Raw genomic sequence first — 57,671 nt, forward strand, 5'->3', positions numbered from 1 at the left:
GACACCAAGTTCCTGGAAAACTACGAATTGAACCTGGATGAAGAATAAGCAAGGCGGATTTGTAAAAAAACGGTGCGCTTGGTATAATGGATTACAAATCTAAAGGGAGGTGCGAAGCATGGAAGAGTTTACTCCGGATTTAGATAGAACAGAGCTGGGAAAGGTCCAGATTGCTCCCGAGGTACTGGAAGTGATCGCTGGTATGGCTGCGTCCGAGGTGGAAGGCGTAGCACACATGAGCGGCGGTTTCGTAGGGGAAATAGCTGAACGATTAGGCCGTAAAAATATAGCCCGCGGCGTTCGTGTGGAGGTTGGCTCCCGCGAAGCGGCTGTGGATGTCTCCATCATTGTCAAGTACGGATTCCGAATTCCAGACGTCGCTCGCAATATTCAAGATAGTGTGCGCAATGCGATCGAAGGGATGACCGGACTTTCGGTGGTGGAAGTAAACGTACATATCGTCGATGTAGAGCTGAAAGCCGAAGAAAAAACACCGGCGACGCCTGTAGTCGAAGATTACCAGCGTGTGCGCTAACCTGCACCGGATGGATGCCCCCTACTGTCAGGGGGCATTTTCCTCATTCCATCCGTTGTTGTGTCAAGCCTTGGCTAAGGCGGGGAATTTTTCTTTGACCGTGCCCTGTTTGTCTCCTTTCAAACACGGCGAAAAGGAGAGATGCATGTGAATTTGTTTGATCGCTTTATCTTGACGATTTACAGCTTTGCGCTGATTGTTTTGTCCTGCATCGCGATAGTCGCCACCAGCGGATTGATTGCACCGGAGTTTTTCCGGCCGTATGTCGATCAAATGCTGGCGGGAACGAACATCACGTATCTCATCGTTGCGATTATTTTCCTCGTTGTGAGTCTTCGCTTCTTTTTCAGTTCTTTCCGTTCCGGCAAGCCAAAAGCCGATCGCGGCATTCGTCAGCGTAGCGATCTTGGCGAAGTCCACATTACGATTCAGACGATCCAGACGATTGCCGAGCGCGCAGCCCGGCGGGTGAAAGGCGTGCGTGACCTGAAAACGACAGTCAAGGTACTGGAGAGTGGGAATATCATCACCTTGCGCGTTTCCGTCGATGGCGAGACCCCGTTGCCGGACTTGACGCAAAAGCTGCAAGCGGACGTAAAGGAGCAAGTCGAAGGAGTTGCTGGCGTTGTCATTTCCGAAGTGGCGGTTGTGGTAACGGAAGTGGCTCAGCACGAAAACTACGCGGCTCGCAAGCGAGTGGAATAGAAGGTGAAGTCCATGATGTGGGAGTTATTGTGGGAACACAAGGGGAAGCTAATGGGGATTTTGGCCGGATTATTTTTCGGCATCATCTACCTTCTCGTCGGTTTTTGGAATACACTGGTCTTTGTTGTATTTGTCGGGACCGGCTATTACATCGGACGCAAGCTTGACCATAAGGAAGACTTGCGCGAAATACTGGATCGGATTTTGCCGGGCAAGTTTCGGTAGCAAAAAGCGGGGGAAGGAACGGGCTTCCCTGTTGACTTTAATTAGTAGGTGAATGGAAATGAAGCGTAGAACAGCACGAGAAAAAGCAGTCCAATGTCTCTTCCAGATCGACATGGCCGAGGTGCCTGTCAAGGAAGCGATTGATCTGGTCATGGAAGACTCCAAGGAAAACGCGCAGTATTTGCGTTACCTGGTCGATGGGGTTTTGGCGAACCTGACGGAGATCGACGCAGAGATCAAAAAGTATTTGCGCGGCTGGCAGTTGGAGCGTATTGCCAATGTAGACCGCGCCATTTTGCGCCTCGCTTTTTACGAGATCATGTTTGAAGCGGATACGCCTGACAAGGTCGTCATGAACGAAGCGATTGAAATTGCGAAGTTGTTCAGCGATGAAGCATCCCACCGGTATATCAACGGCGTATTGGCAAGCTTCTTGCAAGCACGAGAAGCGCAAAAGGCATAAACAGGCAGGAGATACAAGCATGAGGAAGGTAATGTTGGGCATTGATACGAGCAATTACCGGACATCGCTGTGCTTGGCTCAGGAAGACGGCCGGATTGTGGCAGAAGCAAAGCGCCTTCTCAAAGTGAAGGAAGGAAAACGCGGGCTGCAACAATCCGAAGCCGTCTTTCAGCATGTGATGAACTTGCCGGAACTAAGCGAGCAAATGAAGTGGAACGAATACGAGATTGAAGCGATTTGCGTCAGCGAAAAGCCGAGACCCGTCGATGGTTCCTACATGCCGGTGTTCAAGGTAGGGGAAGGATTGGCCAAATCGCTTGCCACCTACTTGCGTGTCCCCTTGCACCTGACGACTCATCAGGAAGGACATATCGCGGCCGGAGAGTTTACGGCGGAAAAACGCCCGGAACAGGACCGCTTTCTGGCTGTCCACCTGTCCGGCGGAACGAGCGAGCTGCTTTTGTGCGAGCGGCAGGCGGTCGGATATGCGATCGAAAAAATCGGCGGCACCATCGACCTGCATGCGGGGCAGCTGGTGGATCGGATCGGCGTAGCGCTCGGGCTGTCGTTTCCGGCGGGACCGTATTTGGAGCAGCTGGCACAGCAGTCGACCGGCGCATTTCGCGTTTCTTCTGCTGTGGACGGCTTGACTTTCAGCTTTTCCGGTCCGGAAGCGTCTCTTCTCCGGGCCATTGAGCGGGGCGAGACGAGCCATGCCGATATCGCCCGCGCAACGGAACAGTGTATCGCCAACACGTTGGAAAAAGCATTGCGCCACGCTATCGAACAGGGCTATCCACGCGATATCCTGATCGTAGGGGGAGTAGCGGCCAATCAGTACATGCGCGAGCGGCTGATCAAGCGCCTGGAGCATCCTGCAATCCAAGCCAGACTGTATTTTTGCGATCCGGTTTACTCCGGCGACAACGCCTACGGAGTAGCGATGCTTGGATGGATGAAGCAAAAGACGAACATTGAATAATGATGAACTTTTTATGATTCGGCTTTACAGTTGCAGACGAAATCGGTACACTAGTGGTATCGACGTATAAGAAGGAGGCTTTTTCTCCATGGCTGCAACCATTCTCCAAGGAAAAGAAGTGGCAAAAAGCATTCGCGAAAAGCTCGCGATTGAAGTGGCAGAACTGAAAAAACAAGGCATTATCCCTGGTTTGACTGTCGTGCTTGTGGGGGACGACCCCGCATCGCATTCGTATGTACGCGGAAAATCAAAGGGCTGCGAGGAAGTCGGTATCCACTCCGAGGTGATCCTCAAGGAAGCCTCGACGACAGAGGAAGAACTGCTTGCGATCATCCACGAATTGAACGAAAATCCGAACGTTCATGGGATTTTGGTTCAACTTCCTCTGCCCGCGCATATTTCGGAGAAAGCAGTCATTGCGGCGATTCATCCCGAAAAAGACGTGGATGGTTTTCATCCTGTCAACGTCGGCAACATGGTGCTCGCCAATGAGACGATGCTTCCTTGTACGCCCCATGGCGTCATCGAACTCATCAAGCGGACGGGAACAGACATTGCCGGGAAGCACGCTGTCGTCATCGGCCGCAGCAACATCGTCGGCAAGCCTGTCTCGCTGTTGTTGCAGCAAGAAAACGCGACCGTGACCATGTGCCACTCGCGCACGCAAAACCTGGAAGAGCACACGAGACAGGCGGATATTCTCGTGGTGGCGACAGGACGCGCGCGCATGATCGGCAGAGAGCATGTAAAGCCGGGAGCGGTTGTGATCGACGTCGGGGTAAACCGGAGCGAAAGCGGAAAGCTGGTCGGTGACGTCAAGTTCGACGAAGTGAAAGAGGTCGCCAGCTTTTTGACGCCAGTGCCAGGCGGTGTCGGTCCGATGACCATTACCATGCTGCTGAAAAACACAGTAGAGGCAGCACGCAAGCAAGCGCAACTGTAGAAGAGCATTGGAAGGAATGGATAGGGCCTGCGCTTTATCCATTCTTTTTTGCCTCGGAACAAAACAGACCGAAAGCCACAGCGGCTGAAAGGAGGAGTGTATGGCTGCACCCAACATTTTGTCTGTCAGCGATCTCAACCGTTTTATCAAGCTCGTGCTGGAGAGAGAGACGAATTTGCAGGACGTCTGGGTGAGGGGGGAAATCTCCAACTTCACGCACCATTCCAGCGGCCATATGTACTTTACGTTGAAGGACAAGACGTCGCGGATCAAAGTCGTGATGTTCGCCAGCTACAACCGCTTCTTGCGCTTTTTGCCCAAGGACGGGACGAAGGCGATTGTGCGCGGCTCCGTTTCCGCTTTTGAACGCGATGGGGCCTACCAGCTGTATGCAAGAGAGATGCAGCCGGACGGCCTTGGCTCGCTCTATTTGGCGTTTGAACAGCTCAAGGAAAAGCTCGCGCAGGAAGGCTTGTTTGCAGCGGAGCGAAAGCGGGCGCTTCCCCGTTTTCCCAAACGGGTCGGGGTGGTGACCTCCCCGACCGGAGCGGCGATTCGCGATATTTGCACGACGATTCGCAGGCGATACCCGCAGGCGGAGATTGTGTTGTCGCCAGCAGTCGTGCAAGGGACGGATGCTCCGGCTTCCATCGTCTCGGCGATCCGGATTATCAACCAGCAGCCGGACATTGACGTGCTGATCGTCGGCCGGGGCGGCGGCTCGATTGAAGAGCTGTGGGCTTTCAACGAGGAAAGCGTAGCGAGAGCCATCGCCGCTTCGATGATCCCGGTCATTTCGGCGGTGGGCCATGAGACGGATGTCACGATTGCCGATTTCGTGGCCGATGTTCGCGCTGCGACGCCCACGGCAGCGGCGGAGCTTGCCGTGCCGCACTATCTGGAATGGGTGGAGCGGGTTCGCCAATTGGACATTCGCATGCACAAAGCGGTGCGCAACCAGCTGGCGGAGGAGCGAACCCGACTGGATCGTCTCGTCAACTCGTATGCGATGCGGCAGCCGCAGCGGCGGCTGGAGGAAGCGGCGGAGCGGCTGGATCGGACGTATTTGCGGATGCGCCAGGCGATGAAGCATCTGATGGAGCGCAGGCGCGAGCGCTACACGCGGCTGGACGAGCAGATCCAGCGGTATCGGCTGGCGGATCAGGTCGGGGAACGGCGCAAAGCAGTGGCGGCGATTCGCGCCCGGCTGGACGAGCGAATGCTGGCGCAGCTCAATCAAAAGCGGATGGCGTTTGCCTCGCGTGTCGCCACGCTGGAGGCGCTCAGTCCGCTTGCCGTCATGAAGCGCGGCTTTTCGCTCGTATACGCTGGCGACAAGCTGGTGAAATCGGTGGAACAGTTTGCTCCCGGCGACGAGATCGTGGTACGATTAAGTGATGGCAGTGCCACTGCACGAGTGGAACAGTTGAATCGGGAGGAGAAGCGCAATGGCTCGCAAGAAAACGGACCAAGAGACTGACATGCAGTTCGAAGATGCGATGAAGCGGCTGGAGGAAGTCGTTGAGAAGCTCGAAGAAGGAGACATCCCGCTGGAGGAAGCGATTACGCTGTATCAGGAAGGGGTCACGCTCTCTCGCATTTGCGGACAGAAGCTCGAGGCAATTGAAGCCAAGATCGTTCAGTTGGTGGAAGAAGACGGCCAACTGAAGCAGAAGGCTTTTCGCGTGGAAGGGGAATAAAGACATCGTGAATACATTCCAAGCGTATTTGGCGGAAAAAACGGCCTATATTGAACAGCATCTTTTGCCTGCCCTGGAACAGCAAGGCGTCCCGACCCAGTTGTACGAATCCATGAAGTATTCGCTCATGGCAGGCGGAAAAAGACTGCGTCCGATACTGGTGCTCGCTGTGCTCGAAGCGCTGGACAAGCCGATGGAGCGCGGGGTTCCGTTCGCGATTGCCCTGGAAATGATCCATACATATTCGTTGATTCACGACGACCTGCCGGCGATGGACGACGATGATTTGCGCCGCGGGAAGCCGACGAACCACAAGGTGTTCGGGGAAGCGACGGCGATTCTTGCGGGCGACGCGCTTCTGACGCGAGCGTTTGCCTATATCGCGGAGGCGTACCAGGAGCGTTCTGATGTGGCCCCAGCCACGATTGTCAAGCTGATTGCCGAGCTGGGAAAACGAGCGGGCGCGACAGGCATGGTCGGCGGACAAATGGCGGATATCGAGGGCGAGAGCAATCAGCTTGATCTGGAAGAGCTGGAGTTCATTCATCGCCACAAGACAGGCGATCTGCTAGTGGCAGCCTTGCGGGGCGGCGGCTATCTGGCGGAAGCGAGCGAAGCGCAGATGGACGCGTTGACCCGGTACGGCGTCTGCATCGGGCTGGCTTTTCAAATTCAGGACGACATCCTCAATGTGGAAGGGGACGCTGCCGAGCTGGGGAAAGCCGTCGGCAGCGACGCGGATCGGCAAAAGGCGACTTATCCGTCGCTGCTCGGGCTGGCGGAGTCCAAGGAAAGGCTGCGGGCATTGATTGCCGAAGCCAAGGCGGCTCTCGCGGATGCCGGAATCGAGCATTCCGCCCTAAGCCCGCTGGCCGATTACGTACAAAACCGGAACAAGTAAGCAAACACGAAAGAAAGCTGGCACCCTGTCGGAGCTGCCAGCTTTTTTCTTTTCGCCGTTCGTTACAGGCGCTTGTCGTCCACGCTGTTCAGCCACGCCTCGATGTCGCCGATGACGGATTGGATGCAGCCATCTTCAAACGGCGAGTACAGCTTTGCGACTTGAATCAGCTCCGTAAACGACTTGCTGCCGCCCTCTTTGCAGAGCGTGAGGTAGTCGGCCCACGCCTGCTCGGGATTTTCCTGGGCCCGCTTCCAGAACTGGAAGGCGCAAATTTGCGCCAGCGTGTAGTCGATGTAGTAGAACGGATCGCGGAAAATGTGCGATTGCTGCTGCCAGAAGCCGCCCTCCTCCAAAAACGCGTTCTCGTCGTAATTGCGGTACGGGAGGTATTTGCGCTCGATCTCGCGCCAGGTGCGCTTCCGTTCGGCCGGGGTCATCTCCGGCTTTTCGTAGACGGCATGCTGGAACTCGTCGACGGCCACGCCGTAAGGAATGAACAACAGCGAACTGCTCAAATGCGAGAACTTGTATTTGTCCGTATCTTCCCGGAAGAACAGCTCCATCCACGGCCAGGTCAGAAACTCCATGCTCATCGAATGGATCTCGCACGCTTCGTAAGTCGGGAAGTGGTACTCCGGCACTTCAAAGCCGCGGCTGACGTACACCTGGAACGCATGCCCCGCTTCGTGGGTCAAGACGTCGATATCGCCGGAGGTGCCGTTGAAGTTGGCGAAGATGTAAGGCAGTTTGTACTTGCTCATGTACGTGCAGTAACCGCCTGTCGCTTTGCCTTTTTTGCTCAGCAAATCCAGACATTCGTTTTCGAGCATGAAGCGGAAAAACTCGTCGGTTTCCGGAGAGAGCTGCGCGTACATGTTCCGGCCGTTTTCCACGATCCAGTCCGGCGAGCCTTTTGGGGTCGGATTCCCCGTAGCGAAATCGAAAGCCAGATCGTAATACTTCATGGTATCGACGCCGATCCGCTCGCGTTGCCGCTCGACCAGCTTGCTGGCGATCGGAACAATCTGCTCCTCGACCTGGCGGCGGAAGCGGGCGACCATATCCGCGTCGTAGTCGGTGCGGTTCAGCCGGGCGTAGGCCAGCTCGACGAAGCTGTTGAAGCCGAGCTTTTTCGCAATGCGGGTCCGCACCTTGACCAGGCTGTCGTAGATGCTGTCCAGCTTCTCCGTGTGCTGGCGCAGAAAATCGTACTTGGCTTCGTTCGCCTTTTTGCGCATTTGTCTGTCCGTCGATGTCTGGAAGGGGAGCAATTGTGGAAGCGTGCGTTCCTTGCCTTCGAACATGATTTTCGCGGAAGCCATCAGAGCCATGTACTGGCTGGCCAAGCGGTTTTCCTCCTGCAAATCGGCGACGACCTCCGGGGAAAAGGTGGTAAGCGTCGTTTCGGCAATGCGGAAAAGCTGGGCTCCCCATTTTTGCTCAAGCTGGGAGCGGTAGGGAGAGTGGACGATGGCGGCGTAGTAGCGGGAGACGATGCCCTGATACACCGGACCCGCCTCGTCCCAGTAGTCCTGCTCTTCTTTGTAAAAGGGGTCCTCCGTATTGATCGTGTGGCGGATTTGCGCCACTTCTCGCGCGGATTCCACCTCTTGCCGAAGCTCGTTCAGCTGTCCTAGCACCTGGTCTTGCTCCTGGAAGCTTGCCGCCTGCTGAAACGCTTCCAACAAGCTTGTAAAACGTTTCTCAACATCAGTCATGTCCATGCGTGTGTACGGGATTTGCGAGAATTTCACGGAGTCCACCTCTTTTTCTCGGATTGATTGATCCATTTTATTTTACCAGAAGTTAGCAGCCGTTGGGCACAAGATTGAGACTGCGGATCAAAAGTGGTGTTTTTATGAAGAAACCGTTATAATGAATCAAGTTGACATTAAGCGGAGTATAGGCTAAGCGACAACGAAGAAGCCTAGTTTTCCATGTGGTGGATTGATTTGCAGCATGCGCAATCGGCCGGAGAACGAACAGTGGAAAGTGAGGAATACCAATGCTGCTTACTACCATAAATGATCCTCAAGACCTGAAAAGGTGCACTTCGCAGCAGCTGCATACGCTTGCATCCGAAATCAGGCAGTTTCTCGTCGAGACGCTTTCGAAAACGGGGGGACATCTCGCGCCGAATTTGGGAGTTGTCGAGCTGACGCTGGCTTTGCACTATGTGTTTAACAGCCCCAAGGACAAGCTGATCTGGGATGTCGGCCATCAGGCATACGTACATAAAATGCTGACAGGGCGTCGGGACATGTTCCCTACCTTGCGCCAGTACAAAGGACTGTGCGGCTTTCCCAAAATGAACGAGAGCCCGCATGACGTCTGGGAAACCGGACACAGCAGCACATCCTTGTCGGCTGCGATGGGGATGGCGATGGCCCGCGATCTGAAAAAGGAAAAAAACCACGTCGTAGCGATCATCGGAGACGGTGCGCTGACGGGCGGCATGGCGCTGGAAGCGTTGAACCACATCGGTCACGAACGCAAAAACGTCATCGTCGTGTTGAATGACAACGAAATGTCCATTGCGCCAAACGTGGGCGCTTTGCATAACTACCTGGGCAAAATCCGCTCTACGGAGAACTACCAGTGGGCCAAGGACGAAGTCGAGGGACTGCTGAAAGCCATCCCGGCCGTAGGCGGCAAGCTGGCCTCGATTGCCGAACGCTTCAAGGACAGCATGAAGTATTTGCTCGTCTCCGGCGTTCTATTCGAGGAGCTGGGCTTCACCTACATCGGACCGATTGACGGCCACAACGTGGAGCTTTTGATCGATACGCTGAAAACAGCGAAGCAGACAAAAGGCCCGGTACTGATTCACGCGATTACAAAAAAAGGCAAAGGCTACGCTCCGGCAGAGGCGGATTCCGTGAAATGGCACGGAATTGGCACGTACAAAATCGAGTCCGGGGATACGCCAAAGTCGGCTCCGACCTATACGTCCGTCTTTGCGGACACGATGATCGAGCTGGCAGCCGAGAACAAGTCGCTGGTAGCGGTGACTCCTGCCATGCCGGCAGGCTCGGGTTTGATCCCGTTTGGACAAAAATACCCGGATCGCCTGTTTGACGTCGGAATTGCCGAGCAGCACGCTTGTACCTTTGCGGCCGGCCTTGCGACACAGGGCTTGAAGCCGGTGCTGGCGATTTACTCGACCTTTTTGCAGCGCGCGTACGACCAGTTGATTCACGACGTCGCGAGACAAAAGCTGAACGTCGTGTTCGCGGTCGACCGGGCAGGGCTGGTCGGCGCGGACGGGGAAACCCATCAAGGCATGTACGATATCGCATTCATGCGCATCATTCCGAATATGGTCATCATGGCGCCCAAGGACGAAAACGAGCTGCGCCATATGATGAAAACGGCGATGGCCTACAACGACGGACCGATTTCCTTCCGCTACCCGCGTTTGCCGGCGCGCGGCGTGCCGCTGGATCGGGAACTGCAAGTCCTGCCGATTGGCAAGGCGGAGGTCGTCCGTGAAGGAAAGCAGGTGGCGATTCTCTCCTTTGGGCATGTGTTTGAACTGGCGGAGCAGGCAGTCAACCAGCTGAACGCGGAAGGAATCCGACCGATGCTGGTAAACGCGCGCTTCTGCAAGCCGCTGGATGAAGAGCTGTTGTTCAGGCTGGCGGAGGAAGGCTATGATATCGTCACGGTCGAGGAAGGCTGTGAAATGGGCGGATTCGGCAGCGCCGTCATCGAATGCTACAACCGGGCGGGCTACCACGGTGTGAACGTACAGGTCGTCGCCGTACCGGATTATTTTGTCGAGCATGGCAGTGTAAAAGAACAGCGTCAAGAGGTCGAGCTGACTGCGGAGAACATCGCTTCCCGGGTACGGGCCTTGATGCCGATATCGAAGGGTGTACTGGAAGCATGAGTGTGAGAAAAGAACGAGTGGACGTATTGCTCGTCGAGCGGGGACTGTTCGAGACCCGGGAAAAAGCGAAAGCAGCCGTTATGGCCGGGCTGGTTCAGGTGGCGGGAGAACGCTGCGACAAGCCAGGCACCAAAGTTGCCGAGGACGTCGCGATTACGGTCAAAGGCGAGGTTCATCCGTACGTCAGCCGCGGCGGGCTGAAGCTGGAAAAGGCGTTGAAAGTGTTTGACATCGATTTGCAAGGCAAGGTGATGATGGACATTGGAGCCTCCACAGGCGGTTTTACCGACTGTGCCTTGCAAAACGGCGCCCGCCTTGTCTACGCGATCGACGTCGGCTACGGACAGCTGGCATGGAGTCTTCGCCAGGATGAGCGGGTCATCGTCATGGAGCGGACCAACTTCCGTCATATGGACCCGGATGCCTTCCAGCAGGAACGTCCGGATGCCGCTTCGATTGATGTTTCCTTCATCTCACTGCGCTTGATCCTGCCTGTGCTGTACCGCTTTTTGAAAGAAGGCGGCGACGTGGTGGCGCTGGTCAAGCCGCAGTTTGAGGCGGGCAAGGACCGGGTCGGGAAAAACGGGATCGTGCGGGATCCGGACATACACGAAGCGGTATTGACGGACATCGGGCAATTCGCCAGCGGTCTCGGCTTTGCGATGAAAGGGCTGGACTTTTCACCGATTACGGGTGGTGAAGGGAATATTGAATTCGTCATGCATGTGGCCAAGAGCGACGGCGGCATGGACGCCGAAGCGTGGCTGAAGCTCGTAAGCGAGGTAGTTGCGCTGGCCCATGCCCAATTGAAATAGGGACAAAAACCAAAAGCCTCGGGAGTTTTGTTGCAATCGAGGCTTTTTCATTATGCATGAATAGTTGTATACTTGTATAAGGATTTCCAACCAACCAGTTTGGGGTGGACCATGTGAAGAAGATAGGAATCATTGCAAACAAAGGAAAACCAGAGGCACGGATCGTGGCGAGGGAGCTTGTTTACCTGCTGGAGGTGCGGGGAGCGCACGTATTTTTGGACGAAACGATCGCCGTCGATCTCGGACGCGTGGACTTGGGCGCTTCCATCGCGGAAATCGGCAGTCACGCTGACCTGGTCTGCGTGCTTGGCGGCGACGGCACGCTGCTCAGCATCGCCCGCAAGCTCGCCGGACGGTCCATTCCCATTTTCGGGATCAACCTGGGCACGCTGGGCTTCCTGTCAGAAGCCGAGCCGGAGCACCTGCCTCATGCCGTAGATAATTTGCTCTCAGGCAAGTACAATATCGAGGAGCGCGCCATGCTGGAAGCGTCTTTAGTCCGCAAAGGCAGCACGCTGGGTACATATACCGCCATGAATGACATCGGGATTGCCAAAGGCTCGTTTTGCCGCATCATTCAATGTGCCGTTTACTCGGACGATGAATATGTGGCTACGTTCAGTGGCGACGGGGTCATCGTGTCAAGTCCGACCGGATCTACCGCCTATTCGCTGTCTGCAGGCGGACCGATTGTGGCCCCGAACGTGGACATGCTATTACTGACTCCGGTGGCGCCCCATTCGTTGACGGCCCGGCCGATGGTGTTGTCGGGCAACCAGACGATTCGCGTAGAAGTCGACGCCATTCATCAGGAGATGGGGCTGTCTATCGACGGGCAGTTCGGCTACCGGCTGGAAGGCGGAGATCACATCTACATCAAAAAGTCGCCGTATGTCACGCCGCTCATCAAGTGGAAAAAGGGCAGCTTTTTTGAAGCAATTCGCACGAAACTACAAGGGGAATGGGAGTAATCCATATGAACAAGGGGCAACGACATATCCGTATTCGGGATATCATCAGCAACCACGAGGTCGAAACACAGGATGAGCTGGTGGAACGACTGCGGGCGGCAGGGTTCAATGTAACGCAGGCGACGGTATCCCGAGACATCAAGGAATTGCATCTGGTGAAGGTGCCACTCCCTGATGGGCGATATAAGTATTCCATGCCTGCTGAACAAAAGTTCAATCCACTGCAAAAGCTCAAACGGATGCTGGTCGACTCGTTTGTCAGTATCGACCAGGCCGATCACTTCATCGTGCTGAAGACCCTTTCCGGGCATGCCAATGCGGTAGCAGAGCTGATCGACAACTTGCCTTGGGAAGAGATCATGGGGACGATCAGTGGGGACAACACCATTCTGATTATTTGCCGGTCCAAGGAAAATACAGCGGAAGTGACCAAGCGTTTTATGGAAATGCTGTAAAAGGTGGGCGCAACAGATGCTAGTGGAACTCTCTATCCGAAATTTTGCCATCATTAAATCGGTCACCGTCTCCTTTCAACGGGGGCTGAATGTCCTCACCGGGGAAACGGGCGCCGGAAAATCGATTATCATTGATGCGCTCGGGCTGCTTCTGGGCGGCCGCGCGTCTGCGGATTTTGTGCGCTATGGCGAACAGCGCGCAGAGGTGGAAGGGCTGTTTGAGTTGCCTCCGGGCCATCCGGCGCTTGCGGTGTGTGCCAATGTTGGCGTGCAAGTCGAGCAGGATGGCATGCTCGTCGTCCGCCGCGACATTTCCAATCAGGGCAAAAGCATTATTCGCCTGAATGGACAGATGGTGACGCTTGCCATGCTGCGCGAACTGGGACCGTGGCTGGTCACCGTGCACGGACAGCACGACACGCACATGCTGATGCAGGCGGACAAACACATCAACTGGCTCGACGCCTACGGGGAAGCGATGCTGGGAGCGGCGAAAGAGGAGTACGGCAAGCTGTACGCCGCGTACCGGAAGACGAAGCAGGACCTCGAACGGATGGCCCGCAACGAGCGCGAGCTGGTGCAGCGCATCGACCTGTTGCAATACCAGCTGGACGAGATCGAAGCGGCTGCGCTTTCGCCGGGCGAGGACGAAAAGCTGATGCAGCAGCGAAAAAAGTGGATGAACATCGAGAAGGTGTACGCGACCGTCCAGGATGCGTACCGCTCGCTGCACGGCGATCAGAAGGGCATGGACTGGCTCGGACACGCCATGAGCGAGCTGGAGCGCGGCGTTCCGTATGAGGAGCAGCTTGCTCCGATTCTGGAGACGGTGCAGACGGCGTATTACCAGATAGAGGATGCCGTTCACAAGCTGCGTCAGCTCTCCTACCACCTCGATTTTGAGCCGGAGCAGCTGGCAGAGGTGGAGCGCAGGCTGGATCAGATTCAGTCGTTGAAGCGCAAGTACGGAAAAAGCGTGGACGACATTTTGGAATATGCCGCGACGATTTCCGACGAGCTGGACGAGATGCACCATTACGAGGATCGGTTGCAGCAGGTGGAGAAGCGGCTACAGGAGCTGGCGGCAGACTTGGCCGTGGAGGCGTTGGAGCTGTCCGTCATTCGCCAGGAGTGTGCGACGAAGCTCGCTCGCGAGATCGAGCAGCAGCTAAAAGAACTGCATATGGAACGGGCGCGTTTTGCCATCGACGTCAGACAGACTCCTGACGAGGAAGGGGTAGAAATCGATGGGATCAAGCGGTTCGTCGATGCGAACGGCATGGATCAGATCGAGTTTTTGATTTCCCCCAACCCGGGCGAGCCGTTGCGTCCGCTGGCCAAGATCGCTTCCGGCGGGGAGTTGTCGCGGGTCATGCTGGCGATCAAGACGATTCTGGCCGGAACCGACCAGGTGGAGACGCTGATATTTGACGAGGTCGATACAGGGGTAAGCGGCAGAGCGGCGCAGGCGATTGCGGAAAAGCTGGCCCGTGTCGCCCAGAAGCGGCAAGTATTGTGCATTACCCACTTGCCGCAGGTAGCGTCTATGGCGGATGCGCATTTTCTCATCAAGAAGGAAATGAGCGAGCACGAGACGAAAACCGTGGTGACGAGGCTCTCGGAGGAGGAGCGGGTGACGGAGCTTGCCCGCATGCTCAGCGGGGCCGAAGTCACGGCGAAAACAGAAGAACACGCGCGCGAGATGATTGTACTCGGCCGCGAAAGAAAGGCTGCCAACTGATCGGAGTTGGCAGTCTTTTTTTGCCGCCAAAACGTTTGCGAAAGCGGCAGGCAGGTGAGGGATTTTCCTGACATAATCCGCTTGGCTGGGGGCAACATTAAAAGTACACAAGGTGGAGGTGTCTCTTTGTAGGTGTAGGTAGGGAACGGTAGGAGTGATTGCTGGTGATCCGACAAAACAAAAGAAAATGGATGGGAAGTCTCCTTCTCCTCCTCACGGCGCTTGTCGTGAGTTCCACCCCGTTTCGCGATCTGTCCTCCTTTCCCCGTGAATTGCGTTTGATGGAAGGGTCCCTAGAGCAGCTTCGGGTCTCCGTGCCGGTGATGGGCACGCTAATCAATAGCAATCCAGACATTTTGCACGTCAACGGGGCAGAAGCGCGCGAAGTATCCGTTGATTTGAGTCAGCCCATGTCGGTAGAACCGCGCAGGGCTGGAGAAGCCGAATTGCAGGTAAAATGGCGAAACATTCCGCTGACGGCTGTCAAAGTAAATGTGCTGCCGGACCTGCGCTTGTACCCGGGCGGGCAATCGATCGGGGTCAAGCTGCAAACGGCGGGTGTGCTCGTGGTCGGTCATCATCTCGTGGACAATGGCAAGGGCAAGGCTTCCCCTGGCGAGCAGGCGGGCATTCACGTCGGTGACATGATTGTCAAAATGAATGATCTGTACATCAATGACATGAACGAAGTGAAGAAGCTGATTAACGAAGCCGGAAAAAAGAATAGTCCTGTGCAGCTGCTCGTCGTGCGCGGGAAAGAAAAGCTGAATCTGACGCTCCACCCCGCCAAGGACCAAAAAGACGGGGAGTACCGGATGGGACTGTACATTCGCGACTCGGCGGCAGGCGTAGGCACCCTGACCTTTTACGATCCCCATTCCCAAGCGTACGGTGCGCTGGGACACGTCATTTCCGATGTCGATACGGGCCAAGCCATCGTGGTAGGGGATGGCCAAATCGTCCAGGCGAGCGTGACCTCGATCGAAAAAGGACAGAGCGGCAACCCGGGAGAAAAATTCGCCCGTTTTTACAACGAGAGCGAAGTGCTGGGAAACATCACCAAAAACACGCCGTTTGGCATCTTCGGCAAGATGAAGGACGAACCAAAGCGCAGCTATTACCGTGAGCCGCTTCCCGTAGCGCTCGCCGAGCAGGTGGTAGAAGGCCCTGCGAAAATCCTCACCGTCGTCGAAGGGCAGAAGGTGGAGGAGTTCGATATCGAGATCGCCAACGTCATCAAGCAGCATTTTCCCGCAACCAAAGGCATGATTATCAAAGTGACGGATAAACGTCTTTTGGAAAAGACAGGCGGCATCGTCCAGGGAATGAGCGGTAGCCCCATCATCCAAAACGGAAAGATTGTAGGCGCCGTCACGCATGTGTTTGTCAACGACCCGACATCCGGCTACGGCTGCTACATTGAATGGATGCTGCAGGATGCCGGCGTGCAGATGCGCAATGCCCCGCAGTCGAATGCCAAAGCCGGTCGAGCTGCCTGAAATGCGAAGAGACGAGCCGTCACGCAAACGAAGCGAGGCGGCTTTTTTTCTGCGACAAGTATGCAGGGAGGAAAGGCTGCTTCCGCGATGCTCCCTCCAGATAAGCTTCCCCTTTTCCAGCATCCGCTTGCTTGGCAAACTCATGGAACCTTTGGCGAATGAGTGGAAATCAGGGTGTGATTTTGTCGAAATATCAGTAAAATCATTCAATCTTTCGTCATTGGCAGGAATGAATATGGCTTTGTCGAATTATTTTCCTTAGCGAAAAAGATGGTATGGACTTATCGTTTGTAGAAAGGAAACCTCTAGAACGCCACATTCTTTCCAAAAGACCGTCCATTGTTAGGAGGAACGACCTTGAGCAAGATTGAAGTGTTGTTGGCAGATGATAACCGAGAATTTGTAAGCCTGCTGGAAGAGTATATCAGCAGCCAGTATGACATGGATGTCATCGGTGTTGCGTACAACGGCAATGAGGTTGTGCGTTTGCTGCAGGAGCGGGTACCGGATGTACTCATTTTGGACATTATCATGCCTCACCTGGATGGACTTGCCGTCCTGGAGCAAATCCAGGCGATGCGCCTGAGTCCGCAGCCGAAAATCATTATGCTGACCGCTTTCGGACAGGAAGAGATTACGAAAAAAGCGGTTGAGCTGGGAGCTGCCTACTACATTCTCAAGCCGTTTGACATGGAGGTCCTTGCGCAGCGCATCCGTCAAATCATCACGACGAAGCCGGCTTCTTCCTTCGTCACTTCGGTCAAGCCGCAGTCAACGCTGCAAGTGCGGGGACGCAATCTCGACGCCAGCATTACCAGCATCATCCACGAGATCGGTGTGCCTGCGCACATCAAAGGCTATTTGTATTTGCGCGAAGCGATCACAATGGTGTACAACGACGTTGAGCTGCTCGGCTCCATCACCAAAGTCCTGTACCCGGACATCGCCAAGAAGTTCAACACCACGGCAAGCCGCGTCGAGCGGGCCATCCGCCACGCGATCGAAGTCGCCTGGTCGCGGGGGAATCTCGACTCCATTTCCAGCCTGTTCGGCTACACCATCTCCAACACGAAGGCGAAGCCGACCAACAGCGAGTTTATCGCGATGGTGGCGGATAAGTTGCGGATTGAGGCGAAGATTAGTTAGGATCGCAATATAACAACGCTTTTAACGATGGCTGATCGGTTTATTCCCGTAAATTTTACAATCATTTGCGGGGACGCTCTGACAAACTCGATTCCTGCCATTTTGAAAACGTGTGAGGCGTTCACTTCCGTAAATCGTGAACTTCACCTGATGGATTGTTGAGCCGAGTCTAACCGAATACATGTTCGAAAGCAAACGTTTCCTGAATGGGATGACGTTTGCTTTTTGTCTCTGTACTTTATCCTGTGAAAGCACGGGGCACAAGCCATCGCGTCTGTGGAAGAAAATGTGAACGCTATCTTATTTTAACGCGACAAAGTGGCGGTGTGGCAGGCGCGATCCCGCCGTACCAATACGGGCGAATCCCTGATTTCATCCGCTGTTAACTCGACGAACGATACATACCGCTCATTTTCGCCCGCATGGTATCATAAGGAAAGGAATACAAATGGAGGTTCGCCATGAAACGTGCATGGTGCATACTCGCTACTTTTACGCTGCTAACGGGATGTAGCAGCGATCCAAAACCGGAATTTAAGGAAGTAGTTCCGACGTTAAACACGATGGTCAAGTCGGAGAATAACCCGCCAGCTCCAGCAACCAGCCCGTCTGCGGAGGAACCGCGTAAGCCGAAGTCCGGCGTCCCAGCCATCGCAGGCAAAACGGAAGCGGGCGTAACCGCGTTACTCGGCGAGCCAGCCTCGACAGAAAACGGAGAATGGACGTCGATGTCATCAAAAAAGAAAACGCCATTTGTCCGCCATACCTACAAGACGGATACGGGCGTGATAACCGTCATGTTCAGTGAAGGAGTAGCGGCCAGGATCGAAGTCCGACCGTCCGAGACGTTCAAGTATCCAGATGACGCAATGAAGGCGATGCGTGCGGCCGGCCTGACAGTGCAGGACGGGGTGGAGGCGGAGAATGAAGGCGCGCACTTCCTCGATTTTGGCGGGGTTGACGGAGTTTATGCCGTGCGTGTGGGGAAAGACTTGGAGGGGAACCCGGAGAAGATCGGATATGTGAAGATCGTAACTGAAGAGAGATTTAAATGATGTACACCCACCGAGCGGAGTGAAAATTCGACTAGCGGGTGTTTATTCTAAGCGCAAAGTTATCGAAGGAAAAAGAACTGTGGACTGACCGTCCTGAAATGCTCACTATGATACATTCAACGACAGCCACTACCTAACAAGTCTGTCCTAGTGTCCTTTTAACCGCATTCCCCATTTCACTAACCCCCACCCATCACCTATCATTGTAAAAACAAAGAAAATCTCGCCGCCAATGTGTCCCTGGCCGCTTGAACGCTGCCCATAAGTATGTACAATAGAAGACATACTCCTAATCTACTAGAGAAGAAAGAGCGAGGAAGGTGTTGCTACATGCGCAAATTGGATGAAATTCTCGCATTTAACCGTGAATTTGTCGCGAATCGTGAATATGAAAAATACCAAACGACCAAATTTCCTGACAAGCGCCTGGTTGTTCTCTCCTGCATGGACACACGCCTGGAGGAGTTGCTGCCCAAGGCGATGAATCTGCGCAACGGCGACATCAAGCACGTAAAAAGCGCAGGGGCTATCGTTTCCCACCCGTTTGGAAGTATTATGCGCAGTATTCTTGTGGCGATTTATGAATTGAACGCGGAGGAAGTCATCGTCGTCGGCCATTACGACTGTGGGATGAGCGCCATCGACAGCAAGCGGACGATGGCGAAAATGCTGGAGAAAGGCGTCTCTGCCCAGACCTTCTCCACCCTCCAGCACGCGGGGATCAATCTGCACAAATGGCTCCACGGCTTCGACCGGGTGGAAGAGAGCGTGCGCAACAGCGTAGAGACGATTAAAAACCACCCGCTGCTGCCAGCCAATGTCGCTGTTCACGGCTTGCTGGTCGACCCCGAAACAGGGCGCTTGGACGTCGTGGTAAACGGTTACGAGCGAACAGAAGCTGGTGAATGATTCCAAGCTTGTCACAGTCTCACGCCGAACCTTTTTGCGCCGTTCCATGAAGTGGCTGGGAGGATTGGCGGGAATCGGGCTTGTGGCAGGGACATACGGCTATGCGTGGGAGCGCACCTGGCTGCAAATCGAGCGAGTGACGCTTTCCCTGCCGCGGCTTCCGCTCAGCTTTAGCGGCTGCAAGCTGGTCCAGTTCAGCGATGTTCACCTGGGGCACTATTGCAAGCCTGAGCAATTGCAAGACATGGTCCGGCTGATTCAAGACGAGCAGCCGGATATCATCTGCTTTACAGGCGATATGGTGGATGAGGAGACGCGGTCGTTTTCCGCGGCTGTTCCGATGCTGGCCGAGCTTCAGGCGCCGCTGGGCAAATTTGCAGTGCTCGGCAACCACGACTACCGGGAGGGCCAGCAGCAGGTGATACGCCAGGGCTGGGCCGCTGCGGGCTTCGAGGTGTTGGACAACCGGCATGTGGCGCTCGGCAAAAATGGCGACAGGCTGTACATTGCCGGAATCGACGACGCGCTGAACGGCGTGCCTGATCTGCCGAAGGCCCTCGCCGGGATTCCCCAAGCGGCCAGCGTCATCCTGTTGGCGCACGAGCCGGACCTCGCGGACGAAGCGGCTCGCTATCCTGTCGATCTGCAACTGTCCGGGCACAGCCATGGCGGGCAGGTGCGGCTGCCGTTTGTCGGGCATGTCCTGACGCCAAAGCTGGCGGTGAAATACGTCAAAGGCTTGTACCGCGCGGGCGACAACCAGATGCTCGTATATGTAAACAGAGGGCTGGGGACGACGATTCTGCCCGTCCGTTTTTTGTGTCGGCCGGAATTGACGGTTTTTACCTTGCATCAATAAGCATGTTGGATCCATTGGACGAATTGCTGAAACGCTTCGTCCTCTTTTTTTTGCTGCAAATAGGCGATGAGAGTAGGGCGCTGTAGCGTACCTTGCGCGATGTCGTGGGCGACGAGCCTGCCTTCCGCAAGCTCGCGCAGGATTGTCCGCTCTGGCAGCATCGTGATCCCGAGCTGGCGTTCCACCATTTTTTTGACCGCGCTAAAACTGTCCAGTTCCATAATGACGTTGGGGAACACACCGTTTCGCGCGAGAAAACGATCGATGCGCTGGCGGTAGGGGGCGGTATGGTTGCCGAACATAATCATTTCCTGCGTGCCCCAGCTGGAAAAGCCGGGAAAGCGGCTGGCCCATGGGTGCTCAGGGGCCATGACCAGTAAAATGCGGTCGCTTGGCAAAAACTCCTGATGGATGTGCGGATGGTACATCTCGCTGCCGAGAAAGGCGAGATCTGCCGTGCCTGTCAACAGGGCGCTGAGCGACTCCTCGTACAGCGTCGAGCGGACGTAACAGGTAAACCCCGGATTCGCCTGGCGATATTCGCCGATCAGGCGGGGCAGCTCATAGGCGACGAACGCTTTTCCGGCGACGATCGTCATGGATTTCACCCGATCCTTTTGCTCCATGAACGAACGCATTTGCTCGACGATATTCGCTGCGATCGGCAGCAGTCGGCGGCCTTCTCCCGTCAAGCTCACGCCGGAAGCGGTCCGCACAAACAGCGGGCTGCCGATTTGCCGTTCCAACTGCTTGAGCCGATGCGTCAAGGTCGATTGGGCGAGAAACAGCGCCTGCGCAGCGCGGTTGATCGAGCCGTGACGGGCGATCGTCAAAAAAACTTCCAGGCTTTCTTTGTCCACAAGAACCCCTCCTATTCAAAAACCCGATAACTCGTTATCCACATTCTATAACAAAGCCGACAAAAATTGGCATACAATACGAGCAGGAGGTGGGAGCATGGACAAAAATCAGGAAGTAAAACAGGCGGTGCAGCAGCAATTCGGGAAACACGCACAGGAGTACGTGCAGAGCAAAACTCACGCGCAAGGAACGGATTTGTCGCTTATGGTCGAGTGGCTTTCGCCGCAAACAAGCTGGAAGGTGCTCGATATCGCAACGGGGGGAGGGCATGTTGCCCGTACGCTGGCACCGCTTGTCGAGCTAGTGGTCGCAACCGATCTGACCCGCCCGATGCTTGCGGCGGCAGCGAAGGCGAACGAACAGGCGACGAACATTTTGTATGTCCAGGCCGACGCAGAGGCACTGCCGTTTCTGTCCGAATCGTTCGATCTGGTTACCTGCCGGATTGCGGCGCATCATTTTCCTGATCCGGCCGCTTTTGTCCGCGAGACGAGTCGCGTGCTGCGGCCGGGCGGACGGTTTTTGTTCATCGACAACGTAGCGCCGGAGGAAGAACCGCTTGCGGACTTCGTGAACGGGTTAGAAAAGCGGCGCGATCCAAGCCACGTGCGCTGCCTGTCCGTGAGCGAGTGGAGGGCGTTGCATGCGGCTTGCGATTTGCAGGAGCGGCAGGCACGGCTGCGGAAAAAACAGTTTGCCTTTGTGCCCTGGGTCCAGCGGATGTCCGAATCACCGGAGCAGGAGCAGGCAGTCGAGCGAATGCTCCTGGAGGCGACCGCGGAGCAGCAACACGATCTCGGCGTAAATATCGAGCAAGGAAGAGTCGTGGCGCACCAGATTGATGAATGGATGGTGCTGTGCCAAAAAAAGGGAGGCGAAGTAGCATGAACATGGATTTTCACGCCAAGGAAAACGCAGACAGCTACACAGGCAGAGTGGCAGATGATACGTGGGCGCATACGATGCTGTCTGTCGTCGATCCGCGCGACAAGCGCGTGGTTGATATCGGCTGCGGAAGCGGCATCTACAGCAAGGCATGGGCGAAGCTGGGTGCGGCCAGTGTCACCGGAGTCGATTTTTCCCAAGTGATGCTGGCAGCGGCGCAAAAGCAATGCACGGACGAGCCGCGCATCTCGTTCGTGCAGGGCGATGCGCTGGAAACCGGGTTGCCTGACAGTTGTGCCGATGTCGTCTTTGCCCGGGCGCTGCTTCACCATCTCCCAGATGTGCGCGGATTTTTTTCCGAAGTCACACGACTTCTTGCCCCGGGCGGCATTTGTCTGATACAGGATCGCACCATTGACGACTGTGCCGTCCCGGCTTCCCCTACGCATCTGCGCGGCTATGTTTTCGAGCTGTTTCCGCCATTGCTTGACGTCGAGGCCAAGCGCCGCCCGGCTGATCGGGCCGTCCGGGCAGCGATGCAGCAGGCTGGGCTTGCGGAAATCGGGCGGCTGTCGCTCTGGGAGGTCAGGCGCGTCTACGGTACTCTCGACGAGTTGACGCGTGATTTGCGCGCGCGCAAAGGGCGTTCCTTGCTCCACGAGCTGACGGACGCGGAGCTGGAGCAACTGGTGGACGCGATTTGCCGGAAGCTGGCTGGACAAGAGCCGATCCGCGAGCAGGATCGGTGGACGATATGGATAGGCCAACAAGTTTGAGGCACACTATGAAAAAACGGAAATGTGAACTTGTTTGTCACAAATTTGGATATGCTTGTCTCTTCATAAGCAAAAGAGATATAATAGTAGTGCCATTGTATTATCGGTTAGCGCCATTATGGTGAAGGAGTTGTCGTACATGAAGATTGTGTTGTTCGATATTTTGATGTTCGTCTTCACGTTTTTTATCGCTTGGGGCTGTATCAATTCTTACAAGGCGAAAAACAAATTCGCGCTCGGATTTGGCTTGATTTCGCTGGCGGTTTTCCTGTTTGCTGACGGTTTGATTATCTACTACATAACCAAGGGAGCCTAGTCAAGGCTTTCTGTCCGGCTGAAAAGAGGTTGTGCGATTGTTGCACAGCCTCTTTTTTGCATGCGCCAAGGAAATTTTTAGCATACTATGCGTGGAGGTGGAAACGATGGGCAAGCGAAAACGTCTCGATTTTCTTCCCTATACAGGAGTGATTGCTGCCGACCGCAAAACGAAGCAGCTTTGCAAACGGCTCCACCCCCACCATATCGCCGTCATCGACCATCCGGATGTGGATGAGATGGCGGCCAGGTCCTTGTTGGAGGCGGGGGCGAGGGTTGTTGTCAACCTGTCCGCTTTCATGACAGGTCAGTATCCGGCCGAGGGAGCGCGGCTTCTGCTGCACGCGGGCGTTACTTTGTACGAGGCAGAGGACGAGCCGGCAGAGCCGACCGGGTTAGATGCGTGGGACGGCCAATTTGCTGCCGTCCGCGAAGGCAGCCTGTACGTGAAGCGGGAGTCGCAATGGGAGCCTGCCCTGTCCCTTCGCCGCGTCACAATCGAGGCAGTTCTCGGAAAGTGGGCCGAGGCGCAGAGCAGGCTCGATGATACGCTGTCCTTATTCATTGATAACACACTCATGTACGCCAAGAAAGAAAAAGACTTGTTTTTAAAGCCGCTCTGTCCCCTCCCGCTGCGAACCCGACTGGAAAAACGGCACGTGGTCGTCGTCGTCCGCGGCAAACATTACAAGGAAGATTTGCAGACACTCTCCTCCTACATACGCGAATGCCAGCCCGTGCTCGTTGGAGTCGACGGCGGCGCGGACGCGCTCTTGCAGGCGGGGTACAAGCCCGACCTGATCGTCGGGGACATGGACAGCATTTCGGACAAGGCGCTCTTGTGCGGGGCCGAAATCGTCGTTCACGCCTTTGTCGACGGGCTTGCTCCCGGAAAAGCCAGAGTCGAGCAGCTCGGGGTGGCGCATCACGTCCTGCCTGCGCCCGGCACGAGCGAGGATGTGGCGATGCTTCTGGCCTATGAGAAAAAGGCAGAGCTGATCGTGACGATTGGCGCCCATACGAACATGATTGATTTTCTGGAAAAAGGCCGCAAAGGGATGGCCAGCACGTTGCTGGTGCGCACGAAGATCGGGCCCCGGCTGATTGACGCCAAAGGAGTCAGCCAGCTTTATCAGCCGACCGGCTCCTGGAAGCTGTGGGGCTGGTGCGCGGCGGCGATGCTGTTGCCTGTCACGGCCGCGCTGATGATTCATCCGATCGCCCGTCATGCGGCGCAAATGCTCTGGACGCAATGGCGGACCTGGGCTTTTTAAGGAGGCGCTATGATTTCTTTTCGGTATCATCTGATTACGCTGGCAGCCGTTTTCGTTGCGCTCGGCGTCGGCATCCTGCTGGGAGGAACGGCGGGGCATCCGTGGCTTTCCGAGGGCGCCCAGGAAGTCTTGGCGAAAATGGAGGCCAAATACGACCGGGCGCTGAAAAGCAACCACGATTTGAGGCAGCAGGTCAATCGGCTGCTTCGGGAAGTGGAGAAAAGCCATGAGGAAGTCGTCCACATGATGGCGATGCGCTACGGCAATGAGCTTGCAGGGAAAAAAGTGTATGTCTGGCAGGAGACAGACCAGGAAGCCAAGGAGATTACCCGCCTGATGCACGCAATAGGCATCAACGTCGTCGCCTATCCAGGGGACGGAACCTGGGAGGACGGCTTGCTGCTTGTGGTCGCGGGCCAGCCGCCGCCATGGCTACAAAAGCGGGCAGGCACAGGCAAATGGTTGCTGGTCGAGCAGGTGCCGGATTCGCTGGCCAAGCAATGGGCCTTGCTGGAGCAGGTGCAAGAAACGATGACAGAAAGGAGGGTCGCGCGTGAAACAAGTTAGCGTCATCATTCCTGCCTACAACGAAGCCGACGCGATCGGAGCCACGCTGCGAGCGATTCGCGAACGGCTTTTCTGCCATGAGCTGATTGTCGTCGACGATGGCAGCGAGGACGAGACGGCTACGCTCGCCCGAAAATGGGCCGATCGCGTCATTGCCGTGCCGCGTAACCGGGGCAAAGGCGCTGCCGTCCAGATCGGGTGGCAACACGCGAGCGGCGACGTCATCCTGCTGCTGGATGGCGATTTGCGCGAGAGCGCGGTCGAGGCCCGGCATCTGCTCGCTCCCGTGATGGAGGATGCTTGCGATATGGCGATCGCGATTTTGCCTCCCCCCCGGCAACAAGCAGGGATGGGACTGGCAAAAGGGCTGGCGCAGCAAGGAATCAAGTGGCTGACCGGTTTTGAAGCGCGCGCGCCTTTATCCGGTCAGCGAGCCGTTCGCCGCGATCTTTTGCACAAGCTGGGGAAAGTGGACAAAGGCTTCGGCATCGAGGTAGGTCTGACTGTGGATGCCTTGCGCGCAGGCTATCGCATCCAGGAGGTGCCTGTACCGTTTCGTCATCGGGAAACGGGCAACGACTGGCGAGGCTACGCTCACCGCGGCAAGGAGTTTGTCGCCATTGGCCGAACGCTGTACGCAAAATGGTGGGAGGGAAAGCCATGGGGGCGCACGCCATGACGCTCGCGCTGATCGTCGGAATCGCATGGCCGCTTGTCCTGCAACGCCCCTTGCTCACACTCTGCTCCGGGATTCTCGCAAAGAAGCGCATGATCCGGCCCAATTATCGCGGCGAGCAGGTGTTGACGGCAGGCGGTCTGGTGCTTGTTGCAAGCACGGCCGTGACGATTCTGACCCAGCTCGTGCTTCTGACGCTTGCAGCCGCTCCGCGCGAAATGCTGCTGCACGGCTTGCTGCTTGCCGGCGGGATGGCGGCCATGGCTTGGTGGGGCTGGATTGACGACAAGGCTGGCGACCAGGTCACGAAAGGATTTCGCGGCCACTTTGCCGTGCTGTGGCGGGAGCGGCGCGTGACGAGCGGGATGGGGAAGCTGCTTGGGGGAGGGCTTACGGCTGTCAGCGTATCGCTGTTCGTTTCCGTCGGCTTCTGGCCGTGGCTGCTCGCTTGTGGGTTGCTGGCGATCTCGCCGAATATCCTCAATCTGTTTGATCTCCGGCCGGGACGTGCGATCAAAGTGTTCTGGCTGCTCATGATGCTGGCGGTCGTCGTCAGCGTTTTTGCCACAAAGGCCGATGCCGGAGAGCCGCTTGCGGTGTGGCTGTTTCTCCTGCCGGTTCTTGTCGCCAGTATGTTGTTCTTTCCGCACGATGCGGGCGGACGGATAATGCTAGGCGATACCGGAGCGAACACGCTTGGCTTTGCCATCGGCTATACATACGTGACGGTCGCGCCGCTTTTTTGGCAAGCCGTCTTCCTGACAGGCTTCGTCGCCATTCAGGTTGCGGCCGAGTTTGTGTCTTTTTCCCGGTTGATTGACAAGCAGGCGTGGCTCAGCAGGCTGGATCAGTGGGGGAGATGAGCGCAATCAAAAACAGGCAGATGGTACCCTGCCTGTTCTACTCGTCGTCCTCCGGCTCGCGAATCATGAAGCGGGGCTGTACCCGATTTTTTTTGCGGTCGTGATGCAGAATGAATCCGGCAATAAACCAGACAGGAACGGCGAAAGCAAGGACGCCGAGAACAAGCTTTCCCCACAGGAAGTCGACATCGGGCGCCGTGGAATAAAAAAAGGCGTCGCGGATCAGCTTGATTCCGTACATGGCAATCGCAGCCGGAATCACCATAATCAAGAGGGCGATGACTTTCTGGACGATCACGGGTGATTCACACCTTTCTCTCTCATGCTTTCATCATATCGGATGCCAGGGGGCTTGTCCACCGTCCGTCCGCCGCACACGAGCGAGCGCACGTTAGGGAAGATAGCCTGTCCATCAACGGTTTGTTGCAGTACAATGGTAACGAGTACGATGAAAAGTGAGGGGTCTAGCGCATGCACAAGCTGCTCATAGTAGGTGCTGGACGAGGCGGTACAGCTCTGTTGCGAACGCTGAACCAGATGGACAGGCTGAAAATCGTCGCCGTGGTCGATCATCGGCCGGATGCTCCCGGAATTGAGCTGGCGAGATCGCTGGGCATCAAGGTCGATACGGATTACCGCCCTTATTTGGACGAAGAACTGGATGTAATTCTGGAAGCGACAGGAGACATGGCCGAATACGAGCAGCTCCGCCAGCTGAAGAAGGACAAGACGGTGCTGATTCCCGGCACCTTTACGCGAATCGTCATGCGGCTCATCCGCGAGCGCGACAAGCTGATTGCCGCCATGATGCAAAGTCAGCGCGAGCGCGAAACGATGCTCGACTCGACGCACGACGCCATAATCGGCGTCAATCGGCAAGGCGTAATCACGCTGTTCAACAAAGCGGCGGAACGCCTGATGGATATCGAGGCGAGCGAAGTGCTGAATACGAAAGTATCCGAGCGTATCCCCAACACCAGACTACATATTGTACTAGAGACGGGCTGTCCGGAACTGAATCAGGAGCAGATTTTGCCGAACCAGACGCGCATCATCACCAACCGCGTCCCCGTGCGCAACGACAAAGGGGAAGTGGTGGGAGCGGTGGCGATCTTCCGCGACATTACGGAGGTGATGGCGCTGGCGGAGGAAGTGACGGACCTCAAGGAATTGCAGAGCATGCTGCAAGCGATCATCCAATCCTCGGACGAAGCGATCTCCGTCGTGGATCAAAACGGCATCGGCCTGTTAATCAATCCGGCCTACACGAGACTGACAGGGCTGACGCCGGACGATATTATCGGCAAACCCGCTACGGTCGACATCTCCGAAGGCGACAGCATGCACATGCAAGTGTTGAAAACGAAGCGGCCTGTCAGGGGCGTTCCCATGAAGCTCGGGCCCAAGCGCAAGGACGTGGTCGTGAACGTCGCTCCGGTCGTCGTCGATGGCGAACTGAAAGGGAGCGTGGGCGTCATTCACGACGTCTCCGAGTTCAAGCGACTGACCGAAGAGCTGGAAAAAGCCAGACGCATTATCCGCACGCTGGAGGCGAAGTACAGCTTCGCGGATATTATCGGCTACAGCGAGCAGATGAAAAGCGCCATCGAACAAGCAAAAAAAGCGGCGTTGACGCCAGCCACCGTATTGCTTCGCGGCGAGTCCGGGACGGGCAAGGAATTGTTTGCCCATGCCATTCACAACGCGAGCGAGCGCAAGTACAAGCAGTTTATCCGGGTCAACTGCGCGGCGATTTCCGAGAGCCTCCTGGAAAGCGAGCTGTTCGGCTATGAGGAAGGCGCATTTACGGGCGCGCGGCGAGGCGGAAAGCGTGGCCTGTTCGAGGAAGCGAGCGGAGGCACGATATTTTTGGACGAGATCGGCGAGCTGTCCATGGGGATGCAGGTCATGCTTTTGCGCGTCCTACAGGAACGGGAGGTCGTCCGGGTCGGGGGCACGAAGCCGATCAACATCGACGTCCGAGTCATTGCCGCTACGCACGTCAATCTGGAAGCGGCCATCGGCGCAGGAAGGTTCCGCGAAGACCTGTACTATCGCCTCCACGTCGTGCCGATTCACATTCCTCCGCTCCGGCAGCGACTGGAAGATATCAAGCCGATCGCGATGCACCTGTTGCGCAAGGCCAACCTGGAATACGGCAGAAACGTCGAGGAGCTGCATGAGGAAACCTTGCAAATGCTTTTGTCCTACCATTGGCCGGGCAACGTGCGCGAGCTGGAGAACGTCCTCGGCAGGGCGATGATCCATATGCGCATCAACGAACGCACGATCATGCCTGAACATTTGCCGCCTTTGGAACGAAAAATCAGCAAGGCCCCCAAGGAAGCCGAAGCGGTGGCAGGCTCGACGGGAAAAACCTTGAAGCAGGCGGTGGAGGAGGCGGAACGCCAACATATTCTGCGGGAGCTGGCGGCGGCCAAAGGCAACCGGACCTTGGCGGCCAAGCGGCTGGGAATTGCCATCCGCAGCCTGTATTACAAAATGGAAAAATTGGGAATCATGGTTGGGCAGGAAGAGGCAGAGTGAATGTGCAAATAATTGCATGCAAGAAACTGCGCATCTGTGCAGAAAAATGCACACTTGACGGATGGATAAATCATCCACATCCCCTCCATTAAAGCGCTTTCAAAAAAGAAACGGCGTTGGCACGGATTCTGCATAAATTACGTGACGGGAATTTTTCCACACGGAACCCGCGTTTTGCCCAGAAGAATGATACTAGGGAGGTTTCTTCATTGAACATCTTTGACTACATGCAAAAGTACGATTACGAGCAGTTGGTATTTTGCCAAGACGAAAATTCCGGCCTGAAAGCAATCATTTGCATTCATGATACGACACTTGGACCAGCATTGGGCGGCACGCGCATGTGGCCGTACAAAACAGAAGAAGAAGCAATCATCGACGTACTGCGTCTTGGCCGCGGCATGACCTACAAGAATGCGGCAGCAGGTCTGAACATCGGCGGCGGCAAGGCCGTTATCATCGGCGATCCGCGCCAGCACAAGAGTGAAGAGTTGTTCCGCGCGTTTGGCCGCTACATCCAAGGGCTGAATGGCCGTTACATCACGGCAGAGGACGTGGGAACGACTGTTGCGGACATGGACATGATTCACCTGGAGACAGATTACGTGACAGGTGTCTCTCCTGCGTTCGGCTCCAGCGGCAACCCGTCTCCGGTAACGGCTTACGGCGTGTACCGCGGAATGAAGGCAGCAGCCAAGCTCGCATTCGGCTCTGACTCGCTATCCGGCCGTGTGGTTGCCGTACAAGGCGTAGGAAACGTGGCGTACAACCTGTGCCGTCATCTGCATGAGGAAGGCGCGTACCTGATCGTCACCGACATCAATGAAGAAAACGTAAACCGCGCTGTCAACGACTTCGGGGCAAAAGCTGTGGGCGTCAACGATATTTTTGGCGTAGAGTGCGACATCTTCTCTCCTTGCGCGCTGGGTGCGGTCATTAACGACGACACCATCCCGCTTCTGAAAGCAAAAGTCATCGCGGGTGCGGCGAACAACCAGTTGAAAGAAGACCGCCATGGCGACCTCATCCACGAAATGGGTCTGATCTACGCGCCAGACTACGTCATCAACGCGGGCGGCGTCATCAACGTGGCTGACGAGCTGCAAGGCTACAACCGCGAGCGCGCGCTGAAAAAAGTGGAAACCATCTACGACACGATCCTGAAAGTATACGAGATTGCCGAGCGCGACGGGGTGCCATCCTACAAGGCGGCTGACCGCATGGCAGAAGAGCGCATTGCCAGCGTGAGCAAATCCCGCAATACCTTCCTGAAAAACCCGAAGACAGTCTACCATCGCTAATCATTCACGGGCGAATCGATTCCCCTGCTCCCGCTCTTTTCCAAAACTGGAGCGGTCAGGGGGTACATATCCGTTTTTCTTAGAATATTCTCATTCTCATAAAAAAAGCAGGCAAGCGTCCTGAAAAAATGAGCAGCCAGCTTTTTCGACTGTCTTCGCCCAGGCGTGAAGACGCTTCGTTATGAAAGGAGAGATCCAGCATGTCTCAAGAATTCGATCTGGTCGTTCTCGGGGGAGGAACCGGCGGCTACGTAGCGGCCATCCGTGCTTCCCAGCTAGGAATGAAAGTGGCGATTGTGGAAAAAGAAAAGCTGGGCGGCACATGCCTGCACCGCGGCTGCATCCCGTCCAAGGCGCTGTTGCGCAGCGCTGAAGTGTTTTCGACCTTGAAGGAAGCGGGCAAGTACGGGATTTCGGCAGGGGCAGTCGGCTATGACTTCGGCAAAATCCAGGATCGCAAGCAAGGGATTATCGACCAGCTTCATAAAGGGATTCAATTTTTGATGAAAAAAGGTAGCATCACCGTTTTTGAAGGCTTCGGGCGCGTGATGGGGCCGTCCATCTTTTCCCCGCAGGCTGGCGCTGTTCGCATTGAAAAAGAAAATGGCGACCAGGAAATCATCGTGCCGCGCTTTTTGCTGCTTGCGACCGGCTCCCGTCCGCGGACGCTGCCAGGGCTTGCCATCGACGGGTCCTACGTCGTGACCAGCGACGAGGCGCTGCAATGGGAGAAGCTTCCGGAATCGGTCGTGATCGTAGGCGGCGGCGTCATTGGCGTCGAGTGGGCGTCCATGCTGAACGATTTTGGCGTCGATGTCACGATTGTCGAGTATGCCGATCGCATTTTGCCGTTCGAAGACGAAGACGTGAGCAAGGAACTGGCCCGTTTGCTGAAAAAACGCAAAGTCAACATCGTCACAGGCGCGAAGGTACTGCCGGAGACCCTGGAAAAAGGCGAAGGCAAAGTCGTCATTTCGGCGGAGACGAAAAATGGCGTGGACACCTTTTCAGCCGAGAAAATTCTCGTATCGGTCGGCCGCCAAGCCAATGTGGAAAACCTCGGCCTGGAAGCGACCGAGATCAAGGTGGAGCGCGGCGTCATCGTGGTCAACGAACATTTCCAGACGGCAGAATCGCACATATACGCGATTGGCGACGTGATTGGCGGCTTGCAGCTGGCGCACGTTGCCTCTCACGAAGGGATTTTGGCGGTCGAGCATATGGCTGGCCTGAATCCGCATCCGCTCGATTACACGAAAGTGCCCAAATGCACGTACAGCCGTCCGGAAGTGGCGAATGTCGGCTTGACGGAAAAAGAGGCGCGCGAGCAGGGCTTTGACGTGAAGGTAGGCAAGTTCAGCTTCAAGCCATTGGGCAAAGCGTTGATTCACGGCGAGAATGACGGCTTTGTGAAGCTGGTCGTCGATGCCAAGACAAACGACCTGTTAGGGGTACACATGATCGGCACGCATGTGACCGACATGATTTCCGAGGCGGGCCTGGCCCGGGTGCTGGATGCGACGCCATGGGAGATCGGGCAGACGATCCATCCGCATCCATCGCTCTCGGAGGCCATCATGGAAGCGGCCCTGGCCGTAGATGGAAAAGCGATTCACAATTAGCAAGGAGGGTATCCACGATGACAACCAAACGGCATGAACAAGTTGGTTTGACTGATGCGCAAGTCTTGGATATGTACTATTACATGCTGCTCGCGCGAAAAATTGACGAGCGCCAGTGGCTGTTGAATCGAGCGGGCAAGGTACCGTTCGTCATTTCTTGCCAGGGGCAGGAGGCGGCTCAAGTGGGCGCGGCTTTCGCCCTGGAGACCGACAAAGATTTTTTGTGCCCGTATTACCGCGATCTGGGGCTGGTGCTCGTATTCGGCCAGACAGCGCGTGACTGCATGCTTTCCGCTTTTGCCAAGGCAGAAGATCCGAACAGCGGCGGTCGCCAAATGCCGGGGCACTTCGGCGGCAAAAAGTTCAACATCCTGACAGGCTCCAGCCCGGTAACGACACAGGTACCGCACGCAGTCGGCATGGCGCTGGCGGGCAAAATGCAGAACAAGGACTTTGTCGTCTACACCTCCTTCGGGGAAGGCTCCAGCAACCAGGGGGATTTCCACGAGGGGGCCAACTTCGCGGGCGTACACAAGCTGCCGGTGATCTTTTTCTGCGAAAATAACAAATACGCGATCTCTGTCCCGCTGAAAAAGCAGCTCGCTTGCGAGAGCGTGGCTGACCGGGCGATCGGCTACGGCTTCCCGGGCGTCAGCGTGGACGGCAACGATCCGATTGAAGTGTACCGCGTCATGAAGGAAGCGGTGGACCGCGCTCGCCGCGGCGAAGGGCCGACCTTGATCGAAGCGGTGATGTACCGACTGGTTCCGCACTCCAGCGACGATGACGACCGCGTGTACCGCACGCGGGAAGAGGTGGAAGAGGCGAAGAAAAAAGATCCGCTGATCGTGTTTGCCGCTTATTTGCGGGAAATCGGCTTGCTGGATGAACATACAGAAGCGGATATGCTGGCCCGTGTACAACTGGAGGTAGACGAAGCGACCGAGTATGCGGAAAACGCTCCGTATCCGACACCTGAATCGACATTGACACACGTATACGGGAACTAAGGGGGGATCTTCTCATGGCAGTCATTTCGTTTATTGATGCGATTACGATGGCGATGCGCGAAGAAATGCGTCGCGATCCGAATGTATTTGTCCTTGGTGAAGACGTAGGGGTGCGCGGTGGCGTGTTCCGTGCGACGAATGGATTGATCGAAGAGTTCGGCGAGGCGCGCGTGATCGATACGCCGCTCGCTGAATCGGCGATTGTCGGAGTAGGGATCGGGGCGGCGGCTTACGGTATGCGTCCGATTGCCGAAATTCAGTTTGCCGATTTCATCATGCCGGCCGTCAACCAGATTGTCAGCGAAGCGGCGAAAATGCGCTATCGCTCCAACAACGACTGGAATTGCCCGATCACGATTCGCGCTCCGTTCGGCGGCGGCGTGCACGGCGCTCTCTACCACTCCCAGTCGGTGGAGGCGATGTTTACGAATGTTCCCGGCTTGAAGGTCGTGGCGCCTTCCACCCCATACGACGCAAAAGGTCTGCTCAAGGCTGCGATCCGCGATGAGGACCCGGTCCTCTTTTTCGAGCACAAGCGCTGCTATCGTCTCATCAAGGGCGAAGTGCCGGAGCACGACTACGTGCTGCCGATCGGAAAAGCGGATGTCAAGCGGGAAGGGACAGACATCACCGTCATTTCCTACGGCCTTGCCCTGCACTTCTGCCTGCAAGCGGCGGAGAAGCTCGCGCAGGAGGGCATCAGCGCGCACGTTCTCGATTTGCGCACCTTGTACCCGCTGGACAAGGAAGCGATTGTCGAAGCGGCTTCCAAGACCGGGAAAGTGCTGATCGTGCATGAGGACAACAAGGAAGGCGGCGTCGGCGGTGAGGTAGCGGCGATTGTGGCCGAGCATTGCCTGTTCGACCTGGATGCGCCGATCAAGCGCCTGTGCGGACCAGACGTACCTGCGATGCCGTACAGCCCGCCGATGGAGAAATTTTTCATGCTCAACCCGGAAAAAGTATTGGAAGCAATGCGCGAGTTGGCCCACTTTTAAAGGCGAGGAGGACCCAAGATCATGGCAACGAAAGTACTTATGCCCCAGCTCGGCGAGAGTGTAACCGAGGGGACCATCAGCAAATGGTTGGTCAAGGTTGGCGACACCGTCAAAAAATACGACCCCTTGGCGGAAGTGACGACAGACAAGGTGAATGCGGAGGTTCCATCCACCGTATCCGGCCGGATCACGGAGATCGTCGTTCCCGAAGGAGAAACGGTAGCGGTCGGCACGTTGATCCTCTATATAGAAGAAAGCGGTGAAGCAGGCGAGTCGGCCAGCGCGGCAGCGGAGGCAGCACCGACAGCGACAGAGGCGTCGGCTCCGGCGGCTATCCAGGCGAGCGCCGCACCGAGCGCCCCGGCAGCAGCGGCTGATCTGCAATCCGCTCCAGCAGCCCGGCAAGCGGCTGGGACCGAGGGGACGAAGCAGCGCTATTCGCCTGCTGTCGTGATGCTCTCGCAGCAGCACGGTATTGATTTGTCGCGCGTCGTAGGAACGGGCGCAGGTGGCCGGATTACGCGCAAAGACGTGCAAGCGATCATTGACGCGGGCGGACAAAAGCCGGCTGAGCCAGTGGCAGAGGCAGTCGCACAGCCGCCTGTGGCAACGACTCCTGCACCAGCGGCAGCAGCTCCGACGCCGACGGCAGCGCCAGCTCAAACCGCGCCTGCTGCAACGCCGGCCGCTTCCATCGACATTCCGGTTGCCACAGGCGATCAGGTCGTGCCGGTAACGCCAATCCGCCGTACGATCGCTAACCGGATGGTGCAAAGCAAGCACGAAGCACCGCATGCCTGGACAATGATCGAGGTGGATGTGACCAACCTCGTCAACTTCCGCAACCAGGTGAAAGCCGAATTCGCCAAAAAAGAAGGACTCAATCTCACCTTCCTGCCGTTCTTTATCAAGGCGGTTGTGGAAGCGTTGAAAGAATACCCGATGATTAACTCGACGTGGGCGAACGACAAAATCATCGTGAAAAAAAATATCAACATCTCGATCGCGGTTGCGACAGAGGACGCGCTCTATGTTCCGGTCATAAAGGACGCCGACCAGAAATCGATTCTCGGCATTGCCAAGGCGGTGGACGACCTGGCCGCGCGCACGCGTGCTGGCAAGCTGACGATGGACGACATGACGGGCGGGACGTTTACCGTCAACAACACAGGCTCGTTCGGTTCCGTTTTGTCGCAGCCGATTATCAACTCGCCGCAAGCGGCGATTCTCAGCGTGGAATCCATCGTGAAGCGCCCGGTCGTCATCAACGACATGATCGCCGTCCGTTCCATGGTGAACTTGTGCATGTCTCTGGATCACCGCGTGCTCGATGGACTCATTTGCGGACGCTTCCTGCAAAGTGTGAAGCAAAAGCTGGAGAGCATCGGTCCGGATACAAAGCTGTACTGATCGGTCCCCAAAAAAGCGAACCATCCCAACCAGGTCGACCAGACCTGGTTTTTCTTTGGGCGGACCTGGGCAAAAAATGAGCGCATGGCCGATTTTTGATGTAACTTTTATGCCGATGCTTGCGTCTAAGCAATAGTAGCGAAGGAGTCTCTCCTCTACGATAGAAGAGATTCCCTCCAGATATCATTTATGGTAGACTGGTAGCGACCTGCTAGAGAATGATTTCCAGATTACAGGCAAATGTGGGAGGAAAAACATGGAGAAGAGTAAAAAAGCACTGCCACTCGTACTCGCATCAGCGCTGGCCGCTACGCCTTTTGTCGCTGTACCGCAAGAGGCTCACGCTTTGAAAAAAGTGACCGTATCCCCGGACGATAACGGTGCAGACAAGGAGAGTTCATACGATATCAGCTTCACGCTGGAAGACGACCTATTCAAAGGGGACACGATTACGGTTGAGTTTGACTCCGAATATACCGTGAGCAAAAATATCAGTACAAGCGATATAGATGCGGATTTCAGCATCAAAAGCGTCAAAGTAAGCGGCAAAAAAGTCATCCTTACCGTGAACGAAGACTTGGAGGACGGCGACAAAATTTCGTTCACCATTGAAGACGGAATCACCAATCCGGAAGACAAGGGAACCTATGACGTATATGTTTCCACCAGCAGTGAAGAGGAAGAATCCAGCGAAGTCACGATCAAAAGCAGCTCCAGCAGCAGCTCCAGCAACGACTACGCAGTATCGCTCAGCAGCATGGCAGCGGGAGAGGCTGCAAGCGTCAAGCTGGGCAAAATCACGCTGAAAGGCAGCGACGAGCTGGAAACCAACGAGTACATCACCGTCATTTTCCCGGATGAGGACATGCTGCCGTCCACAATCGATGCGGCCGATGTTAAGTTGAACGGTTACTCGGTGAAAACAGTCAATGTAAACGATGACGAAGTTGAGATCAAGGTTCCAAGCTCTGTTTCCGGAGATGATTACATCACCCTCGAATTCAGCAAGTCTGCTGGCATCGAAAACCCGAGCACGGGAGGCAAATACACCTACAAGGTCGAATACGATGGGGTTACATACGAATCGGAACAGTTCGAAATCACCAAATCCGGTTCCAGCACCAGCACGGCGACCAACAGCTTTACGGTCAACCTGTCCGATCCGTCTGCGGGAGCGCGCTCCAGCTACACGTTTGACGCCGACTTTGGCAGCAAACAGCTGAAAGCGGATGAAGAGCTTGTTCTGGAGTTCCCGTCTGCCGATATGGTTCCGGGGATTCTGTCTGCATCCGACTTTACCCTGAACGGAAAAACACCGAAACGAGTCAGCGCTTCCGGCAACAAGGTCTATATGACGGCTCCGTCCAACTTCTCTGCCAGCAGCGAAGTAAAAGTGGTCGTTTCCTTCGCGGCCTGGATCACGAACCCGAAAACGCCAGGCAGCTACACGTTGAAGGCGACAGCTGGCGGCCGGACTCTGGAGTCCAAGGCGTTCACCATCGGTGGCTCTGTCGTCAATCCGACACCGAACCCGACGCCAACACCTGCTCCGGCGCCAGCACCGAACCCTGCGGTGAATAACAGCACCGCTACGATCGCCCTGACCTCGACAGCGCTTGGCAAGCCGACAGGTGTCAACGTAGCGATCAAAGGGGTGGGAGTAGGCCTTGTGAAGCAGCGCGACTTCGTGGAGCTTGTGTTCCCGGCTGGCTACAAGATCCCGGCTTATATCGCTCCGACACACGTAACCGTGAACGGCGTAGCCGCCAACTACGTAGCGGTGCGCGGTCAAAACGTGCTGATTTACCCGTCGCAGGACATTCCGGCAGCGACTGCGGCCAACATCAGCATCAGTGCTGCTGCCAACATCCTAAACCCTGCCGTGAAAAACACCTACAGCATCAGCGTCTTTACGTCTGAAGAAAAAGGACTGCTGTTTGCGCGCGCAGTCGGCGTGGGAATGCCGGCTCCGGCTCAACCGGCACCACAGCCGGCACCACAGCAGCAGCCAGCGGTGACTGTGCCGACGAATGCAGCCTTGTTCAAGGTCAATACAGCGAACTTCACCTTGCACGGAAAAACCTACCCGCTGCAAGTAGCGCCGTATATCGCGAACGGCAGTACGACCATGGTGCCAGCGCAATTCTTCAAGGAAGCGCTCGCCTTGACCACTCAATGGAACAATTCCACGGTGGCGATTATCAGCGGAACAAAGGTCATGAAATTCACGGTTGGCTCCAACAAAGCAAGAGTGGGCAGCCAGGAAATCACCTTGCCTGCTCCTGTCGTCCTGAAAAATGGCATGCCGATGATTCCGGTTCGCAGCGTGACCGACAACCTCGGCTACAAAGTGGGCTGGGATGCGAAAACATCCAGCGTATTCGTTTACAAGTAAACAGCAGGAATCGAAAAACCCCCTGCACAGCTTGATGGCTGCGGCAGGGGGTTGGTTTTTCGAGCCCGAAGGAGCTTACAGATAGTAAAAAAACGTAGGCACAATGAGGGAGAGAACCAGCAAGCCGATCAGAATTTTCGCAAACAGCGATTGAAACTTCATGGCACAACAACCTCCTTTCGGATCGGAACATACCAAATGAGAGGAAACGATCAGGCAATTTCCATTCCAGCTATGCTAGAATAAAAAGGAAGGACGTTGAGAATTCAGCGTTGGTCGATGGAAATGACCTCAACAGGATTGTACCGAAATGTAGCCGAAGAGACAACCATTTGGGAAAAGGATGATGGCTGTGAGCGCACCGAACAAGATTGCTCATATCGGAATCGCGGTAAAAAGCCTGGAGCAGTCGCTCCCTTTTTACACCGACCAGTTGGGCCTGGAATTGGTAGGAACGGAAAAAGTCGAAAGCGAACAAGTACACGTAGCGTTTTTGGCGATTGGGGAAAGCCGGATCGAACTGTTGGAACCGCTTTCCGAAGATAGCCCGATTGCCCGGTTCATCGAAAAGCGGGGAGAAGGAGTGCACCACATTGCCTTCGATGTAGATGACGTGGCAAGTCGGTTGCAGAAGTTGAAGGAGCAGGGAGTGGCGCTCATTCACGAGGTGCCGAAAACCGGAGCGCACGGGGCCTTGATCGGATTTTTGCATCCGAAGGCGGCAGGCGGCGTCTTGTACGAACTGTGCCAGTATCCAAAGGCGTAAAAGAATCACGAGCGATTGCGTAGTAGAAAAAATTTTTTTGCGGTATACTGGAACATGTAGGTAGATCGATACCAAAATCGGGCAAGTATTCGGGAGGTAACGAGTGTGAGTGCGATCAACGAAGAACGTTTGCTAAACGAGTTCCTGGAGCTCGTGCAGATCGACAGCGAAACGAAAAACGAGGCAGCCATCAACCAGGTGCTGAAACAAAAGCTGATCGAGCTGGGCTTTACGGTCGAAGAGGACGACGCAGCGGCCAAGACGGGCCATGGCGCCAATAACCTGATTGCGACCCTGGAAGGCACTGGAAAAGGTCCGGTCATTCTGTTCAGCAGCCACATGGATACGGTTGTGCCAGGAAACGGCGTCAAGCCGCAAATCCGCGATGGCTACGTCTATTCCGACGGCACCACCATTCTCGGCGCGGATGACAAAGCGGGAATTGCGGCCATTTTGGAAGGCATTCGCACGCTGAAGGAACAAAACTTGCCCCATCCAACGATCCAGGTTGTTCTGACCGTCGGGGAAGAATCCGGCCTGGTCGGTTCTCGCGCTCTCGACTCCAGCCTGTTGAAGGCCGAGATGGGCTTCATTTTCGACTCCGAAGGTCCTGTCGGCAAAATCACGGTGGCAGGTGCGGGTCAGTACCGGATCGTCACCAAAATCCACGGAAAAGCTGCTCACGCTGGCGTCAATCCAGAGGATGGCATCAGTGCGATCACCGTCGCTAGCAAGGCAATTTCCCGCATGCCGCTGGGACGCATCGACGCGGATACAACAGCCAACATCGGTCGTTTTGAAGGCGGCAAGGCGTACAATATCGTCACCGATTACGTGGAAATCTGGTCCGAGGCCCGCAGTCTCGTCATGGACAAGCTGGAGGCGCAAGTGAAGAAAATGACGACAGCGTTCGAGGAAGCGGCAGCGGAGATGGGCGCTACTTGCGAGAACGAAGTCATTTTCATGTACCATGGCTACAAGTTCAATGAAGAAACGCCCGTCGTGCAAAAAGCGATCGGCGCAGTCAAGCGCATCGACCGCAATCCGGAGCTTGTCGCAAGCGGCGGCGGCAGCGACGGCAACGTGTTCAACGGCTACAACATCCCGAGCGTGAACTTCGCCATCGGCTACGAGGAAATTCATACGAAAAACGAGCGCATGCCAATCGCGGAGCTGAACAAAGCGGCCGAGCTGGTGCTCGCGATCATCGCAGAAGTGCAGGAACAGTAGGAACAGGCTGGCGGAATCCCGAGGGGGTTCCGCTTTTTGCTTTTTTAACGATGAATGATTGGGACAGCCCTTGTCTGTCATAGACTGTAGGAAGGAGCGGGACGAGGGGGAGAAGCATGCTGCATCTGGTGACGGGCACGGTCATTCGAATAGGGGAAAAGCACGCGGGCATGCAAGTGCTGGAGGTCGAGCTGGCTGCTGGCGCCGGGGAGGACGCTGGTCCGCAGAAGGCGATTTCGTTTGCCCAGGAGGACTATCGCATCGGCGATACGCTCCTGCTCAATACGACGGCGCTGCGCTTGCAACTGGGGACGGGCGGGTTTCATCTGGTCGTCGGCAAGACAGGGGAAGAAGCCGGGCGCGACGTCATGCCGAGCCAATGGGGCCATATTATGAAAATGCGCTATGCGCCCTGGCAGTTGGCTGTGGATGCCGTAGAAGAGCAGGCCAGCCCTTTTCACGACTTGTTTTGCCAGCCGAACCTGTCGCTGGACGGTGCGCCCGTGCTTATCGGGGAACTGCACAGTTTGTTGCCGCCTGCTGTGCTTGCGTTACAAGAACAGAATCCGCAGCTTCGGCTGGTTTATGTGATGCCCGACGCGGCTTCACTGCCGATTGCCCTCAGTCGCCACGTCCAGGAACTGTCCCGAACGGGCCGCTTGGCCGCGACGATTACGACCGGACATGCGTGGGGCGGCGACCGCGAGGCGGTGACGATTCATAGCGGTTTGCTGGCGGCGCGCCATGTCGAGCGAGCAGATGTGATTATTTGCATGCTGGGCCCAGGTGTGGCTGGTACGGGCACTTCCTACGGCTTTTCCGGGGTTCAACTGGCAGAGGTGATTCACGCCGTGACGGCGCTGGGAGGCACGCCCTTTTTTATTCCGCGCATCAGCTTTGCCGACCGGCGCAGCCGTCATTACGGCATTAGCCATCATACGACCGCGATTCTCGGCAGATTTGCTTTCTGCCCCGTGCTGGTGACGTTGCCGCGACTTGGCGACGAGCGCGATGCGATCATGGAGGAACAGCTTCTGAGCCTGACAGAAAGCCGGGCAGGGCACACGCTTGTTTTTGGACCAGCACCGTCTGTCGCGCGCCTCGATGCGCTGGAAAAATGCTACGGCTTGTCCTTTTCCACGATGGGCCGAAGCTGGCGGGAGGACCCGGTTCCGTTTCAGACAGCGGTTTTGGCTGCCGACTTCCTGGGGAAAAGCCTTTCGTATCCGATAGAAACGATCAACGGCGAGAAGCGTTTGCCCGCTTCGCCAAATACGCTTGAAGCGTTAGCTCTTTATTTGACCACGAACGGAGAGCGGCCTTGATTTCCCATGCTTTTCCGACCATCCGCAATTGCTTTTCGCTGACATAGGTTTTCATTCGTAATCTCCTCCGATACAATGAGTGTGGACAAGCTTCATGCTCCCAACTTATGGAGCGGAGAAACGATTTAGAACGACCAAGCTGAAAAAAAGGATGATGAATGTGAGCAAGCAAGACCATTTGTACGAACAAACGATTGCCAGCCAACCCATCTACGAGGGACGGATTATCAGTCTCAAGGTCGACGAGGTGCTGTTGCCAAACGGACACACAGCCAAGCGGGAGATCGTCACTCATCCGGGAGCGGTTGCTGTCCTCGCGCTGACGGATGAGAACAAACTGGTGGCGGTGCGTCAATTCCGCAAGCCGTTGGAGCAGACGATTGTCGAGATTCCCGCAGGCAAGCTGGAGCCGGGAGAAGACCCATTGACCTGCGCCATGCGCGAGCTGGAAGAAGAGACAGGCTATGTAGCGAGCCATTACGAGCCGCTCAGCTCGTTTTACACCTCGCCAGGCTTTGCCGACGAGATTTTGCATGTGTTTGTCGCGACCGGATTGAAAAAAGGCGAGAGCAAGCCGGACGAGGACGAATTCGTGGATGCGCTGGAGCTGACATGGGAGGAAGCGTACGCCTTGCACCAGAGCGGGGAGATTCGCGATGCGAAAACCGTCGTGGCGCTGTTTGCCTGGGAGAACATGCTGCTTCGGGAGCAGTTGAAGCGGTAATGCAGACTTATTTTTGCGACATGCACATTCATATCGGGGGAACATGGACGGGAAAGCCGGTGAAAATTACCGCGTCGCGCCAGATGACCTTGACGAAAATTTTGGAGGAAGCCTCGGAAAAAAAGGGGCTGGATATGATCGGGATTATCGACGCGCATTCGCCGGAGGTACAGGAAGAATTGCTCTTTCTGCTGGAGGCGGGAGCGGCGACGGAGCATGCCGATGGCGGGATTTTGTACAAGGAGACGATGCTGATTCTTGGCTGCGAACTGGAGATCAAGGAGCCGGGACGGGGCGAGGCCCACTTCCTTGTCTACCTGCCCAAGCTGGCTGACATGCAGCAATGGACGCGCTGGCTTGCTGCGCGCTGCAAAAATGTCCAGCTCAGTTCCCAGCGCGTGGCGGCGCGGCTCGGCGAGCTTCAGGATGTGGTGGGACAGCTGGGCGGCATCCTGATTCCGGCGCACATTTTCACCCCGCATAAAGGGCTGTACGGCAGTTGCACAGATCGGCTGGCGGATGTGCTGGACCCGACGCGCATCTACGCGGTAGAGCTTGGGCTGAGCGCGAACACGGACATGGCGGATCGACTGTCGGAGCTGCACGACAAAACCTTTCTGACCAACTCCGATGCGCACTCGCTGGGCAAAATCGGCCGGGAGTATCAAGGCATTGCGATGGAAGAGCGTTCTTTTGCCGAGTGGAAAAAGGCGCTTCGCCGGGAAGAGGGCCGAGGGGTAACGGTGAATTATGGACTGCATCCGCAGCTCGGCAAATACCACCAGACCGCCTGCCAAGGCTGCCAGTCGCTGTTGCCGGCAGATGCGGAGGGGAGATGTCCGGCGTGCGGACACGCGCGGATCGTGCGGGGAGTGGCTGCGCGCATTGATGAGCTGGCCGACCGGAAAGGCGGAGAACATCCTGCTTTTCGTCCGCCGTATATCCAGCAGTTTCCTTTGGAATTCATCCCGGGAGTCGGACCGAAGCTGCTCGCCAAGCTGTATCGCGCTTTTGGCACGCAAATGAATGTCGTGCATCGAGCCACGGAGGATGAGCTTGCGAAGGTTGTGGGCGAAACCATTGCCAGGCTCATCGTGGCCGGCAGAGACGGTACCCTGAACGTGCAAAAAGGCGGAGCGGGAACCTACGGAAAGGTAGTCTTGTCCTAACTGTCATAGCCCCTCATCAGCCCGCATAAGCTGTACAGTAATCAGGGAAGCGGGAGGGGACGAACCGTGCGTTCACGAGTCGGACAAACTATCCAGTCCTATATGAGGGAACATCAGTCGCTCTATTGGTTTACGATTGTCCTGTTTACCATGGGGATTATTTTCGGTGCCGTGCTCGTCAACTCGTTGCCGCTTTCGCAAAAGCAGGAGCTGTACGGATTTCTGCAATATTTTTTTAACAGCCTGAGCACGAGCGGCATCCCGGAGACGAGCGCCCATTTTCAACAGTCGTTCGGACACTATGCAAAGACGGTCGCCATCATGTGGGTACTCGGCTTGTCCATTATCGGCCTGCCGATGATTTTGCTGATGCTGTTTCTCAAAGGAGTCGTGGTCGGCTTTACCGTCGGCTTTTTGGTCAGCCAGTTGCAGTGGCAGGGCGTGACGTTCGCCATGCTGGGCGTGCTCCCGCAAAATTTGCTGGTCGTTCCGGCTCTGTTTATCATCGGGGTGAGCGGGATTTCTTTTTCTCTCCGCCTGATTCAGACCCGGCTTTTGAGCAAGCGCGATGTCATGGCGCCGCATTTTATGGGCTATACCGTGCTGGTCATTTCCATGCTGGGCGTGCTGACGCTGGCCGCGTTGTTCGAGACGTTTGTGTCGCCGCGGCTGATGCAGCTCGTCCTTCCGTAACACAATTAAGAATAATTATCAGGTAAGAACTTCTGCATTTGACTTATTCGAGGCCCCTCTACTATAATAGGAACAGGTTTCATGCGAGCGGGGAGGGGCATTAATGTTGGAAGAAAAATTAGAGAAGATCAAGCAGCAGTTGCATTCACAAAACTACAAGCTGACACCACAGCGTGAAGCCACTGTTCGCGTTTTGCTGGAAAATGAAGAAGATCACTTGAGTGCGGAAGATGTTTACTTGCTGGTGAAGGAGAAAGCTCCGGAAATCGGGCTTGCGACTGTATACAGGACTCTTGAACTTTTGAGCGACTTGAAAATCCTTCATAAAATGAACTTTGGCGATGGGGTAGCCAGATACGACCTTCGCGATGACAATGCTGCCTATCATCACCACCATCTCATTTGCCTCAACTGCGGCACTGTGGACGAGATCTTTGAAGATTTGCTTGTCAGCGCAGAAGAAAAGGTCAAGAATGTTTACAACTTTGCCATTACCGACCACCGCCTTACCTTTTACGGCATCTGCGGTCGCTGCATCGACAAAGTGAACGTGGAGGACTTCAAATAAGCCAACTTCTCTGGGAACGGAGAAGTTTTTTTCTTTTCTCTTTCGGCGCTTTTGTAATGGCTGGCGTTTTCCTGTGGCATCCTAAAGCTGTACATAGAGACAGGAGGCGAGATGGCTTTTGATTATTGGGGTTCCGAAAGAAATCAAAAACAACGAAAACCGCGTCGGACTCACGCCGGCTGGCGTCAGCGCCTACGTGCAGGCAGGGCATCGCGTACTGATCGAGACGCAAGCGGGGGTCGGGTCCGGTTTTACGGATGAGGACTATGCAAGAGCGGGAGCGGAAATCCAGCCGTCGGCCGAGGCTGTGTGGAACAACGCCGACATGATCTGCAAGGTGAAGGAGCCGTTGCCTGCCGAGTACCCGTACTTCCGGGAAAATTTGATCTTGTTTACGTATCTTCACCTGGCGCCGGAACGGGAGTTGACCGAGCAGCTGCGGGCAAAAAAAGTGGTGGCAATCGCTTACGAGACGATTCAGACCGACAACGGAGCGCTCCCGCTGCTCATGCCGATGAGCGAGGTGGCAGGGAGGATGTCTGTCCAGATCGGGGCGCAGTTTCTGGAGAAGCCTCACGGCGGAAAAGGCATCTTGCTCGGGGGAGTTCCCGGCGTGTTGCCTGGGCGCGTCGTCATTGTAGGGGGCGGCATCGTCGGGACGAATGCCGCGAGAATGGCGATCGGGCTGGGGGCGAATGTCACCCTGCTCGACATTAACGCCAGTCGGCTTCGCGAGTTGGATGAGATGTTTGGCGGCAGGCTACAGACGCTGATGTCCAACTCCTACAACATCGCTGAAGCGGTGCGGAACGCCGATCTGCTGATTGGTGCCGTGCTCATTCCCGGCGCCCGCGCGCCGCGGCTGGTTACGGAGGAGATGGTCAAGACGATGTCGCCCGGCTCGGTCATTGTCGACGTGGCCATTGATCAGGGCGGCTCGATCGAGACGGTAGACCGGATTTCCACTCACAGCGATCCGACGTATGTCCGGCATGGCGTCGTCCACTATTCGGTAGCCAACATGCCGGGGGCGGTACCGCGCACCTCGACGATTGCGCTATCCAATGTGACGCTGCCGTACGGGCTTTTGCTCGCCAACAAAGGGTATCGGGCGGCGATTTCCCAGCACCGGGCTTTGGCGCGCGGGGTCAATGTGCTGAACGGCCATATCGTCTACGAGGCCGTGGCCCGTTCGTTGTCGTTGCCGTACGTGCCGCTGGACGATGTGTTGCAGGAGCTGCCGCTGTAGAGCCGCATGGGCGAAGAGACAAGTGCATACATATGAAGGGAGCAGGGAGGTGGATGGATGGGATTCCCGTATCGCCGGATGATGGAGGCGCTTCGCTTTTTGCTGTTGTTCGTGACGTGCTCATTGCTTTGTTACGGGATCATCACGTTGCTGGCGGAAAAATTGCTGCCTGCCGACCCGTACCACGAGCCGCGCGGGAATGCCGTAAAGGTCGTGAAAATCATCACATCCCCGCAAACACAGGACCTGGACGGCTATCTCGCCCGGCTGCAGCTGTTTTATTTGACAGGAGAGTAATTGCACTTTTTTGTGTGCAGGCAGCAGGAGATTCTTACTCGATGTGGAAAGCAATACTGGATACTTATCACCTGAAGGGGACAGCTTCATGGACAGTCTGATTGATCTATTTATCCATTTCCTGGCTGTGGAAAAAGGGTTGTCGCGCAACACCCTGGAATCGTACCAGCGGGACATGGTCGCCTATACCTCGTATTTGCACGAGCAGGGCGTGACCCGGATCGAGGAATCATCGCGGACGCACATCATCGGCTACTTGCTCTCCCTGCGGGAAAAGGGACGGGCAACCGCGACGCTTTCACGCAATATGGCATCCATTCGCGCGTTTTACCAGTTTCTCGTTCGGGACAGAATCATGGACAAAGATCCATCCATCCACCTGGAGACGCCCAAAATCGAAAAGCGCTTGCCCAAAGTGCTCACGGTGGACGAAGTGGAGCGGCTCCTGGACAGTCCCCCTGTCGATCATCCGGCCGGGCTGCGGGATAAAGCGATGCTGGAGCTATTGTATGCGACAGGCATCCGCGTCTCTGAGCTGGTCAATCTGGACAAAGCGGACGTCAATCTGGATATGGGCTTTGTCAAATGCATGGGAAAAGGCTCCAAGGAACGGATTATTCCTCTTGGTTCCGTTGCCGTTCAGATGGTCCGGCACTACTTGCAGGCAGGACGTCCCAAACTGGTGAAGGGGACTGGCGAATCGGCTCTGTTTCTCAATCATTTGGGCAAGCAGATCACGCGTCAGGGCTTTTGGAAAATCATCAAGCGCTACGCCGCGAAAGCCAACATTCGGACAGAGATTACGCCTCATACCTTGCGCCATTCCTTTGCTACCCACCTTCTGGAAAACGGGGCGGATTTGCGCTCGGTACAGGAAATGCTCGGGCATGCGGATATTTCTACGACACAAATCTACACGCATGTCACCCGGACGAGGATCAAGGACATTTATGCCAAAACGCACCCGAGAGCGTAGAGTCGGTGCGATTTGGGATACGATGAAGAGACCCCCGACTACGCTGCAAAAAAGAAACACAATGACTCCGCCCGAGTCTGAGGCGGAGTAAGCTTATCTCCATCAGGTCAGACGTCTGACGACCTGTGTGGAAACACTATCCATTTTTTGAATTGGAGGCGTTACCATTGCGTTTTTCACGTGTATTTCTGATCGTTATGGATAGCGTGGGAATCGGCGCACAGCCGGATGCTCCCAAATTCCGCGACGAAGGAGCCAACACGCTCGGGCATATCGCGGAGCGTGTCGCAGGCTTTGCTTTGCCGAACCTGCAAAAGCTCGGGCTTGGAAATATTGCGCCGTTACAAGGCGTGCCTGCTGCGGAAGCTCCAGCCGCCCACTATGGAAAAATGCAGGAAATATCCATGGGCAAAGATACCACAACGGGCCACTGGGAAATCATGGGCTTGCATGTCGCAACGCCGTTCAGAACGTATCCCGACGGTTTTCCAGCCGAGTTGATCGCGGAGTTTGAACAGCGCATCGGCCGAAAGGTGCTGGGAAACAAAGTGGCTTCCGGTACGGATATTCTCGACGAACTGGGCGAAGAGCACATGAAAACGGGCGCTGTCATTGTCTATACGTCTGCTGATAGCGTTTTCCAGGTGGCGGCGCATGAGGAAATCGTGCCATTGGAGGAGTTGTACCGCATCTGCCAGGTAGCGCGCGAGCTTACCCTGCGGGATGAGTTTGCCGTGACGCGCGTGATCGCCAGACCGTTTATCGGAGAGCCGGGCAACTTCACACGCACCTCCAACCGCCATGATTACTCCGTCAAACCGTTTGGCCCGACGGTGATGAACCGGTTGCAGGATGCTGGCCTGTCTTCCATTGCGATTGGCAAAATCAGCGATATTTATGCCGAGGAAGGAATTACCCAGTCGATCCGGACCAAAGATAACATGGATGGCGTGGCTCAACTGCTCGGTACGATGAAGCAGTCGTTTACGGGGCTGTCCTTTGTGAACCTCGTCGATTTTGATGCGAAGTTCGGGCATCGCCGCGATCCGGAAGGGTACGGTCAGGCGCTTATGGAATTCGATGCCCGCATTCCGGAGATCTTGGCGGCGCTGCAAGAAAACGACCTGCTCTTGATTACCGCTGACCATGGCAACGACCCGGTACACCATGGAACCGACCATACGCGGGAATACGTTCCGCTTCTGGTCTATCATAAAGGAATCGGCAGCGGCGAAAACCTGGGGATTCGCGAGACATTCGCCGATTTGGGCGCAACGATTGCGGACAATTTTGGCGTGGCCGCCCCTTCGATTGGAAAAAGCTTCCTGAACCACATCTAAAGGGCCTGCCCTTTCCCTCATTCATTACTCATTACTATAGAAGAAACGTGTCTGAAGAGGAGTGTGCAAACATGGCAAATTGGCAAGAAGCAGTAGCGTATATTGAACCAAAGCTGACAGAAAAGCCTAGCATCGGCCTGGTACTGGGTTCCGGCCTGGGCGTTTTGGCAGAGGAGATCGAAAATCCGGTCGTCATTCCGTACCATGAGATTCCGGGCTTCACCGTGTCTACGGTAGTCGGACACAAAGGACAGCTCGTCATCGGCAAGCTGCAAGGCAAACAGGTGGTGGCGATGCAAGGCCGCTTCCATTTTTACGAAGGGCACGGGCTGGATGCAGTCGTTTTCCCGATTCGCGTGATGAAGCTGTTGGGTGTGGAGACGATCATCGTGACCAATGCGGCAGGCGGCATTAACGAAAGCTACAATCCGGGCGATCTGATGCTGATTTCCGACCATATCAACATGACCTTCCGCAACCCGCTGATCGGGCCAAACAACGACGAGCTGGGCGCGCGTTTCCCGGACATGTCCGAAGCGTATTCCAAAGAGCTGCGTCAATTGGCGCATCAGGTAGCGGCCGAGCAAGGCATCCAGCTTCGCGAAGGGGTGTACGTGGGATTGCTTGGTCCGAGCTACGAGACCCCGGCCGAAATCCGCATGCTTCGTCTGCTCGGCGGGGATGCCGTAGGAATGTCGACGGTTCCGGAAGTGATTGTGGCGCGCCACATGCAAGTGAAGGTGCTGGGCATCTCTTGCATCAGCAACATGGCCGCGGGCATTCTCGAACAGCCGCTTTCGCATGAGGAAGTAATGGAAACGACCGAGAAAGTCAAAACGCAGTTCCTGGCCCTGGTCAACGGGATTGTAGCCAAACTGTAAAGAACAAGGTGGAGGAGATTTTGCATGCGAATGGTTGATATTATCGCCAAAAAACGAGACGGCGGCGAGCTGACAACAGAGGAAATCCAGTTCCTCGTAGATGGATACACAGACGGAACCATTCCTGATTACCAGATGTCCGCGTGGGCCATGGCGGTCTTGTTCCGGGGGATGACGGCGCGCGAGACGGCGGATTTGACACTGGCCATGGCCGGATCGGGCGAACAGCTCGACCTGTCCTCGCTGAAAGGGATCAAGGTAGACAAACACAGCACGGGCGGAGTAGGCGACAAGACGACCCTCGTCGTCGCTCCGCTGGTAGCAGCAGCAGGCATTCCGGTAGCGAAAATGTCGGGGCGCGGCCTCGGTTACTCGGGAGGCACTATCGACAAGCTGGAGTCGTTCCGTGGCTTTCAGGTAGAGCGCACACGCGAGCAGTTTTTGCAGCAGGTGCGCGACATTGGCGTGTCCGTCATCGGTCAGTCCGGCAACCTGACTCCGGCAGACAAAAAACTGTACGCGCTGCGCGACGTGACAGCCACCGTGGAAGCGGTGCCGCTGATCGCAAGCTCCATCATGTCCAAAAAGATTGCGGCCGGGGCGGACGCGATCCTGCTCGACGTAAAAGTGGGCAAAGGGGCGTTCATGAAAAACCTGGAAGAAGCGGAAACCTTGGCGAAAGCGATGGTGGCGATCGGCAGCCAGGTCGGGCGCAAAACGGTGGCGGTCATCAGCGATATGAACCAGCCGCTTGGCTTTGCCGTGGGCAACGCGCTGGAAGTGAAGGAAGCCGTAGAGACGCTGGCGGGAAGAGGTCCGAAAGACTTGACCGAGCTTGTGCTCTCGATCGGCTCGCGCATGCTTGTTTTGGGCGGACTCGTTTCCACGGTCGAGGAGGGCCGCGGCAAGCTGGAGGAATTGATGGCGAGCGGCAAAGCCGTGGACAAGCTGGCCGAGATGGTGGAAGCGCAAGGGGGCAACAAAGCGGACGTGTACGATCTGTCCCGGTTGCCGCAGGCCAACATCATCCATGAGGTCGTGGCGACGCAGGATGGCTATGTAGAAGCGATTGACGCCGAAGCGGTAGGACATGCCTCTGTCGTGCTGGGAGCTGGCCGTTTGACCAAGGAAATGCCGATTGATCTGGCGGTGGGCTTCGTGCTGCACAAAAAGCGGGGAGATCAGGTCCGCGCTGGCGAGACACTGGTTACGGTCCATGCGAACGACGAGAAGCTTTTGCAAAGCGCGTTGGAGGAACTGGGAGATGCTTTCTCCATTTCGACAAAAATCCCGTCCGAACAGCCGCTGATTTATAAAATCATCGAGGCGTAAAGCGCCCGTTTCTTGAAAGATCAACGAAAAGGAAGAGTGTGTTAGCCAGAATGGGCACACTCTTCCTTTTTGCAAAAATGCAGTTTCTCGAAAAAAAACATTGATTAAATGGGCGTTTCCCTTTTCAATAAGAGAGAGGAAAGGGCTTGCCCGATTGCAAAAAATTTTTTTACTGTTCGGCTCCACTTTATAATGTTTTATAATTCTACTTGTCAAAATTCGTTGACACCGTTATCATTTCAGATTACTTTTAATATAACAAACAGATTATGAAAGATTTTTGCGAATTTCGTAAAAAAAGGATGGAGGTTCCCGGAAAATCGTATGTTATGAAAAAGCTGGACCATGTTGACAAGCAGATTCTGCAAATCCTTCAGGAAGACGGACGAATCCCGTATACAGAAATCGCGCATCAACTTGGCGTGAGCGAGGGAACCATTCGATCTCGCATTACCCGTCTGCTGCAAGACGGAGTCTTTCAATTCGCGATCCACCCCGACCCGGCAAAGCTTGGGCTGAAGGTACAAGCCATCATCGGGTTGACGACCAAACTCGGTTCTCAGAAAAATGTGGCAGAAGAATTGAGCAAATTTTCTGCGGTCCGGTTTGTGGGGGCATTTAGCGGTAAGCACGACTTGATTATCCAAGCGTGTTTCCATAGTAATGACGAGCTGATCACTTTCGTCAACGAGCGACTCTCTCAAATTGAAGGAATTGTCGGCGCCGATGTTTCGTTGGAACTGAAGCAGTACAAGGATTCCTTCTCTATCGTTCACGATGACGAAGTGACCCTGCAGTGAAAGGGGTTGATGCCTTCTAGCCGAAGTCAGGAAGCTTCGGGACATGTTCGTTTTTTCGTCCTTTATTTTCTGAAAAAAGACAAAAAAGAAAATGTACGGGGGGTAATTGCGTTGAAAAAGAATGTATTTGCACTTGTAAGCTCGATTGCGGTATTGGGCACGGCATTGGCCGGGTGCGGTGGCCAGCAAGCGGCACAGCCATCGAACAACACCGAGCAGCCTGCAGCAACGCCAGAGGCAGAGAAAAAACCACAAGTTCTGAAATTGAACCTGCACTCTGAGCCACCTACAGCTGACCCGGGCCTCTCGGAAGACACGACCTCCGCAGCGATTATCCGCGCTACCTTTGACGGTCTCACCCGTATCGGACCAGACGGAAAGCCTCATGAGGCGGCTGCCGAGAAAGTGGAAATCTCTGAAGACATGCTGACCTACAAGTTCACCATTCGCGACGCAAAGTGGAGCAATGGCGATCCGGTCACAGCGCACGACTTCGAGTACGCCTGGAAGCGGGCACTCGATCCAAAAACCGGAGCAAACTACGCTTACCAGCTCTACTATATTAAAAACGGTGAAAAAGCGAACAAAAACGAAGCCAAGCTTGATGATGTTGGTGTGAAGGCACTGGATGACAAGACTTTGGAAGTAAAGCTTGAGAATCCAACTCCGTTCTTCCTGGAGCTGACTGCTTTCCCAACCTATTTCCCTGTGAACAAAAAGGTGATTGAAGCCAACGAGAAGTGGGCTGGCGAAGCGAAAACCCACGTGGGCAACGGCCCGTTCAAAATGGAAACCTGGGAGCACAAAAGCAAGCTGGTGCTCGTGAAAAACGAAAACTATTGGGACAAGGATGCCGTGAAGCTCGATCGCATCGAGTTCTCCATGGTAGAGGACGAGAACACCGAGTTGTCCATGTTTGAAAATGGAGAGTTGGATTGGGCAGGGGCGCCTATGAGCGCGTTGCCGACCGATGCGATTCCTGCGCTGAAAGAGCAGGGCAAAATTACAACCCAGCCGATCGCAGGTACGTACTGGTATAAATTCAACGTAGAAAAACCTCCGTTTGATAATGTGAAGATTCGGAAAGCTTTTGCTTACTCGATTAACCGCCAAGCCCTGATTGACAATATCCTGCAAACCGGACAAATTCCGGCGACAGGCGCCGTACCGCCATCCATGGTTCTGAACCCGAACGGCTACTTCAAGGACAACGACCTGGAAACAGCGAAAAAGCTGCTGGAAGAAGGTTTGAAAGAAAAAGGCCTGACCAAGCTGCCGCCGATTACCTTGTCGTACAACACCTCGGAAGCCCACAAGAAGATTGCGGAAGCGATCCAGGACCAATGGAAGAAAAATCTGGGCGTAGAAGTGAAGCTGGAAAACAAAGAGTGGAAGGTATACCTGGAAGATATGCATGCGGGTAACTTCCAGATAGGCCGCATGGGCTGGTTGGGCGACTTTAACGATCCAATCAACTTCCTGGAGTTGTACAAGGACAAGCTGGGTGGAAACAACGATACGCGTTGGGAAAATCCGAAGTTCAAAGAACTCCTGAACCAATCCGCTCTGGAAGCTGATCCGGAGAAACGCAAGAAAATTCTCGCAGATGCTGAACAAATCCTGATGGACGAAATGCCGATCATCCCGATCTACTTCTATACCAACTCCTGGGTACAGAAGGAAAACGTCAAAGGCGTTGTCATTGGCGGTCTGGGTGACGTCGACTGGAAATGGGCAACTGTCGAGTAATCGAACCGAAGGAATCGGGTATTGCGGCAGAGGGTATATGGAAAGCCCATATACCTTCTGCTATGCAGTCCCTTCCGATACATGTCCGCCGACAAACCAGGCGGCAAAGAAAAAGAAAAAGAGAGAGAAAAGCTTCGCTAGCAAGAGATCATTTTGGGTTATTTACACAGCCGATTTTTGCACTGTGTCGGTAACGTCCGCAGTGTAAAGATGGGACGTGAAAGCAATCAAATCTGTCAAGGGGGTAAGTTCGTTGATCCGTTATCTTGGTAAGCGCATCATCTTCATGCTCATCTCGCTCTTCCTGATTGTAACGGCCACCTTCTTCATCATGAAAGCGGTGCCGGGTGGGCCATTTACATCAGAGAAAAATGTTCCGGATGAGATCAAAGCGGCACTTGAGGCCAAATACAAGCTCAATTTGCCGTTGCACGAGCAGTACTTTGAATATTTGAAAGGGATCATCACGTGGGATCTCGGCCCGTCGTTTACCGAAAAATCCTCGACCGTAAACGAAATGATCAATCGCGGGTTCCCCGTATCGGCTCACCTGGGAGCGCAAGCATTGATTATTGCCGTCTTCGGAGGCATTATTCTTGGCGTCATTGCCGCATTGAAACACAACAAGTGGCAAGATTATTCCGCAATGGTGATCGCCGTTTTGGGGCTATCGGTTCCTGGTTTTATCCTGGCATCATTTTTACAGTATTTCTTCGCGATTCAATGGGGCCTTTTGCCTATCGCCAAATGGGAAGGCTTCGAGTACACGATTTTGCCTTCGCTGGCACTCGCCGCGTCTCCGATGGCGTTTATCGCCCGTCTGACGCGTTCCAATATGATTGAAGTTCTTGGACAGGACTACATCAAAACGGCAAGAGCAAAAGGGCTGCACACCTTTACGATTACGGTGAAGCACGCGATCCGCAACGCTCTTTTGCCGGTGATTACGTACCTCGGTCCACTGATTGCCAACATCCTGACGGGGGCATTCGTTATCGAGCGTATTTTCGGGGTTCCTGGTCTGGGTCGTGAATTCGTATTGTCCATCACCAACCGCGACTACACGGTTATCATGGGGACAACGGTCTTCTACTCCATCATTCTCGTAGTGATGATCCTGATTGTGGACATCGCCTACACCTTGGTAGACCCACGAATTAAACTCGCAGACGCAGGAAGGGAGTAATGTGAACATGCAGCAATTGACAAAAGAGCATTTTGAACCGATTTCGGTCGATCTTCGCCAAGCAGAAGCGATCAAGCGTCCGAGCCTCTCTTTCTGGGCGGATGTATGGCGTCGCTTGAAAATGAATAAAGTCGCGATGGCATCCTTGATCTTTATTGTGGTGCTGATGGTATGCGCGATCGTCATTCCGATGGTGGCTACCAACGACTACTCCACAACGAATTTGGCTGGCAAAAACCAAAAGCCATCCGCTGAGCATTGGTTTGGAACCGATGACCTCGGACGCGATATGTTCGTTCGTATCTGGCACGGCGCGCGCATCTCTTTGGAGGTTGGTCTGGCTGCCGCTTTCATCGACTTGATTATTGGGGTCATCTGGGGCGGAATTGCCGGTTTCTATGGCGGCAAAGTAGATGAGATTATGATGCGGATCGCAGATATTTTGTTCGCGATTCCGTACCTGCTCGTTGTGATTTTGCTGATGGTCGTCCTATCCCCCGGGGTCGGTACGATCATTATCGCCCTGACCATCACGGGGTGGATCGGGATGGCGCGGATTGTCCGCGGGCAGATTTTGCAGCTCAAATCGCAAGAATTCGTGCTGGCAGCGCGTTCCCTGGGCGCTGACAGCGGTCGCCTGATCTTTAAACACCTGATTCCGAACGCGTTGGGTCCTATCATCGTAACCTTGAGCTTGACGGTACCATCCGCGATTTTCGCAGAGTCCTTCCTCTCCTTCATTGGTTTGGGGGTAGCGGCGCCTGTTGCTTCTTGGGGGACGATGTCCTCGGAAGGTTTGCCTGCCATGAAGTATTATCCGTGGCGATTGATGTTCCCGGCTATTTTCATCTCCCTAACCATCTTGGCATTTAACTTGTTTGGTGACGGGCTGCGCGATGCAGTAGACCCGCGCCTGCGTAAATAGGAGGGATCATCGTGATGGAGCGCATTCTCGAAGTAAAAGACCTGCACGTTTCCTTCCATACGTATGCAGGGGAAGTTAAAGCGGTACGAGGCGTCAATTTTCACGTCAATCGCGGGGAAGCAGTAGCGATTGTAGGGGAGTCCGGTTGCGGTAAATCCGTAACCGCTCAATCCCTCATGAAGCTGATCCCGATGCCGCCAGGTGAGATTAAAAAAGGCGAAATCCTCTTCAATGGAGAGAATATCGTCAAGAAATCGAAAAAAGAAATGGAATCCATCCGGGGAAAAGAGATCGGGATGATTTTCCAGGACCCGATGACATCGTTGAATCCGACGATGACGATTGGAAACCAGATAACCGAAGGACTCATCAAGCATCAAAACATGAGCCGTGCAGCTGCTCGCGACCGTGCGATCGAGCTGTTGACCATGGTAGGCATCCCGCAACCGGAAAAACGTGTGGAGCAATATCCACACGAGTTTTCCGGCGGGATGCGCCAACGGGCGATGATCGCGATCTCTCTCGCCTGTTCGCCCAAGCTGTTGATAGCAGATGAGCCGACAACAGCTTTGGATGTAACCATTCAGGCTCAGATTTTGGATTTGATGAAAGATTTGCAAAAGAAAACGGGGACTTCCATTATCCTCATTACGCATGACCTCGGGGTTGTTGCGGAGATGTGCGACCGCGTCATCGTGATGTACGCTGGCAAAGTGATTGAAACGGGAACGGTCGATGACATTTTCTACAACCCGCAGCATCCGTACACCAAAGGGCTGCTGCGCTCTGTGCCGCGCCTGGACTTGAACCGGAATGAGCCGCTCACTCCGATTTTCGGAACACCGCCGGATCTTCTGCGCCCGCCCGTGGGCTGCGGATTCGCCGCCCGCTGCGAATCGGCCATGCGTGTCTGCCAGGAGATCGATCCTGAGTTGAATCAAATCAGCACGACCCAACGAGCAGCATGCTGGTTGCAGCATCCGCTTGCGCAACACCGTGCAGGATCGTAGGAGGAGGGGAAACCGTGGATAATCGCGATACACTTATTGAAGTACGCAACTTGAAAAAGTTTTTTACCATTGGCGATAGTACGCTGAAAGCTGTGAACGATATCTCGTTTGAAATCAAACGGGGAGAAACGCTCGGGGTAGTAGGGGAGTCCGGCTGTGGAAAGTCCACTGCGGGTCGTACGATTCTGCGTCTGTATGACGCGACTGGCGGGGACGTCCTCTTTGAAGGCAAAAGCATCATGAATTTAAATCCGCAGGAAATGAAGGTCATGCGCCGCAACATGCAGATGATCTTCCAGGACCCGTACGCTTCCTTGAACCCGCGTATGACGGTTGGGGATATCATCGGCGAAGCGCTTGACATTCATGGTCTGGCTTCCGGGCAAAAACGCAAGGAACGCATTCAGGAGCTGCTGTCCTTGGTAAGCTTGAATCCTGAGCACATGAACCGGTTCCCGCACGAGTTTTCGGGCGGTCAGCGCCAGCGGATCGGGATTGCCCGCGCATTGGCAGTAGAACCGAAGTTCATCGTTTGTGACGAACCGATATCCGCTCTTGACGTATCGGTACAGGCCCAGGTCGTCAACCTGCTTGAGCAGCTGCAAGAAAGAATGGGACTGACCTACATGTTCATTGCCCACGATCTGTCGATGGTCAAATACATCTCCGACCGTGTGGCGGTCATGTACCTGGGCAAAATGGTGGAGCTGGCGGAAAGCGACGCTTTGTATGAAAAGCCGCTTCATCCTTACACCCAAGCCCTACTGTCTGCGATTCCGATCCCAGACCCGGAGGTGGAGCGCAATCGCGAACGCATCGTGCTGCAAGGCGATGTCCCGAGCCCGATGAATCCGCCAAGCGGCTGCCATTTCCGCACGCGCTGTCCGAAAGCCATGCCGGAGTGCGCTGCCTCTGTGCCCGTATGGAAAGAAATCGAACCCGGACACTTTGCTGCTTGTCACTTGTACAACTAATTCATTGATGAAAAAAGCGAGTTCACGGGTGCATCAAACCCGGAACTCGCTTCCCTTTCATGAAGAGATGTTTTACCACTTGGAAAACAGGGTATAAATACCCAAGAAAACCAATTCAAGGGTATTTTTTTCATAAACCATTACTGGTAACAAGCAGGGTATGAAAAGGGGGCAGCATCATGAGTCGTTTTTTGTCGCCGAAATGGAAAAAGAAAGGGGCTGGGTTATCGCTTTTCCGAAAAGGAAACATCAAGAGCCTGCTCGCAACGGAAAAACTGCGGGGCTCTCTGGCAACAAAGATGATTGTCTTTGGCCTGATTCTCGTACTTATCATCATTGGTTCTCTGCAATACATAGCGCTGTCTTTTTCAAAAGCAACCTTGCTATCCATTACCTCCAAACAAGCGAAAATGCTGGCGGAGCAACACGCGGCCAGCATGGAAGACTGGATCAAGACGATCGTCAAGTCGGCAGAATCGGCGGCATCCAAGCGCGTCATGACGACAGAACTGGAACCGTTAATCATGGAACAGTTCACGCTGATGCGGCAGTCGCATAAGGAAATTGCCAAAATTTATCTGGTAGACAGTCAGACGGGAAAATCGCTGTATTCGCTAACCGGAAAAAACGAGATCGACTTCAAGCAAAAGCAGTATTACCAACGAGTCATGAGCACCGGGAAAACGGTCATCTCTGACGAGGAAGTCGTGGAAGGCAACGACAAGAGCTTTCTTTATATTGCGACACCTGTCGGGGAGAAAAACAACGATACAAGCCGGCTGTTTGTCGTCGGATTTGCCATCGACCAGATGACGCAAAAAGTTCCGCAAATCTCCTTCATGCAAAACGGCTACGCGTTTGTCGTTCGGCAGGACGGTTTGGTCGTCGCGCACCAGAATCCGCAAAACAACAGCAAGCTGGTGCTGGCGGGGCAGTCGGATTACGCGGAAATGCTGGAGCTGATGAAGCAGGAAACCAGCAACAGCCTGCTCTATTCCGATCACGGCAAGGATTCCTTCGCAGCCTTTGCGCCCATCCATTTGTTGAAGTGGAATGTCGTCCTGTCAACGGGCAGCGATGAAGTGTACGGCGAAGTGAATGGCATGTGGATGTACTTTGTCATCTTTAGCCTGCCGATCATGGCGCTGTCTGTATGGGCGATCTGGTGGTTTGCTAAG

The 57,671-nt window shown here is 55.2% G+C and carries 58 protein-coding genes (2 of these 58 running past the window's edge); 54 read left to right on the forward strand and 4 right to left on the reverse strand.

Annotation, left to right across the window (positions count from 1 at the left end; genetic code table 11):
* From accC to ACTHO6_RS02445, 10 genes are all read left to right on the forward strand, one after another.
* Positions 1 to 48, forward strand: the final stretch of a protein-coding gene (accC, locus tag ACTHO6_RS02400; RefSeq protein ID WP_440238931.1) for an acetyl-CoA carboxylase biotin carboxylase subunit. 1,308 nt of this gene lie to the left of the window's left edge; only the last 48 of its 1,356 coding nucleotides appear in the window; its start codon lies off the left edge, out of view; its stop codon occupies positions 46 to 48.
* 70 nt (positions 49 to 118) lie between these two features.
* Positions 119 to 535 (forward strand): Asp23/Gls24 family envelope stress response protein, encoded by a 417-nt coding sequence (locus ACTHO6_RS02405; RefSeq protein ID WP_440238934.1) that lies wholly within the window; start codon positions 119 to 121, stop codon positions 533 to 535.
* 147 nt (positions 536 to 682) lie between these two features.
* On the forward strand, positions 683 to 1,240 hold the full coding sequence (gene amaP, locus ACTHO6_RS02410; protein WP_440238936.1) for an alkaline shock response membrane anchor protein AmaP: 558 nt from the start codon (positions 683 to 685) through the stop codon (positions 1,238 to 1,240).
* 12 nt (positions 1,241 to 1,252) lie between these two features.
* On the forward strand, positions 1,253 to 1,465 hold the full coding sequence (locus ACTHO6_RS02415) for a DUF2273 domain-containing protein (protein WP_440238938.1): 213 nt from the start codon (positions 1,253 to 1,255) through the stop codon (positions 1,463 to 1,465).
* Positions 1,466 to 1,523: 58 nt separating this feature from the next.
* Positions 1,524 to 1,928 (forward strand): transcription antitermination factor NusB, encoded by a 405-nt coding sequence (gene nusB, locus ACTHO6_RS02420; RefSeq protein ID WP_440238940.1) that lies wholly within the window; start codon positions 1,524 to 1,526, stop codon positions 1,926 to 1,928.
* A 19-nt stretch (positions 1,929 to 1,947) separates the two neighbouring features.
* Complete coding sequence (locus ACTHO6_RS02425) at positions 1,948 to 2,910, forward strand: O-sialoglycoprotein endopeptidase (protein WP_440238943.1); 963 nt, start codon at positions 1,948 to 1,950, stop codon at positions 2,908 to 2,910.
* Between the two features lie 88 nt (positions 2,911 to 2,998).
* On the forward strand, positions 2,999 to 3,853 hold the full coding sequence (gene folD / locus ACTHO6_RS02430) for a bifunctional methylenetetrahydrofolate dehydrogenase/methenyltetrahydrofolate cyclohydrolase FolD (protein WP_440238945.1): 855 nt from the start codon (positions 2,999 to 3,001) through the stop codon (positions 3,851 to 3,853).
* Positions 3,854 to 3,953: 100 nt separating this feature from the next.
* The gene (gene xseA, locus ACTHO6_RS02435; RefSeq protein ID WP_440238948.1) at positions 3,954 to 5,333 is read left to right on the forward strand and encodes an exodeoxyribonuclease VII large subunit; all 1,380 of its coding nucleotides are present in this window, start codon (positions 3,954 to 3,956) and stop codon (positions 5,331 to 5,333) included.
* Complete coding sequence (gene xseB, locus ACTHO6_RS02440; protein ID WP_440238950.1) at positions 5,302 to 5,553, forward strand: exodeoxyribonuclease VII small subunit; 252 nt, start codon at positions 5,302 to 5,304, stop codon at positions 5,551 to 5,553. Before xseA ends, xseB begins: the two co-directional genes overlap by 32 nt.
* Before the next feature lie 7 nt (positions 5,554 to 5,560).
* A complete protein-coding gene (locus tag ACTHO6_RS02445; RefSeq protein ID WP_440238952.1) occupies positions 5,561 to 6,454 on the forward strand; it encodes a polyprenyl synthetase family protein in 894 nt (297 codons plus the stop codon).
* Positions 6,455 to 6,516: 62 nt separating this feature from the next.
* Here ACTHO6_RS02445 and ACTHO6_RS02450 read toward each other — a convergent pair whose 3' ends face one another.
* Positions 6,517 to 8,211 (reverse strand): M3 family oligoendopeptidase, encoded by a 1,695-nt coding sequence (locus tag ACTHO6_RS02450; protein WP_440238954.1) that lies wholly within the window; start codon positions 8,209 to 8,211, stop codon positions 6,517 to 6,519.
* Positions 8,212 to 8,462: 251 nt separating this feature from the next.
* Between ACTHO6_RS02450 and dxs the strand changes: the two genes are divergently transcribed.
* The 10 genes from dxs (at position 8,463) to ACTHO6_RS02500 (ending at position 19,799) form a co-directional block, all read left to right on the forward strand.
* Positions 8,463 to 10,349 carry a 1-deoxy-D-xylulose-5-phosphate synthase gene (gene dxs / locus ACTHO6_RS02455; RefSeq protein WP_440238956.1) on the forward strand — a complete coding sequence of 629 codons (1,887 nt, stop codon included), beginning with the start codon at positions 8,463 to 8,465 and terminating at the stop codon, positions 10,347 to 10,349.
* Positions 10,346 to 11,164, forward strand: a complete 819-nt coding sequence (locus ACTHO6_RS02460; RefSeq protein ID WP_440238958.1) for a TlyA family RNA methyltransferase — start codon at positions 10,346 to 10,348, stop codon at positions 11,162 to 11,164. The genes dxs and ACTHO6_RS02460 overlap by 4 nt, the downstream gene beginning before the upstream one ends.
* A 113-nt stretch (positions 11,165 to 11,277) precedes the next feature.
* Positions 11,278 to 12,135, forward strand: coding sequence for an NAD(+)/NADH kinase (locus ACTHO6_RS02465; protein WP_440238960.1), 858 nt, complete (start codon positions 11,278 to 11,280; stop codon positions 12,133 to 12,135).
* Between the two features lie 5 nt (positions 12,136 to 12,140).
* Entirely contained in the window at positions 12,141 to 12,590 is a 450-nt protein-coding gene (ahrC, locus tag ACTHO6_RS02470) for a transcriptional regulator AhrC/ArgR (protein WP_440238962.1), read from the forward strand.
* A 16-nt stretch (positions 12,591 to 12,606) separates the two neighbouring features.
* Entirely contained in the window at positions 12,607 to 14,331 is a 1,725-nt protein-coding gene (gene recN / locus ACTHO6_RS02475) for a DNA repair protein RecN (RefSeq protein WP_440238964.1), read from the forward strand.
* Between the two features lie 164 nt (positions 14,332 to 14,495).
* A complete protein-coding gene (gene spoIVB, locus ACTHO6_RS02480; RefSeq protein WP_440238966.1) occupies positions 14,496 to 15,830 on the forward strand; it encodes a SpoIVB peptidase in 1,335 nt (444 codons plus the stop codon).
* Positions 15,831 to 16,187: 357 nt separating this feature from the next.
* Positions 16,188 to 16,976: a sporulation transcription factor Spo0A gene (gene spo0A, locus ACTHO6_RS02485; protein ID WP_440238968.1), complete on the forward strand. Its 789-nt coding sequence runs from the start codon at positions 16,188 to 16,190 to the stop codon at positions 16,974 to 16,976.
* A 461-nt stretch (positions 16,977 to 17,437) separates the two neighbouring features.
* On the forward strand, positions 17,438 to 18,031 hold the full coding sequence (locus tag ACTHO6_RS02490) for a hypothetical protein (RefSeq protein ID WP_440238971.1): 594 nt from the start codon (positions 17,438 to 17,440) through the stop codon (positions 18,029 to 18,031).
* 330 nt (positions 18,032 to 18,361) lie between these two features.
* Positions 18,362 to 18,940 (forward strand): beta-class carbonic anhydrase, encoded by a 579-nt coding sequence (locus ACTHO6_RS02495; RefSeq protein ID WP_440238973.1) that lies wholly within the window; start codon positions 18,362 to 18,364, stop codon positions 18,938 to 18,940.
* Entirely contained in the window at positions 18,933 to 19,799 is an 867-nt protein-coding gene (locus ACTHO6_RS02500) for a metallophosphoesterase (protein ID WP_440238975.1), read from the forward strand. The genes ACTHO6_RS02495 and ACTHO6_RS02500 overlap by 8 nt, the downstream gene beginning before the upstream one ends.
* Here ACTHO6_RS02500 and ACTHO6_RS02505 read toward each other — a convergent pair.
* Positions 19,793 to 20,659, reverse strand: coding sequence for a LysR family transcriptional regulator (locus ACTHO6_RS02505; RefSeq protein ID WP_440238977.1), 867 nt, complete (start codon positions 20,657 to 20,659; stop codon positions 19,793 to 19,795). The genes ACTHO6_RS02500 and ACTHO6_RS02505 overlap by 7 nt on opposite strands.
* Before the next feature lie 97 nt (positions 20,660 to 20,756).
* Here ACTHO6_RS02505 and ACTHO6_RS02510 point away from each other — a divergent pair, with 97 nt between their 5' ends.
* The 7 genes from ACTHO6_RS02510 to ACTHO6_RS02540 all read left to right on the forward strand — a co-directional run bounded on the left by ACTHO6_RS02510 (position 20,757) and on the right by ACTHO6_RS02540 (position 26,016).
* Positions 20,757 to 21,548 (forward strand): class I SAM-dependent methyltransferase, encoded by a 792-nt coding sequence (locus ACTHO6_RS02510; RefSeq protein ID WP_440238979.1) that lies wholly within the window; start codon positions 20,757 to 20,759, stop codon positions 21,546 to 21,548.
* Positions 21,545 to 22,321: a class I SAM-dependent methyltransferase gene (locus ACTHO6_RS02515; protein ID WP_440238981.1), complete on the forward strand. Its 777-nt coding sequence runs from the start codon at positions 21,545 to 21,547 to the stop codon at positions 22,319 to 22,321. The genes ACTHO6_RS02510 and ACTHO6_RS02515 overlap by 4 nt, the downstream gene beginning before the upstream one ends.
* 139 nt (positions 22,322 to 22,460) lie before the next feature.
* The gene (locus tag ACTHO6_RS02520; protein WP_440238983.1) at positions 22,461 to 22,637 is read left to right on the forward strand and encodes a DUF2759 family protein; all 177 of its coding nucleotides are present in this window, start codon (positions 22,461 to 22,463) and stop codon (positions 22,635 to 22,637) included.
* Positions 22,638 to 22,743: 106 nt separating this feature from the next.
* On the forward strand, positions 22,744 to 23,910 hold the full coding sequence (steA, locus tag ACTHO6_RS02525; protein ID WP_440238985.1) for a putative cytokinetic ring protein SteA: 1,167 nt from the start codon (positions 22,744 to 22,746) through the stop codon (positions 23,908 to 23,910).
* A gap of 9 nt (positions 23,911 to 23,919) precedes the next feature.
* Positions 23,920 to 24,477 carry a copper transporter gene (locus ACTHO6_RS02530; RefSeq protein ID WP_440238987.1) on the forward strand — a complete coding sequence of 186 codons (558 nt, stop codon included), beginning with the start codon at positions 23,920 to 23,922 and terminating at the stop codon, positions 24,475 to 24,477.
* Positions 24,464 to 25,156 (forward strand): glycosyltransferase family 2 protein, encoded by a 693-nt coding sequence (locus ACTHO6_RS02535; protein WP_440238990.1) that lies wholly within the window; start codon positions 24,464 to 24,466, stop codon positions 25,154 to 25,156. The genes ACTHO6_RS02530 and ACTHO6_RS02535 overlap by 14 nt, the downstream gene beginning before the upstream one ends.
* Entirely contained in the window at positions 25,138 to 26,016 is an 879-nt protein-coding gene (locus tag ACTHO6_RS02540; protein WP_440238992.1) for a UDP-N-acetylmuramyl pentapeptide phosphotransferase, read from the forward strand. Before ACTHO6_RS02535 ends, ACTHO6_RS02540 begins: the two co-directional genes overlap by 19 nt.
* Positions 26,017 to 26,053: 37 nt before the next feature.
* On the opposite strand, the gene ACTHO6_RS02545 is transcribed toward ACTHO6_RS02540, so the two are convergent.
* Positions 26,054 to 26,314: a DUF2627 domain-containing protein gene (locus ACTHO6_RS02545; RefSeq protein ID WP_440238994.1), complete on the reverse strand. Its 261-nt coding sequence runs from the start codon at positions 26,312 to 26,314 to the stop codon at positions 26,054 to 26,056.
* 173 nt (positions 26,315 to 26,487) lie between these two features.
* Between ACTHO6_RS02545 and ACTHO6_RS02550 the strand changes: the two genes are divergently transcribed.
* From ACTHO6_RS02550 to ACTHO6_RS02595, 10 genes are all read left to right on the forward strand, one after another.
* Positions 26,488 to 28,563 carry a sigma 54-interacting transcriptional regulator gene (locus ACTHO6_RS02550; RefSeq protein WP_440238996.1) on the forward strand — a complete coding sequence of 692 codons (2,076 nt, stop codon included), beginning with the start codon at positions 26,488 to 26,490 and terminating at the stop codon, positions 28,561 to 28,563.
* A gap of 209 nt (positions 28,564 to 28,772) precedes the next feature.
* Positions 28,773 to 29,864: a Glu/Leu/Phe/Val dehydrogenase dimerization domain-containing protein gene (locus ACTHO6_RS02555; protein ID WP_440238998.1), complete on the forward strand. Its 1,092-nt coding sequence runs from the start codon at positions 28,773 to 28,775 to the stop codon at positions 29,862 to 29,864.
* 200 nt (positions 29,865 to 30,064) lie between these two features.
* Positions 30,065 to 31,486: a dihydrolipoyl dehydrogenase gene (gene lpdA, locus ACTHO6_RS02560; RefSeq protein WP_440239000.1), complete on the forward strand. Its 1,422-nt coding sequence runs from the start codon at positions 30,065 to 30,067 to the stop codon at positions 31,484 to 31,486.
* 17 nt (positions 31,487 to 31,503) lie between these two features.
* Complete coding sequence (locus ACTHO6_RS02565) at positions 31,504 to 32,496, forward strand: thiamine pyrophosphate-dependent dehydrogenase E1 component subunit alpha (protein WP_440239002.1); 993 nt, start codon at positions 31,504 to 31,506, stop codon at positions 32,494 to 32,496.
* 14 nt (positions 32,497 to 32,510) lie between these two features.
* The gene (locus ACTHO6_RS02570; protein ID WP_440239004.1) at positions 32,511 to 33,494 is read left to right on the forward strand and encodes an alpha-ketoacid dehydrogenase subunit beta; all 984 of its coding nucleotides are present in this window, start codon (positions 32,511 to 32,513) and stop codon (positions 33,492 to 33,494) included.
* A 21-nt stretch (positions 33,495 to 33,515) separates the two neighbouring features.
* Positions 33,516 to 34,904 carry a dihydrolipoamide acetyltransferase family protein gene (locus ACTHO6_RS02575; RefSeq protein WP_440239006.1) on the forward strand — a complete coding sequence of 463 codons (1,389 nt, stop codon included), beginning with the start codon at positions 33,516 to 33,518 and terminating at the stop codon, positions 34,902 to 34,904.
* A 256-nt stretch (positions 34,905 to 35,160) separates the two neighbouring features.
* Positions 35,161 to 37,299, forward strand: a complete 2,139-nt coding sequence (locus tag ACTHO6_RS02580; protein ID WP_440239008.1) for a copper amine oxidase N-terminal domain-containing protein — start codon at positions 35,161 to 35,163, stop codon at positions 37,297 to 37,299.
* Between the two features lie 352 nt (positions 37,300 to 37,651).
* The gene (gene mce / locus ACTHO6_RS02585) at positions 37,652 to 38,065 is read left to right on the forward strand and encodes a methylmalonyl-CoA epimerase (RefSeq protein ID WP_440239010.1); all 414 of its coding nucleotides are present in this window, start codon (positions 37,652 to 37,654) and stop codon (positions 38,063 to 38,065) included.
* Positions 38,066 to 38,170: 105 nt separating this feature from the next.
* A complete protein-coding gene (locus ACTHO6_RS02590) occupies positions 38,171 to 39,295 on the forward strand; it encodes a M20/M25/M40 family metallo-hydrolase (RefSeq protein WP_440239012.1) in 1,125 nt (374 codons plus the stop codon).
* Between the two features lie 116 nt (positions 39,296 to 39,411).
* On the forward strand, positions 39,412 to 40,620 hold the full coding sequence (locus ACTHO6_RS02595; protein WP_440239015.1) for a DUF3866 family protein: 1,209 nt from the start codon (positions 39,412 to 39,414) through the stop codon (positions 40,618 to 40,620).
* Here ACTHO6_RS02595 and mciZ read toward each other — a convergent pair.
* On the reverse strand, positions 40,535 to 40,798 hold the full coding sequence (mciZ, locus tag ACTHO6_RS02600; protein WP_440239412.1) for a Z-ring formation inhibitor MciZ: 264 nt from the start codon (positions 40,796 to 40,798) through the stop codon (positions 40,535 to 40,537). The genes ACTHO6_RS02595 and mciZ overlap by 86 nt on opposite strands.
* Between mciZ and ACTHO6_RS02605 the strand changes: the two genes are divergently transcribed.
* The 17 genes from ACTHO6_RS02605 to ACTHO6_RS02685 all read left to right on the forward strand — a co-directional run.
* On the forward strand, positions 40,781 to 41,344 hold the full coding sequence (locus tag ACTHO6_RS02605) for an NUDIX domain-containing protein (protein WP_440239017.1): 564 nt from the start codon (positions 40,781 to 40,783) through the stop codon (positions 41,342 to 41,344). The genes mciZ and ACTHO6_RS02605 overlap by 18 nt on opposite strands.
* Positions 41,344 to 42,513: an endonuclease Q family protein gene (locus ACTHO6_RS02610; RefSeq protein ID WP_440239019.1), complete on the forward strand. Its 1,170-nt coding sequence runs from the start codon at positions 41,344 to 41,346 to the stop codon at positions 42,511 to 42,513. The genes ACTHO6_RS02605 and ACTHO6_RS02610 overlap by 1 nt, the downstream gene beginning before the upstream one ends.
* Positions 42,514 to 42,579: 66 nt before the next feature.
* Complete coding sequence (spoIIM, locus tag ACTHO6_RS02615) at positions 42,580 to 43,206, forward strand: stage II sporulation protein M (protein ID WP_440239021.1); 627 nt, start codon at positions 42,580 to 42,582, stop codon at positions 43,204 to 43,206.
* A 103-nt stretch (positions 43,207 to 43,309) separates the two neighbouring features.
* The gene (gene fur, locus ACTHO6_RS02620) at positions 43,310 to 43,774 is read left to right on the forward strand and encodes a ferric iron uptake transcriptional regulator (protein ID WP_440239023.1); all 465 of its coding nucleotides are present in this window, start codon (positions 43,310 to 43,312) and stop codon (positions 43,772 to 43,774) included.
* Between the two features lie 118 nt (positions 43,775 to 43,892).
* Positions 43,893 to 45,023, forward strand: coding sequence for an alanine dehydrogenase (gene ald, locus ACTHO6_RS02625; protein ID WP_440239025.1), 1,131 nt, complete (start codon positions 43,893 to 43,895; stop codon positions 45,021 to 45,023).
* A gap of 57 nt (positions 45,024 to 45,080) precedes the next feature.
* Positions 45,081 to 45,320 (forward strand): YqzK family protein, encoded by a 240-nt coding sequence (locus ACTHO6_RS02630; protein ID WP_440239027.1) that lies wholly within the window; start codon positions 45,081 to 45,083, stop codon positions 45,318 to 45,320.
* A gap of 88 nt (positions 45,321 to 45,408) precedes the next feature.
* Positions 45,409 to 46,296: a site-specific tyrosine recombinase XerD gene (gene xerD, locus ACTHO6_RS02635; protein ID WP_440239029.1), complete on the forward strand. Its 888-nt coding sequence runs from the start codon at positions 45,409 to 45,411 to the stop codon at positions 46,294 to 46,296.
* A gap of 167 nt (positions 46,297 to 46,463) precedes the next feature.
* Entirely contained in the window at positions 46,464 to 47,636 is a 1,173-nt protein-coding gene (gene deoB, locus ACTHO6_RS02640) for a phosphopentomutase (protein ID WP_440239031.1), read from the forward strand.
* 71 nt (positions 47,637 to 47,707) lie between these two features.
* The gene (locus ACTHO6_RS02645) at positions 47,708 to 48,517 is read left to right on the forward strand and encodes a purine-nucleoside phosphorylase (RefSeq protein ID WP_440239033.1); all 810 of its coding nucleotides are present in this window, start codon (positions 47,708 to 47,710) and stop codon (positions 48,515 to 48,517) included.
* Between the two features lie 24 nt (positions 48,518 to 48,541).
* The gene (locus ACTHO6_RS02650; protein ID WP_440239035.1) at positions 48,542 to 49,849 is read left to right on the forward strand and encodes a pyrimidine-nucleoside phosphorylase; all 1,308 of its coding nucleotides are present in this window, start codon (positions 48,542 to 48,544) and stop codon (positions 49,847 to 49,849) included.
* Positions 49,850 to 50,178: 329 nt separating this feature from the next.
* Positions 50,179 to 50,649: an Lrp/AsnC family transcriptional regulator gene (locus ACTHO6_RS02655; protein WP_440239037.1), complete on the forward strand. Its 471-nt coding sequence runs from the start codon at positions 50,179 to 50,181 to the stop codon at positions 50,647 to 50,649.
* A gap of 111 nt (positions 50,650 to 50,760) precedes the next feature.
* Positions 50,761 to 52,398: a peptide ABC transporter substrate-binding protein gene (locus tag ACTHO6_RS02660; protein ID WP_440239039.1), complete on the forward strand. Its 1,638-nt coding sequence runs from the start codon at positions 50,761 to 50,763 to the stop codon at positions 52,396 to 52,398.
* A 253-nt stretch (positions 52,399 to 52,651) separates the two neighbouring features.
* Complete coding sequence (locus ACTHO6_RS02665; protein ID WP_440239042.1) at positions 52,652 to 53,584, forward strand: ABC transporter permease; 933 nt, start codon at positions 52,652 to 52,654, stop codon at positions 53,582 to 53,584.
* Between the two features lie 7 nt (positions 53,585 to 53,591).
* A complete protein-coding gene (locus ACTHO6_RS02670) occupies positions 53,592 to 54,509 on the forward strand; it encodes an ABC transporter permease (RefSeq protein ID WP_440239044.1) in 918 nt (305 codons plus the stop codon).
* 14 nt (positions 54,510 to 54,523) lie between these two features.
* Entirely contained in the window at positions 54,524 to 55,519 is a 996-nt protein-coding gene (locus tag ACTHO6_RS02675; RefSeq protein WP_440239414.1) for an ABC transporter ATP-binding protein, read from the forward strand.
* 14 nt (positions 55,520 to 55,533) lie between these two features.
* Positions 55,534 to 56,493: an ABC transporter ATP-binding protein gene (locus ACTHO6_RS02680; RefSeq protein ID WP_440239046.1), complete on the forward strand. Its 960-nt coding sequence runs from the start codon at positions 55,534 to 55,536 to the stop codon at positions 56,491 to 56,493.
* Positions 56,494 to 56,672: 179 nt separating this feature from the next.
* Positions 56,673 to 57,671, forward strand: the beginning of a protein-coding gene (locus ACTHO6_RS02685; protein WP_440239048.1) for a methyl-accepting chemotaxis protein. 1,074 nt of this gene lie beyond the right edge of the window; the window shows 999 of its 2,073 coding nt (coding positions 1-999); the start codon lies at positions 56,673 to 56,675; the stop codon falls past the right edge of the window.

The organism is Brevibacillus sp. SAFN-007a (assembly GCF_051967035.1).
In the GTDB taxonomy this organism is placed as follows: Bacteria; Bacillota; Bacilli; order Brevibacillales; family Brevibacillaceae; genus Brevibacillus.

Excerpts from the sequence above, each read along its gene's own strand:
- ACTHO6_RS02575 (WP_440239006.1), top strand. The coding sequence starts at position 33,516 with ATGGCAACGAAAGTACTTATGCCCCAGCTCGGCGAGAGTGTAACCGAG.
- ACTHO6_RS02650 (WP_440239035.1), top strand. The coding sequence starts at position 48,542 with ATGCGAATGGTTGATATTATCGCCAAAAAACGAGACGGCGGCGAGCTG.
- lpdA (WP_440239000.1), top strand. The coding sequence starts at position 30,065 with ATGTCTCAAGAATTCGATCTGGTCGTTCTCGGGGGAGGAACCGGCGGC.
- ACTHO6_RS02570 (WP_440239004.1), top strand. The coding sequence starts at position 32,511 with ATGGCAGTCATTTCGTTTATTGATGCGATTACGATGGCGATGCGCGAA.
- ACTHO6_RS02510 (WP_440238979.1), top strand. The coding sequence starts at position 20,757 with ATGGACAAAAATCAGGAAGTAAAACAGGCGGTGCAGCAGCAATTCGGG.
- ACTHO6_RS02415 (WP_440238938.1), top strand. The coding sequence starts at position 1,253 with ATGATGTGGGAGTTATTGTGGGAACACAAGGGGAAGCTAATGGGGATT.
- dxs (WP_440238956.1), top strand. The coding sequence starts at position 8,463 with ATGCTGCTTACTACCATAAATGATCCTCAAGACCTGAAAAGGTGCACT.
- ACTHO6_RS02460 (WP_440238958.1), top strand. The coding sequence starts at position 10,346 with ATGAGTGTGAGAAAAGAACGAGTGGACGTATTGCTCGTCGAGCGGGGA.
- ACTHO6_RS02655 (WP_440239037.1), top strand. The coding sequence starts at position 50,179 with ATGAAAAAGCTGGACCATGTTGACAAGCAGATTCTGCAAATCCTTCAG.
- nusB (WP_440238940.1), top strand. The coding sequence starts at position 1,524 with ATGAAGCGTAGAACAGCACGAGAAAAAGCAGTCCAATGTCTCTTCCAG.
- ACTHO6_RS02610 (WP_440239019.1), top strand. The coding sequence starts at position 41,344 with ATGCAGACTTATTTTTGCGACATGCACATTCATATCGGGGGAACATGG.
- ACTHO6_RS02565 (WP_440239002.1), top strand. The coding sequence starts at position 31,504 with ATGACAACCAAACGGCATGAACAAGTTGGTTTGACTGATGCGCAAGTC.
- folD (WP_440238945.1), top strand. The coding sequence starts at position 2,999 with ATGGCTGCAACCATTCTCCAAGGAAAAGAAGTGGCAAAAAGCATTCGC.
- ACTHO6_RS02405 (WP_440238934.1), top strand. The coding sequence starts at position 119 with ATGGAAGAGTTTACTCCGGATTTAGATAGAACAGAGCTGGGAAAGGTC.
- ACTHO6_RS02675 (WP_440239414.1), top strand. The coding sequence starts at position 54,524 with ATGGAGCGCATTCTCGAAGTAAAAGACCTGCACGTTTCCTTCCATACG.
- ACTHO6_RS02670 (WP_440239044.1), top strand. The coding sequence starts at position 53,592 with ATGCAGCAATTGACAAAAGAGCATTTTGAACCGATTTCGGTCGATCTT.
- xseB (WP_440238950.1), top strand. The coding sequence starts at position 5,302 with ATGGCTCGCAAGAAAACGGACCAAGAGACTGACATGCAGTTCGAAGAT.
- recN (WP_440238964.1), top strand. The coding sequence starts at position 12,607 with ATGCTAGTGGAACTCTCTATCCGAAATTTTGCCATCATTAAATCGGTC.
- ACTHO6_RS02520 (WP_440238983.1), top strand. The coding sequence starts at position 22,461 with ATGAAGATTGTGTTGTTCGATATTTTGATGTTCGTCTTCACGTTTTTT.
- ACTHO6_RS02550 (WP_440238996.1), top strand. The coding sequence starts at position 26,488 with ATGCACAAGCTGCTCATAGTAGGTGCTGGACGAGGCGGTACAGCTCTG.
- ACTHO6_RS02495 (WP_440238973.1), top strand. The coding sequence starts at position 18,362 with ATGCGCAAATTGGATGAAATTCTCGCATTTAACCGTGAATTTGTCGCG.
- ahrC (WP_440238962.1), top strand. The coding sequence starts at position 12,141 with ATGAACAAGGGGCAACGACATATCCGTATTCGGGATATCATCAGCAAC.
- xseA (WP_440238948.1), top strand. The coding sequence starts at position 3,954 with ATGGCTGCACCCAACATTTTGTCTGTCAGCGATCTCAACCGTTTTATC.
- ACTHO6_RS02425 (WP_440238943.1), top strand. The coding sequence starts at position 1,948 with ATGAGGAAGGTAATGTTGGGCATTGATACGAGCAATTACCGGACATCG.
- mciZ (WP_440239412.1), bottom strand. The coding sequence starts at position 40,798 with ATGGTCTTGCTTGCTCACATTCATCATCCTTTTTTTCAGCTTGGTCGT.
- ACTHO6_RS02580 (WP_440239008.1), top strand. The coding sequence starts at position 35,161 with ATGGAGAAGAGTAAAAAAGCACTGCCACTCGTACTCGCATCAGCGCTG.
- steA (WP_440238985.1), top strand. The coding sequence starts at position 22,744 with ATGGGCAAGCGAAAACGTCTCGATTTTCTTCCCTATACAGGAGTGATT.
- ACTHO6_RS02530 (WP_440238987.1), top strand. The coding sequence starts at position 23,920 with ATGATTTCTTTTCGGTATCATCTGATTACGCTGGCAGCCGTTTTCGTT.
- xerD (WP_440239029.1), top strand. The coding sequence starts at position 45,409 with ATGGACAGTCTGATTGATCTATTTATCCATTTCCTGGCTGTGGAAAAA.
- ACTHO6_RS02515 (WP_440238981.1), top strand. The coding sequence starts at position 21,545 with ATGAACATGGATTTTCACGCCAAGGAAAACGCAGACAGCTACACAGGC.
- ACTHO6_RS02630 (WP_440239027.1), top strand. The coding sequence starts at position 45,081 with ATGGGATTCCCGTATCGCCGGATGATGGAGGCGCTTCGCTTTTTGCTG.
- ACTHO6_RS02645 (WP_440239033.1), top strand. The coding sequence starts at position 47,708 with ATGGCAAATTGGCAAGAAGCAGTAGCGTATATTGAACCAAAGCTGACA.
- ACTHO6_RS02540 (WP_440238992.1), top strand. The coding sequence starts at position 25,138 with ATGGGGGCGCACGCCATGACGCTCGCGCTGATCGTCGGAATCGCATGG.
- ACTHO6_RS02595 (WP_440239015.1), top strand. The coding sequence starts at position 39,412 with ATGCTGCATCTGGTGACGGGCACGGTCATTCGAATAGGGGAAAAGCAC.
- fur (WP_440239023.1), top strand. The coding sequence starts at position 43,310 with ATGTTGGAAGAAAAATTAGAGAAGATCAAGCAGCAGTTGCATTCACAA.
- ACTHO6_RS02490 (WP_440238971.1), top strand. The coding sequence starts at position 17,438 with ATGAAACGTGCATGGTGCATACTCGCTACTTTTACGCTGCTAACGGGA.